The sequence below is a fragment of the Candidatus Pelagibacter sp. HIMB1485 genome (genome assembly GCF_052048055.1).
In the GTDB taxonomy this organism is placed as follows: domain Bacteria; phylum Pseudomonadota; class Alphaproteobacteria; order Pelagibacterales; family Pelagibacteraceae; genus Pelagibacter.
In genome coordinates this window covers 634,386-692,056 of record NZ_JBNAIN010000002.1, presented here as the reverse complement: position 1 = coordinate 692,056, position 57,671 = coordinate 634,386, and the positions used below count along the sequence as shown (strand labels likewise).

58 protein-coding genes (2 of these 58 cut by a window edge) are annotated in these 57,671 nt (G+C 27.2%); 31 read left to right on the top strand and 27 right to left on the bottom strand.

Annotated features, from left to right (window positions below; genetic code table 11):
- The 5 genes in view from ACTTA4_RS06025 to ACTTA4_RS06005 are tightly spaced (at most 1 nt apart) and all read right to left on the bottom strand, a layout consistent with a single transcriptional unit that may run on beyond the window.
- A protein-coding gene (locus ACTTA4_RS06025) for an aminotransferase class V-fold PLP-dependent enzyme (RefSeq protein WP_262589518.1) crosses the window boundary here: on the bottom strand, positions 1 to 476 show its beginning. The gene continues 745 nt to the left of window position 1, outside the view; 476 of the gene's 1,221 nt are visible here — the first part of the coding sequence; its start codon is at positions 474 to 476; the stop codon falls past the left edge of the window.
- Positions 473 to 1,711, bottom strand: a complete 1,239-nt coding sequence (gene sufD, locus ACTTA4_RS06020; protein WP_440633954.1) for a Fe-S cluster assembly protein SufD — start codon at positions 1,709 to 1,711, stop codon at positions 473 to 475. The genes ACTTA4_RS06025 and sufD overlap by 4 nt, the downstream gene beginning before the upstream one ends.
- Complete coding sequence (sufC, locus tag ACTTA4_RS06015; RefSeq protein ID WP_440618646.1) at positions 1,711 to 2,445, bottom strand: Fe-S cluster assembly ATPase SufC; 735 nt, start codon at positions 2,443 to 2,445, stop codon at positions 1,711 to 1,713. The genes sufD and sufC overlap by 1 nt, the downstream gene beginning before the upstream one ends.
- Positions 2,446 to 3,888: a Fe-S cluster assembly protein SufB gene (gene sufB / locus ACTTA4_RS06010; protein WP_440633953.1), complete on the bottom strand. Its 1,443-nt coding sequence runs from the start codon at positions 3,886 to 3,888 to the stop codon at positions 2,446 to 2,448.
- Position 3,889: 1 nt separating this feature from the next.
- Positions 3,890 to 4,315, bottom strand: coding sequence for an Rrf2 family transcriptional regulator (locus tag ACTTA4_RS06005; protein WP_440614619.1), 426 nt, complete (start codon positions 4,313 to 4,315; stop codon positions 3,890 to 3,892).
- 148 nt (positions 4,316 to 4,463) lie between these two features.
- Between ACTTA4_RS06005 and ACTTA4_RS06000 the strand changes: the two genes are divergently transcribed.
- Positions 4,464 to 5,108, top strand: coding sequence for an alpha/beta hydrolase (locus ACTTA4_RS06000; RefSeq protein ID WP_440619478.1), 645 nt, complete (start codon positions 4,464 to 4,466; stop codon positions 5,106 to 5,108).
- Here ACTTA4_RS06000 and ACTTA4_RS05995 read toward each other — a convergent pair.
- Entirely contained in the window at positions 5,105 to 6,250 is a 1,146-nt protein-coding gene (locus ACTTA4_RS05995) for an anhydro-N-acetylmuramic acid kinase (RefSeq protein WP_440633952.1), read from the bottom strand. The two genes, ACTTA4_RS06000 and ACTTA4_RS05995, sit on opposite strands and share 4 nt — an antisense overlap.
- 45 nt (positions 6,251 to 6,295) lie before the next feature.
- Here ACTTA4_RS05995 and tyrS point away from each other — a divergent pair, with 45 nt between their 5' ends.
- The gene (gene tyrS, locus ACTTA4_RS05990) at positions 6,296 to 7,525 is read left to right on the top strand and encodes a tyrosine--tRNA ligase (protein ID WP_440633951.1); all 1,230 of its coding nucleotides are present in this window, start codon (positions 6,296 to 6,298) and stop codon (positions 7,523 to 7,525) included.
- Here tyrS and ACTTA4_RS05985 read toward each other — a convergent pair.
- The 3 genes from ACTTA4_RS05985 to ACTTA4_RS05975 are packed head-to-tail and all read right to left on the bottom strand — an operon-like array spanning position 7,522 to position 13,586.
- Positions 7,522 to 10,158, bottom strand: a complete 2,637-nt coding sequence (locus ACTTA4_RS05985) for a hypothetical protein (RefSeq protein WP_440633950.1) — start codon at positions 10,156 to 10,158, stop codon at positions 7,522 to 7,524. The genes tyrS and ACTTA4_RS05985 overlap by 4 nt on opposite strands.
- On the bottom strand, positions 10,155 to 11,246 hold the full coding sequence (prfB, locus tag ACTTA4_RS05980) for a peptide chain release factor 2 (RefSeq protein WP_440634183.1): 1,092 nt from the start codon (positions 11,244 to 11,246) through the stop codon (positions 10,155 to 10,157). The genes ACTTA4_RS05985 and prfB overlap by 4 nt, the downstream gene beginning before the upstream one ends.
- A 3-nt stretch (positions 11,247 to 11,249) precedes the next feature.
- Positions 11,250 to 13,586 carry a penicillin-binding protein 1A gene (locus tag ACTTA4_RS05975; RefSeq protein WP_440633949.1) on the bottom strand — a complete coding sequence of 779 codons (2,337 nt, stop codon included), beginning with the start codon at positions 13,584 to 13,586 and terminating at the stop codon, positions 11,250 to 11,252.
- A 99-nt stretch (positions 13,587 to 13,685) separates the two neighbouring features.
- On the opposite strand from ACTTA4_RS05975, the gene ACTTA4_RS05970 reads away from it, so the two are divergent.
- Positions 13,686 to 15,494, top strand: coding sequence for an Rne/Rng family ribonuclease (locus tag ACTTA4_RS05970; RefSeq protein WP_440633948.1), 1,809 nt, complete (start codon positions 13,686 to 13,688; stop codon positions 15,492 to 15,494).
- On the opposite strand, the gene ACTTA4_RS05965 is transcribed toward ACTTA4_RS05970, so the two are convergent.
- Positions 15,487 to 16,260 (bottom strand): thiazole synthase, encoded by a 774-nt coding sequence (locus ACTTA4_RS05965; protein ID WP_440614625.1) that lies wholly within the window; start codon positions 16,258 to 16,260, stop codon positions 15,487 to 15,489. The genes ACTTA4_RS05970 and ACTTA4_RS05965 overlap by 8 nt on opposite strands.
- Before the next feature lies 1 nt (position 16,261).
- A complete protein-coding gene (gene thiS, locus ACTTA4_RS05960; protein ID WP_075506542.1) occupies positions 16,262 to 16,471 on the bottom strand; it encodes a sulfur carrier protein ThiS in 210 nt (69 codons plus the stop codon).
- A gap of 16 nt (positions 16,472 to 16,487) precedes the next feature.
- Between thiS and aroQ the strand changes: the two genes are divergently transcribed.
- The 3 genes from aroQ to accC are packed head-to-tail and all read left to right on the top strand — an operon-like array spanning position 16,488 to position 18,700.
- Positions 16,488 to 16,928: a type II 3-dehydroquinate dehydratase gene (aroQ, locus tag ACTTA4_RS05955; protein ID WP_440633947.1), complete on the top strand. Its 441-nt coding sequence runs from the start codon at positions 16,488 to 16,490 to the stop codon at positions 16,926 to 16,928.
- Positions 16,925 to 17,359, top strand: coding sequence for an acetyl-CoA carboxylase biotin carboxyl carrier protein (locus ACTTA4_RS05950; protein WP_440633946.1), 435 nt, complete (start codon positions 16,925 to 16,927; stop codon positions 17,357 to 17,359). The genes aroQ and ACTTA4_RS05950 overlap by 4 nt, the downstream gene beginning before the upstream one ends.
- A 3-nt stretch (positions 17,360 to 17,362) precedes the next feature.
- The gene (gene accC / locus ACTTA4_RS05945) at positions 17,363 to 18,700 is read left to right on the top strand and encodes an acetyl-CoA carboxylase biotin carboxylase subunit (protein WP_075506549.1); all 1,338 of its coding nucleotides are present in this window, start codon (positions 17,363 to 17,365) and stop codon (positions 18,698 to 18,700) included.
- Here accC and ACTTA4_RS05940 read toward each other — a convergent pair.
- The gene (locus ACTTA4_RS05940; RefSeq protein ID WP_440633945.1) at positions 18,697 to 19,098 is read right to left on the bottom strand and encodes a DUF2155 domain-containing protein; all 402 of its coding nucleotides are present in this window, start codon (positions 19,096 to 19,098) and stop codon (positions 18,697 to 18,699) included. The two genes, accC and ACTTA4_RS05940, sit on opposite strands and share 4 nt — an antisense overlap.
- Positions 19,061 to 19,420, bottom strand: coding sequence for an NADH-ubiquinone oxidoreductase subunit NDUFA12 family protein (locus tag ACTTA4_RS05935; protein ID WP_440633944.1), 360 nt, complete (start codon positions 19,418 to 19,420; stop codon positions 19,061 to 19,063). Before ACTTA4_RS05935 ends, ACTTA4_RS05940 begins: the two co-directional genes overlap by 38 nt.
- 114 nt (positions 19,421 to 19,534) lie before the next feature.
- On the opposite strand from ACTTA4_RS05935, the gene ACTTA4_RS05930 reads away from it, so the two are divergent.
- Positions 19,535 to 20,350: a TSCPD domain-containing protein gene (locus tag ACTTA4_RS05930; RefSeq protein ID WP_440618658.1), complete on the top strand. Its 816-nt coding sequence runs from the start codon at positions 19,535 to 19,537 to the stop codon at positions 20,348 to 20,350.
- 2 nt (positions 20,351 to 20,352) lie between these two features.
- Here ACTTA4_RS05930 and aspS read toward each other — a convergent pair whose 3' ends face one another.
- Genes aspS through ACTTA4_RS05915 form a run of 3 tightly spaced genes read right to left on the bottom strand, consistent with a single transcriptional unit; the run spans position 20,353 to position 23,876 of the window.
- Positions 20,353 to 22,137, bottom strand: a complete 1,785-nt coding sequence (gene aspS, locus ACTTA4_RS05925) for an aspartate--tRNA ligase (RefSeq protein WP_440633943.1) — start codon at positions 22,135 to 22,137, stop codon at positions 20,353 to 20,355.
- A complete protein-coding gene (locus ACTTA4_RS05920; protein WP_440633942.1) occupies positions 22,138 to 22,800 on the bottom strand; it encodes a DNA replication protein in 663 nt (220 codons plus the stop codon). It abuts the gene before it with no gap.
- The gene (locus ACTTA4_RS05915) at positions 22,797 to 23,876 is read right to left on the bottom strand and encodes a hypothetical protein (RefSeq protein ID WP_440633941.1); all 1,080 of its coding nucleotides are present in this window, start codon (positions 23,874 to 23,876) and stop codon (positions 22,797 to 22,799) included. The genes ACTTA4_RS05920 and ACTTA4_RS05915 overlap by 4 nt, the downstream gene beginning before the upstream one ends.
- An 11-nt stretch (positions 23,877 to 23,887) precedes the next feature.
- Here ACTTA4_RS05915 and purM point away from each other — a divergent pair, with 11 nt between their 5' ends.
- Together purM and purN are read left to right on the top strand one after the other, a co-directional pair.
- The gene (gene purM, locus ACTTA4_RS05910; RefSeq protein ID WP_440633940.1) at positions 23,888 to 24,919 is read left to right on the top strand and encodes a phosphoribosylformylglycinamidine cyclo-ligase; all 1,032 of its coding nucleotides are present in this window, start codon (positions 23,888 to 23,890) and stop codon (positions 24,917 to 24,919) included.
- Complete coding sequence (gene purN, locus ACTTA4_RS05905; RefSeq protein WP_440633939.1) at positions 24,894 to 25,475, top strand: phosphoribosylglycinamide formyltransferase; 582 nt, start codon at positions 24,894 to 24,896, stop codon at positions 25,473 to 25,475. Before purM ends, purN begins: the two co-directional genes overlap by 26 nt.
- On the opposite strand, the gene ndk is transcribed toward purN, so the two are convergent.
- Together ndk and ACTTA4_RS05895 are read right to left on the bottom strand one after the other, a co-directional pair.
- Positions 25,465 to 25,866 (bottom strand): nucleoside-diphosphate kinase, encoded by a 402-nt coding sequence (gene ndk / locus ACTTA4_RS05900; protein WP_440634182.1) that lies wholly within the window; start codon positions 25,864 to 25,866, stop codon positions 25,465 to 25,467. The genes purN and ndk overlap by 11 nt on opposite strands.
- A 1-nt stretch (position 25,867) precedes the next feature.
- On the bottom strand, positions 25,868 to 27,322 hold the full coding sequence (locus ACTTA4_RS05895) for a leucyl aminopeptidase (protein WP_440633938.1): 1,455 nt from the start codon (positions 27,320 to 27,322) through the stop codon (positions 25,868 to 25,870).
- 61 nt (positions 27,323 to 27,383) lie between these two features.
- Here ACTTA4_RS05895 and ACTTA4_RS05890 point away from each other — a divergent pair, with 61 nt between their 5' ends.
- The 6 genes from ACTTA4_RS05890 to rsmA are packed head-to-tail and all read left to right on the top strand — an operon-like array spanning position 27,384 to position 35,298.
- The gene (locus tag ACTTA4_RS05890) at positions 27,384 to 28,532 is read left to right on the top strand and encodes an LptF/LptG family permease (protein WP_440633937.1); all 1,149 of its coding nucleotides are present in this window, start codon (positions 27,384 to 27,386) and stop codon (positions 28,530 to 28,532) included.
- A complete protein-coding gene (locus ACTTA4_RS05885) occupies positions 28,532 to 29,605 on the top strand; it encodes an LptF/LptG family permease (RefSeq protein ID WP_440633936.1) in 1,074 nt (357 codons plus the stop codon). Before ACTTA4_RS05890 ends, ACTTA4_RS05885 begins: the two co-directional genes overlap by 1 nt.
- Entirely contained in the window at positions 29,595 to 32,648 is a 3,054-nt protein-coding gene (locus ACTTA4_RS05880) for an LPS-assembly protein LptD (RefSeq protein ID WP_440633935.1), read from the top strand. The genes ACTTA4_RS05885 and ACTTA4_RS05880 overlap by 11 nt, the downstream gene beginning before the upstream one ends.
- Entirely contained in the window at positions 32,623 to 33,564 is a 942-nt protein-coding gene (locus tag ACTTA4_RS05875) for a peptidylprolyl isomerase (RefSeq protein WP_440633934.1), read from the top strand. The genes ACTTA4_RS05880 and ACTTA4_RS05875 overlap by 26 nt, the downstream gene beginning before the upstream one ends.
- Complete coding sequence (locus ACTTA4_RS05870; protein WP_440633933.1) at positions 33,554 to 34,516, top strand: 4-hydroxythreonine-4-phosphate dehydrogenase PdxA; 963 nt, start codon at positions 33,554 to 33,556, stop codon at positions 34,514 to 34,516. The genes ACTTA4_RS05875 and ACTTA4_RS05870 overlap by 11 nt, the downstream gene beginning before the upstream one ends.
- Complete coding sequence (gene rsmA, locus ACTTA4_RS05865) at positions 34,513 to 35,298, top strand: 16S rRNA (adenine(1518)-N(6)/adenine(1519)-N(6))-dimethyltransferase RsmA (protein ID WP_440633932.1); 786 nt, start codon at positions 34,513 to 34,515, stop codon at positions 35,296 to 35,298. Before ACTTA4_RS05870 ends, rsmA begins: the two co-directional genes overlap by 4 nt.
- Here rsmA and gmk read toward each other — a convergent pair.
- Genes gmk through fabD form a run of 4 tightly spaced genes read right to left on the bottom strand, consistent with a single transcriptional unit; the run spans position 35,287 to position 37,876 of the window.
- Entirely contained in the window at positions 35,287 to 35,919 is a 633-nt protein-coding gene (gene gmk / locus ACTTA4_RS05860) for a guanylate kinase (protein WP_440633931.1), read from the bottom strand. The genes rsmA and gmk overlap by 12 nt on opposite strands.
- A gap of 8 nt (positions 35,920 to 35,927) precedes the next feature.
- Complete coding sequence (locus tag ACTTA4_RS05855; RefSeq protein ID WP_008544320.1) at positions 35,928 to 36,167, bottom strand: acyl carrier protein; 240 nt, start codon at positions 36,165 to 36,167, stop codon at positions 35,928 to 35,930.
- A gap of 48 nt (positions 36,168 to 36,215) precedes the next feature.
- Entirely contained in the window at positions 36,216 to 36,953 is a 738-nt protein-coding gene (gene fabG, locus ACTTA4_RS05850) for a 3-oxoacyl-[acyl-carrier-protein] reductase (protein WP_440633930.1), read from the bottom strand.
- Complete coding sequence (gene fabD, locus ACTTA4_RS05845) at positions 36,950 to 37,876, bottom strand: ACP S-malonyltransferase (RefSeq protein ID WP_440633929.1); 927 nt, start codon at positions 37,874 to 37,876, stop codon at positions 36,950 to 36,952. The genes fabG and fabD overlap by 4 nt, the downstream gene beginning before the upstream one ends.
- Positions 37,877 to 37,962: 86 nt before the next feature.
- Here fabD and rpsF point away from each other — a divergent pair, with 86 nt between their 5' ends.
- From rpsF to ACTTA4_RS05785, 12 genes are all read left to right on the top strand, one after another.
- Positions 37,963 to 38,316, top strand: coding sequence for a 30S ribosomal protein S6 (gene rpsF, locus ACTTA4_RS05840; protein ID WP_440633928.1), 354 nt, complete (start codon positions 37,963 to 37,965; stop codon positions 38,314 to 38,316).
- Positions 38,316 to 38,588 (top strand): 30S ribosomal protein S18, encoded by a 273-nt coding sequence (gene rpsR, locus ACTTA4_RS05835; RefSeq protein ID WP_440633927.1) that lies wholly within the window; start codon positions 38,316 to 38,318, stop codon positions 38,586 to 38,588. Before rpsF ends, rpsR begins: the two co-directional genes overlap by 1 nt.
- On the top strand, positions 38,588 to 39,046 hold the full coding sequence (gene rplI / locus ACTTA4_RS05830) for a 50S ribosomal protein L9 (protein WP_440633926.1): 459 nt from the start codon (positions 38,588 to 38,590) through the stop codon (positions 39,044 to 39,046). The genes rpsR and rplI overlap by 1 nt, the downstream gene beginning before the upstream one ends.
- 68 nt (positions 39,047 to 39,114) lie before the next feature.
- Positions 39,115 to 40,533, top strand: a complete 1,419-nt coding sequence (locus ACTTA4_RS05825; protein WP_440633925.1) for a replicative DNA helicase — start codon at positions 39,115 to 39,117, stop codon at positions 40,531 to 40,533.
- A 20-nt stretch (positions 40,534 to 40,553) separates the two neighbouring features.
- Complete coding sequence (locus ACTTA4_RS05820; protein ID WP_440633924.1) at positions 40,554 to 42,947, top strand: efflux RND transporter permease subunit; 2,394 nt, start codon at positions 40,554 to 40,556, stop codon at positions 42,945 to 42,947.
- Positions 42,947 to 43,492: a CvpA family protein gene (locus ACTTA4_RS05815; protein ID WP_440633923.1), complete on the top strand. Its 546-nt coding sequence runs from the start codon at positions 42,947 to 42,949 to the stop codon at positions 43,490 to 43,492. The genes ACTTA4_RS05820 and ACTTA4_RS05815 overlap by 1 nt, the downstream gene beginning before the upstream one ends.
- A complete protein-coding gene (purF, locus tag ACTTA4_RS05810; RefSeq protein WP_440633922.1) occupies positions 43,446 to 44,927 on the top strand; it encodes an amidophosphoribosyltransferase in 1,482 nt (493 codons plus the stop codon). The genes ACTTA4_RS05815 and purF overlap by 47 nt, the downstream gene beginning before the upstream one ends.
- A gap of 3 nt (positions 44,928 to 44,930) precedes the next feature.
- Positions 44,931 to 45,488: an HD domain-containing protein gene (locus ACTTA4_RS05805; RefSeq protein WP_440633921.1), complete on the top strand. Its 558-nt coding sequence runs from the start codon at positions 44,931 to 44,933 to the stop codon at positions 45,486 to 45,488.
- A 29-nt stretch (positions 45,489 to 45,517) separates the two neighbouring features.
- Positions 45,518 to 46,813, top strand: a complete 1,296-nt coding sequence (locus ACTTA4_RS05800; RefSeq protein ID WP_440633920.1) for a glutamate--cysteine ligase — start codon at positions 45,518 to 45,520, stop codon at positions 46,811 to 46,813.
- Positions 46,803 to 47,726: a glutathione synthase gene (gene gshB / locus ACTTA4_RS05795; protein ID WP_440633919.1), complete on the top strand. Its 924-nt coding sequence runs from the start codon at positions 46,803 to 46,805 to the stop codon at positions 47,724 to 47,726. Before ACTTA4_RS05800 ends, gshB begins: the two co-directional genes overlap by 11 nt.
- Entirely contained in the window at positions 47,723 to 48,598 is an 876-nt protein-coding gene (locus tag ACTTA4_RS05790; RefSeq protein WP_440633918.1) for a DMT family transporter, read from the top strand. Before gshB ends, ACTTA4_RS05790 begins: the two co-directional genes overlap by 4 nt.
- A 31-nt stretch (positions 48,599 to 48,629) precedes the next feature.
- On the top strand, positions 48,630 to 49,943 hold the full coding sequence (locus ACTTA4_RS05785) for an MFS transporter (protein ID WP_440633917.1): 1,314 nt from the start codon (positions 48,630 to 48,632) through the stop codon (positions 49,941 to 49,943).
- 4 nt (positions 49,944 to 49,947) lie between these two features.
- On the opposite strand, the gene ehuA is transcribed toward ACTTA4_RS05785, so the two are convergent.
- The 5 genes from ehuA to ACTTA4_RS05760 all read right to left on the bottom strand — a co-directional run bounded on the left by ehuA (position 49,948) and on the right by ACTTA4_RS05760 (position 53,895).
- A complete protein-coding gene (gene ehuA, locus ACTTA4_RS05780; protein WP_440633916.1) occupies positions 49,948 to 50,736 on the bottom strand; it encodes an ectoine/hydroxyectoine ABC transporter ATP-binding protein EhuA in 789 nt (262 codons plus the stop codon).
- Positions 50,737 to 50,739: 3 nt separating this feature from the next.
- Entirely contained in the window at positions 50,740 to 51,417 is a 678-nt protein-coding gene (ehuD, locus tag ACTTA4_RS05775; protein WP_262589572.1) for an ectoine/hydroxyectoine ABC transporter permease subunit EhuD, read from the bottom strand.
- A 3-nt stretch (positions 51,418 to 51,420) separates the two neighbouring features.
- Positions 51,421 to 52,092, bottom strand: a complete 672-nt coding sequence (gene ehuC / locus ACTTA4_RS05770) for an ectoine/hydroxyectoine ABC transporter permease subunit EhuC (RefSeq protein WP_262589574.1) — start codon at positions 52,090 to 52,092, stop codon at positions 51,421 to 51,423.
- Positions 52,093 to 52,163: 71 nt separating this feature from the next.
- Positions 52,164 to 53,009, bottom strand: a complete 846-nt coding sequence (locus tag ACTTA4_RS05765) for a transporter substrate-binding domain-containing protein (protein ID WP_440618683.1) — start codon at positions 53,007 to 53,009, stop codon at positions 52,164 to 52,166.
- Between the two features lie 97 nt (positions 53,010 to 53,106).
- The gene (locus ACTTA4_RS05760) at positions 53,107 to 53,895 is read right to left on the bottom strand and encodes an MOSC domain-containing protein (protein WP_440633915.1); all 789 of its coding nucleotides are present in this window, start codon (positions 53,893 to 53,895) and stop codon (positions 53,107 to 53,109) included.
- Positions 53,896 to 53,913: 18 nt separating this feature from the next.
- On the opposite strand from ACTTA4_RS05760, the gene ACTTA4_RS05755 reads away from it, so the two are divergent.
- The 4 genes in view from ACTTA4_RS05755 to ACTTA4_RS05740 are tightly spaced (at most 27 nt apart) and all read left to right on the top strand, a layout consistent with a single transcriptional unit that may run on beyond the window.
- Positions 53,914 to 54,738, top strand: coding sequence for a phytanoyl-CoA dioxygenase family protein (locus ACTTA4_RS05755; protein WP_440633914.1), 825 nt, complete (start codon positions 53,914 to 53,916; stop codon positions 54,736 to 54,738).
- 4 nt (positions 54,739 to 54,742) lie between these two features.
- Positions 54,743 to 55,423: a formylglycine-generating enzyme family protein gene (locus ACTTA4_RS05750; RefSeq protein WP_440633913.1), complete on the top strand. Its 681-nt coding sequence runs from the start codon at positions 54,743 to 54,745 to the stop codon at positions 55,421 to 55,423.
- A gap of 27 nt (positions 55,424 to 55,450) precedes the next feature.
- Positions 55,451 to 57,157 carry a glycosyltransferase family 9 protein gene (locus ACTTA4_RS05745; RefSeq protein WP_440633912.1) on the top strand — a complete coding sequence of 569 codons (1,707 nt, stop codon included), beginning with the start codon at positions 55,451 to 55,453 and terminating at the stop codon, positions 57,155 to 57,157.
- A gap of 7 nt (positions 57,158 to 57,164) precedes the next feature.
- Positions 57,165 to 57,671 carry the 5' portion of a Gfo/Idh/MocA family protein gene (locus tag ACTTA4_RS05740; RefSeq protein ID WP_440633911.1) on the top strand. Its footprint extends 504 nt past the window's final position, so the window shows 507 of its 1,011 coding nt (coding positions 1-507); its start codon is at positions 57,165 to 57,167; its stop codon lies beyond the right edge, outside the window.

Sequence of the window (57,671 nt, the reverse complement as noted above, 5' to 3'; positions counted from 1 at the left end):
ATTTTCTTTTCAATTTCTTCTAGTGTAATTTCTCCCTCTTCATTTATTTCTGCAAAATTAATTTTTATATTTTTAGATTTTCTTAAAAAATGCCAAGGTACATAATTTGAATGATGTTCTAATTCGGTAATTAATATTTCATCACCTTCGTTTAAATGATTTTGACCCAATGTATTAGCAACAAGGTTTAATGCTTCGGTAGCACCTTTGGTAAATACTATTTCATTTTTATCTTTAGCATTAATATATTTTTGAACTGATGTTCTAGTATTTTCATATAAATTTGTTGCAGCAACCGCAAGATAGTGAACACTTCTACCAACATTAGAAAATTGTTTGGTATAAAATTCATTAATTCTATCTACCACTACTTTTGGTTTTTGTGATGAATTTGCACTATCCAAATAAACCAAATCATTATTTTGGATTTTCTCATCAAATATTGGAAATTCTTTTTTAACTTGATCTATGTTCATACATTTATACCTGATAATTTTTTAACTAATTTTTTTACATCTTCATTAGAAATTTTTTCAATTACCTCGTTAAGAAAACCATTTGTTAATAATTTTTTTGATTCTGAATAACTGAGACCTCTAGACATTAAATAAAAAATTGAATTTTCATCAATATTTCCTGATGTAGATCCATGTGAACATTTAACATCGTCTGCATATATTTCTAATTCTGGTTTAGCATTAAATTCAACACTTTCATTTAACAATAAAGCTCTACTTAATTGGTATCCATCTGTTTTTTGTGCTTCAGGACTTACAAAAATTTTACCTTGATAAATACCTTTTGATTTATCATTCAATACACTTTTAATTAATTGATAACTTTTACAATTTTCTTTTTTATGATTAATTACAGTTTTTATTTCATGATGTTTTTCATTTTCTAAATTGATAATTCCATTTAATGCAATAGAACCATATTCGTCATCTAGATTGCAATTGATATCTTGTTTTATAAATTTTGAACCTTCTGATAAAATAAAATATTCTAAATGACTATTTTTAGATAAATTAATATCTTTGTTGAAATACTTTATATTTTCTGAAGTATTTGAGTCTAGACTGTAATTTTTTAAAATTGAATTATCTCCAATCTTAATTTTTTGTCTAAAATTAATGAAATTTTTTTCAGAATTTTCATTTAAAAAATTAACTACACACAATGAACTGTCATCTTCTAAATTAATATCTACTCTAGAATTAATTGCAGAAGATTTTAAACCATCACTTAAATAATTAAATAAAATCAAAGGTTTTTTAACATTGTAACCTTTTTTAATAGTAATTTTCGAAACACTAGTAAGAAATGCTGAATTCAAATTTAAAAGAGTATTTTGATAAACAGTATCATCTAAGTCTAAATTCTGATCGACTAAGATTTTATCTTTAGCTTCGTGTTTAAAATCAAAATCATATAATTTTCCATCAACAAAAGTTATTTTATTATGTTCAAATTCTAGTGGAAAATCTTTTTCTTCAAAAATTTTATTTTGATCAACAATAAAGTTTAAATTGTCAAAATTTTTTGAAATAATTTGATTTATATCTGAAAATTTCCAATCCTCATTTCTTTTATTTGGTAAGCCTTTTTCAAAATAATTATTAAAATTTTCTTGTTTAATTTTTTTCTGACTATCAGAAAAATTATTTAAACTAATAATTTTATCAAAATTTAATTTAAGTTCATTTTGCATTAATTAAAATCCTCATAACCTACTTTTTCCAATTCTTTTGCTAATTCAAAATCACCTGATTTAATAATTTGTCCATTTTTAAGAACATGAACAAAATCAGGTTTGATATAATCCAACAATCTTTGATAATGAGTTATTATTAAAAAGGAATTGTTTTTATTTCTTAGTGAATTAACTCCTTCTGAAACTATTCTTAAAGCATCTATATCTAATCCTGAATCTGTTTCGTCTAGAATTGATAATTTTGGATTTAGGATAGACATTTGTAAAATTTCATTTTTTTTCTTTTCTCCACCCGAAAATCCAACATTTAATTGACGGTTTAAAATTTTTTCATCAAATTTTAGTTCTGCAGATTTTTCTTTTATTAATTTTAAAAATTCAATTGCATCTAACTCTTTTTCGCCTCTAGCTTTTTTAATTGCATTTATTGATGTTTTTAAAAAAGTGTTTGTATTAACACCTGGTATTTCCATTGGATATTGGAACGCTAAAAAGATTCCCTTATGAGCTCTTTCTTCTGTTTCTAATTCTAATAAGTTTTCTCCATCAAATGTAACTTTACCATTTATTTCGTAACCTTTTTTGCCTGACAAAATATTTGATAATGTGCTTTTTCCAGATCCATTTGGACCCATAATTGCATGAACTTCTCCTGGTTTAATATCTAAATTTAAACCTTTTAATATTTCTTTTTCATCAATCTTTGCTTTAAGATTTTCTATTGACAACATCTATCCAACACTCCCCTCTAAACTAATACCCACAAGTTTTTGTGCTTCTACTGCAAATTCCATTGGCAACTGCTGCAGAACTTCTTTACAAAAACCGTTTACAATTAAACTAACTGCCTCTTCTTGATTTAATCCTCTTTGATTACAGTAATATAGCTGTTCATCACTAATTTTTGATGTTGTTGCTTCATGTTCTATATTTGATTTAAGATTTTTATTCTTGATATAAGGAATTGTGTGAGCTCCACATCTGTTGCCCATTAATAAAGAGTCACATTGAGTAAAGTTTCTAGAATTATCAGCTTTTGAAGATATATCTACTAATCCTCTGTACATCATATCTGATTTACCTGCTGAAATTCCTTTTGAAATTATTTTACTTTTTGTGTTTTTTCCTAAGTGTATCATTTTAGTTCCAGTGTCAGCTTTTTGATGATTGTTTGTAATTGCTATAGAATAAAACTCACCGACAGAATTATCACCTTTCAAAATACAACTTGGATATTTCCAAGTAATTGCTGAACCAGTTTCTACCTGGGTCCAAGAAATTTTAGAATTTTTACCTTTGCATAATCCTCTTTTAGTAACAAAATTATATATTCCACCTTTTCCATCCTTATCTCCTGGATACCAATTTTGAACTGTTGAATATTTTATTTCTGCATCGTCAAGAGCAATTAATTCAACATTAGCTGCATGCAATTGATTTTCATCTCTCATTGGAGCTGTACATCCTTCTAGATAGCTTACATAACTTCCTTTATCAGCTATGATTAATGTTCTTTCAAATTGTCCTGTTTCTGATGCATTGATTCTAAAGTAAGTAGACAATTCCATAGGACATTTAACATTTTCTGGAATGTATACAAATGAGCCATCAGTAAAGACTGCAGAATTAAGAGTTGCAAAAAAATGATCAGTTGTAGGAATAACTGATCCAAGATATTTTTTAACTAATTCAGGATGTTTTTGAATAGCTTCAGACATCGAGCAAAATATAATTCCTTGCTTAGTAAGTTCTTCTTTAAAAGTAGTTGCAACAGAAACAGAGTCGAAAACTGCATCTACAGCAATACCATTTAATCTTGCTTGCTCTTGAAGGGGAATTCCTAATTTTTTATATGTCTCTAATAATTTAGGATCAAGATCATCTAAACTTTTTGGTTTATCTTTCATGCTTTTAGGAGCTGAGTAGTAGTAGAGATCCTGATAATCTATTTTAGGATATTTTGGTTTCTGCCAATCAGGCTCTTTTAGTTGTTTAAATCTTTCAAAAGCTTTTAATCTAAAATCTAACATCCATTGAGGCTCTTTTTTAATATTGGAGATAAATTTTATTACATCCTCATTCAAACCCTTAGGGGCTTTTGTATTTTCTATATCTGTTGAAAAACCATATTTGTAATCTTTCAAACTATCTATTTCTTTCTGCCTACTATCCATACTAAACTCTGTTCTCTTTATTATTTTTTAATAAGTCGTTTAAGCTTTTATTTTCAAAGAAAGTATTAATATGAACCTCGAGTTCATCCCATAGATTGTGTGTAATACATTTCGTAGCTTTACCGTTACAACCTTTTTTAGATTCTTTTTTACACTGAACAGTCTTAACTTTCTCATCTACTGCATTGAAAATATTTGTAAGTTTTATTTCACTAGGGTCTTTTGATAAAATGTAACCTCCTTGATTACCTCTAATACTTTTCACAATTTGATTTTTTTTAAGTTTTGAAAATATTTGCTCTAAAAAATCTAATGAAATTCCTTGTCTTAAAGAAATGTCTCTTAATGATACAGGGTTTATATTATCAAACCTTGCTAGATCAACTAATGCCATTACGGCATATCTTCCTTTTGATGTTAGTTTCATTTTTACCCTTAAAATGTGGGTTTTTATACATACCCGACTAAAATGGTCAAGTTTATAAAGTAAAAAAAGACTACCATTTTGTCGCTCAGTTGTGATAAACGTACATTTTTTTTGAGAACAATAATCAATTGCATATATGGATAATAAAATTTTAGAAATTTTCATACCTGGACCTGCTGGTAGATTAGAAGCTAAATATTATAAAAGTAAAAAAAATACTTCTCCTATTGCATTAGTCCTACAGCCTCATCCACAGTATGGGGGAACCATGAACAATAAAGTAGTTGTAGATACATTTCATACATTCATGGAAAATGATTTTTCAGTTTGCAGAGTAAACTTCAGAGGAGTTGGAAAAAGTGATGGAGAATTTGATAATGGTCAAGGTGAACTGGCAGATGCTGCAGCAGCATTAGATTGGTTAGAAAGAGAAAATTTTGATAATTCGCAATGTTGGGTTTCAGGATTTTCTTTTGGTTCTTTGATTGCAATGCAGCTGCTTATGAGAAGACCAGAAATAAATAGATTTATAGCCATATCTCCACAACCTAATGTCTATGATTTTTCTTTTTTATCTCCATGTCCAACATCTGGGATGGTTGTTTATGGAAAAAAAGATGAGTTGGTGCCAGTAGAATATATTACTGAATTGGATAAAAGATTAAGCGCTCAAAAAGGTATCAAAGTTGAATTTCAAACTATAACAGAAGCAAATCATTTCTTTTCTAAAACTGATGACGCTTTAACAAAAACTTTGGATAAATATATAAAAAAAGAAACAGCTTTATATTAATAATTATTTACTAGTTTGCCTCCAATGACTGGGGCATTACATCTTGTCGTACTTGGAAAAGAAATTGGTAAATTTAATTTAGATCTGATTGCTAAATAAGCAAACGCTTGGGACTCGATATAATCTCCATTCAGTTGAAAATTATCTATCACATCAAAATTATTCTTATTTAAATTTGAATTTCTAATAATTGATTCAATCAAAAATTTGTTCTTTCGACCTCCACCACAAAATAAATATTTGTTAGAATTATTTTTATTTAAAAATTTGATTCCTTCTGCAATCAAATATGCTGTAAATTCTGTAATTGTTGAACACCCGTCTTCTAAAGATAAACCTCTTGCAAAAGATATATCAAATTCTTTTACATCAAGTGATTTTGAATAAGTCTCAATTTTGAAATTATCTATTGCTTGATTTAGAATTAATTGATCAATTTTTCCAGATTTTGCAATCTTACCATCTTCATCAAAGGTTAAATTTGAATTATTCCTGATCCATTCATCTATTAAACAATTACCCGGGCCAATATCATAAGCAATTAAATCATTTTCTATATTATTGGAAATATCATTTATTATTGTAGCATTGGATATTCCTCCAATGTTAACAATGCAAATAGGTTGAGCTGAATTATCTTTTTCTTTATTTAAAAATTTATTAACTAACAATCTGTGGTAAATTGGTGTTAGAGGTGCTCCTTGGCCATTGTTATCAATATCTGCTTGTCTAAAATCGTAAATTACTTGTTTTTTTAATAATTGAGATAACAAATTGCCATCACCTAGTTGTTTAGTAATTTTAATTTTAGGGTTATGAAAAATCGTTTGACCATGGAAACCTATAAGATCAATTTCTATTCCATTTTTAAATGCTATTTTGCTGATCTTTTCAGCATGAAAAATAGTTAAAGCTCTCTCCAAATCACTCAATTCCTTAGAATATTTTGTCAAATCTTCACTACTTTTAATTTTGTCTCTTAAAGTTGATAATTGCCTATAGAGATCAATATCGTACTCAAAGTATTGATCAAAAATTAGTTCTACCTCATCATATCCGTCAGATTTAATTATTGAAACATCGACTCCATCCATAGATGTGCCACTCATTAAGCCCATAGCTGAAAATAATTTTTTTTTCATTGATATTATTTTTAAAAAAAATTTGTATATAGTAACTATAGTCTTATGAATAAATTTTTAAAAGAATTTAAAGATAGAGGATATTTCTATCAATGTACTAGTGAAGCTGACTTATCTAATTTATTAGATAAAGAAAAAATTAAAGCTTATATAGGATTTGATTGTACCGCTGAAAGTTTGCATGTTGGTAGTTTGTTGCAAATCATGTGTTTGAGATTGTTACAAAAAAATGGTCACCGGCCAATAGTATTATTGGGAGGTGGAACAACAAGAATAGGTGATCCCTCAGGAAAAGATAAAACAAGAAAAATTTTAGATGAAAATGAAATTGAAAAAAATATTAAAAATATTCAAAATATCTTAAAAAAATTTCTAGACAGTGACGATCCAAAAACTTCACCTATTTATGTCAATAATTATACCTGGCTTAAAGATTTAAATTATATTTCTTTTCTAAGAGATATAGGAAAACATTTTACCATTAATAGAATGCTTACATTTGATAGTGTAAAGCTAAGATTAGAAAGAGAACAATCACTTAGCTATATGGAATTTAATTACATGATACTCCAAGCCTATGATTTTTTAGAATTAAATAAAAAAGAAAATTGTGTTCTACAAATAGGTGGTTCTGATCAATGGGGAAACATTGTAAATGGTGTTGAACTTATTAAGAGATATTCTAATAACCAAACATATGGATTAACAACACCATTAATTACTCTAGCCACAGGTGCAAAAATGGGAAAGACTGAAAATGGTGCTATTTGGTTAGACGAAAAATATTTATCAGCTTATGACTACTGGCAATTTTGGAGAAATGTTGATGATCGGGATGTAATTAAATTTTTAAAAATGTTTACTGATATTGATATAAGCGAAATCAATGCTTTAGAGGAAAAAAATATTAATGAGTTAAAAATATTGTTAGCAAACAAAGCCACAGCTATGTTGCATGGAGAAGATGCTGCTCAAAATTCTGCACAAGCCGCAAAAGAAGCATTTTCTGGAAATTCTTTGGGCTCTAACTTACCAAGTGTTAAAATTGAAACAAAACAATTAGAAAATAATGTCAATATAATTGATTTAATAATTTTATCTAAAGCAGAAAATTCAAAAAGTGAGATAAGAAGATTAATTAAAGGTAAAGCTATTAAGATTAATGATGCTGTAGTTTCAGATGAAAAATTTATTATTAATCAGCAGCTATTTTCAGAAAATTATATAAAGCTTTCTATAGGTAAAAAAAGGCATATTAAAATTGAATTAAGTTAGTTTCTTTTAATTTTTTCAAGAGTTCTAGTTATAAACCTTGGAGTTAATGTTTTTATTGGGTTTACTGATGTTTCAAGATCTTTTGGTGGTCCTTTTATTTTAAAACTTACTCCAAAAACACCCTCTCCTGTTTTATCACCAACTAAAATTTTACCTAATAATGGAATTTTACTTATTGTTTTATTTATAGTTGTTGCTGGTACCAAAGTCCCTCTTAGACTTATCAATTTTTCTTCTTCTACATAACCACTCATTAATATTGAAATAGCTGGGCCAATTGCATAGAGCTCATCTATTGTCATTAGATTTTTATGGTTATTGAATTTCATCTCAAACTCATCAAATCTTATTCCTTCTCCAGTTAAAATATCAGCAATTCCTTGTAGGGAAGCTAGTGTTAAAATTTTTGTTAATGCTGGTACTTCTTTTAACTTAAAGTCATAAATTTTAAGATTTGATACTGATTTTTCATTTTTTTTTGTTGATATGAAATCCAAGTTGCCTTCATCAAATCCTTTTATAAATTTATATCGTTTCACCAATGGTTTTGCTCTAGATGAATAAAGTTTAGTTATTTTTTCGCCATTGTCAGTTGTTTCAATAGAAAAAATTATATTTTTATTATTTTCAAAATTTGCAGATAAATTTGCATCAACAACTTTGTTATCTTTAATCAAAATTGACCCTTGTAAATTTTTAACAAAATTAATTTCATCTATATAAATTTCATTCAGATTTAAGTTCAATTTAAAATTATTCTTAAAAATTTTATTTTCTTTTTCTTTTTTACTCTCAAGTAAATTTGTTACAATTGAATTAGCGTTTAAGAACAATCCATTTAATTTATAATGATTTTCATTTTGTCTTTGAATAATAAACTGATTTTCTTTATTTTCAGTATCAATATAATCAAAATCAATTTTATCAAACCTGTCTATTAAATAATCTTTATCCAATATTAAATTATTAATCTTAATTTTATTTGCATTATCTGTGATGTTTATATTTTCAAAATTTAAATTTTTTGAATTTCTTAATATTCCAGCGACTGCTAAATTTGTTTTTTCATTTATATTTTTTTTATAATTTAAATTTTTAATTTCAAAATCTGTTTGATTTAAAACTAATTTTAAATCAAAATTGGTTTTTTCTTTATCATTAAGAACAAAATAATTTATTTCATCATAGTTTTTATCAATTTTTATATTTCCGTTACCTGAAAGAGTTAATGAACCATTTTTATATTTAATATTGAGTTTATGATTTTGAAGGTTGAGAAATTTTTTAGTTGATGGGAAAAATTGTTTTAAGAATTCTTGATTTTTTAAATCAACACTTTTTAAATTAATATCAGATATGAATTCAAAATCCTTATCATTTTTGTTGTAAAAATATTCAATATAATCAAAATCTTTATTAAGTTTTACTTTACCTTCACCTTTGACGGTAAAATCTTTGTTTTTATACTTTAACTGTATTTTATGATTTTCAATATTTATTTGATTCTTAATAAGTGGAAAATATTCTTGGATAATTTTTTGATTTTTTAATGTTCCTTTTTTAATATTTAAATTAGTTTTAAATTCAATATCATTTTGATCTCTTTTAAAAGTATATTCAATTTTATTTGTTTTGTTGTCTAACTTAAATTCGCCTATACCATTAGCTGAAAGAGCTTTATTTTCATAAATTAATTTTAATTTATGATTATCTAATAAGATTTCACTATTTTGATTTGAAAAATAATTTGGAATTAGATTATTATTATAAATAACTTTTTTTAAACTTATATCAGAGTCTATTCTTAAATTATTTAATTTAAACTTATTTGTTATTTCAAAATTGAAAATATTCTCAGAACTAAACTTGGTATTTTTTAAATTAAAGTTATTTAAATTTGAATTTAATAGATTAATTAAATAGTTTGATAAAACTGCCTCAGAATTTTGAATTTTACCCTCTATGTAGTGATTATTATTCTTTTTGTTAACTTTTAATAATTTAGAGGAAAAATTAATTTGATCTGATGCAAATTTAATATCTTCAAATAAATATTTGTCTTTTTCAATATTAAATAAAAAATTAATATTATTAAAATCTAATCCATTAAATAATTCAAATTTTCCATCTTTCAATAATCCTTTGATTTTGTAATCATTTTTAATTTTTCCATTTTGATCTAAGTTTAGATTTAAATCAAAAATTACATATCCTTTTTTAATGAAAGTTTCCAAAATTAATAATTCTGGTTTATTGCTTGTGGCTCTTATAAATTTTACAAAATCTTTTAATAATATTGACTTTGTTGCTACCTCAAAATTAGAGGAAACTAATTTATTTTTAAGAATAGAATCAAGTGATACTTGAGTTTTTATGTATTCAAGCTCGAGTGGTCTATTTGCATAATAGATGTTTGCACCAATAGTTTTTGCATTTATTTTAAGTTTAAGAGGATCAAGAATTAATTTTACTTTTTTTAAAGATACGTCCAAATTACTATTACTTTGAACGACTGTGTCTTTTATCTGCTGATTAAATTTGTCTGTTTCTATTCCAACAATGCTTAAATAAAATATAAGTGATATTAAAAATCCTAGAAATAATAAAAAGTATTTAAAAATATTTATTTTCATTTAATTTTGTAAAGAGATTGTTCTAAAAAATCATCTAATTCTCCATCAAGAATTTTATCTGGACTTGTGCTTTCAAAATTTGTTCTGTTGTCTTTTACCAATCTATAAGGTTGCAAAACATATGATCTTATTTGATGCCCCCAACCAATTTCTGACTTATTGTTTTCTGTACTTTGGTTCTCCTCTTCTCTTTTTTTAATTTCAAAATCATACAATCTTGCTTTTAACATATTCATACAAGTTTCTTTATTTTTATGTTGCGATCTTTCATTTTGACATTGGACTACTATTTTCGATGGAATGTGAGTAATTCTTACAGCGCTATCAGTCGTGTTTACATGCTGTCCGCCAGCTCCACTTGATCTATAAGTGTCTATTCTCAAATCTTTCTCTAAAATCTCAACATTTATATTTTCATCCACTACTGGGTAAACCCAGACACTTGCAAAACTTGTGTGCCTTCTTGCTCCTGAATCAAATGGAGAAATTCTAACCAAACGATGAATACCTGACTCTTTTTTCAACCAACCAAATACATAATCACCTTCAATTTTTATTGTTGCCGATTTAATACCAGCTTCATCTCCTTTGTGCTCACTAATTAAATTTGATGTAAAACTTTTTTTATCCGACCACTTCAAATACATCCTTCTCAACATATCTGCCCAATCTTGACTTTCTGTGCCTCCAGCGCCTGCATGTATTTCTATATAGCAATCTAATGAGTCTGCTTCGTCTGATAAAAAACATTTGATTTCGTTTTTTTTTACTTCTTTTTTTAAATCTTTAATATTTTGTAATGTTTCTTCCTGAACTGCCAGATTATTTTCCTCTAAAGCAAGCTCATTCAAATCATCAAAATCATTTAATTTTTGGATAGACTGATTTAAAGAATTTACTAAATCTTCGTAGAGTTTTTTCTCTTTTATAACTTTTTTTGAATTATCTTTATCTTGCCAAAAATTGGCATCCAACATTTGAGAATTTAATTTTTCAAGTTTTGAGTAAATTTTATTGTTTTCAAAGATACTCCTTAATTCTTTGATTAATTTTATTAATTTCTTCTTTGTAATTTTGGTAATTGTTATCCATTAGTAAAACTTTAATATGTTGTTTATATCCATTCTATCAGAATTTGAATAAAGAACTTTACCATCTACAACATTTTTCTTTTTAAAAACCTCAATTATTGTATTTTTAGATGTAAATTTAGCTTTTTGGCCTGTTGAGGGATCAACAACCATCATAATTGTATCTTTTGCAGCTTTAAATGGTCTAGCCTCAGACTTTTTAACAGAATTTTTTATAAAATTTTTAAATATAGGTAGAGCCGTTTTTGATCCTGTTTCAAATTTACCAAGTGGTGTTGGACTATCCATTCCTACATAAACACCTACTAAAAAGTTTGATGTAAAACCAATGAACCAAGTATCAGTATTATTATTCGTGGTTCCAGTTTTTCCTGCTATATTTAATTTTAAATCTCTTAATTTTTTTGCAGTTCCTCTTTGAACCACCCCTTCAAGAATTGACGTCATTTGATATGCTGTCTCTTCAGAAAAAATTTGTATAAATTTATTTTTTAACTCAGGATAATCATCACTAAGATAGGATATTGCATCACAATTTATACAGGATCTCTTATCATTATTATAAATAGTGTTTCCCTCACTATCTTGTATCCTATCAATCAAAACAGGTTCAACAAGTTTTCCTCCATTAACAAAAACAGAATAAGCAGATGTAAGCTGTAACAGAGTAGTTTCAGCAGAACCCAAGGAAATTGATAATAGTTCCTCTGGATTTTCGTAGATTGAAAGTTTTTTAGAATAGTCGATAATTTTATCTAACCCTAAATCTTGAGCTATTCTAACTGTCATTAGATTTCTTGATTTCTCTAATCCAGTTCTAATGGTGGATGGACCATAAAATTTTTTTCCATAATTTTCTGGTTTCCACAACTTTAAATCATCCCCTTGATCTAAAACTAAGGGTGCATCCAAAACTAATGATGTAGGTGTATAATTATTTTCTAAAGCAAGAGCATAAACAAATGGTTTAAATGCAGAACCTGGTTGTCTTTTAGCTTGTGTAGCTCTATTAAACTCACTTTTTTTAAAACTAAAACCACCATTAAGGGACAAAACTCTTCCTGTATAAGGATCCATTACAACAATTCCTCCATTTATTTTTGGTAATTGTTGTAAACTGTATTTTTTATCTTTTATTTTCTTCACATAAATTATGTCACCAATTTTTAACAACTGGTTAAACTCTTTTTTTGTCCAAGAAATATCTTTATATTCAATAACACCATCATCTTTATCAATCGTTTCTACAATTGCTGAAAATTTATTTAATTTTTTTACAATTGCTAATTTCCAATTAATTGATTTTTCAAGTTTGTATTTATCTAAATCTTTATACCAGTCCGAATTGTAAGGTTTGTTAATTAGTGCTCCCCTCCAACCTTTTCTTTGATCATAGGAAATTAATCCAGATCTTAGAGAATTAGTTGCTAATTTTTGTAAATCTAAATCTATTGGAGTATTGATATTTAGACCTTGTTTATAAACTTTATCGTAAGTCAAACTTTCTATGACATTTTTTCTGACGTCTTCAATATAATATTGTGCATCTTCTAAGTATATTTTTTGTTTTTTCTTTAATTTAATTTCTTGATTACTTAATTTTTCTAACCACTCAGATGTAATATAATTATTTTCATATAAATTTTTTAAAACTAAATTTCTTCTAAATTTTGCTAAATCTTTATCTTTATAAGGATTGTATTTACTAGGCGCTTTAGGTAAAGCAGCTAACAATGCAGCTTCTGAATAATTAAGTTCTCTTATAGATTTATCAAAATATTCTAAGCTTGCAGCAGCTACACCATAGGCTCCACTACCAAGATAAATTTGATTTAAATAAAGTTCTAATATCCTTTCTTTAGATAATGCTCTTTCAATCCTAAATGCTAAAATTGCCTCTTTTATCTTTCTATTTAGACTTACTTCATTTGTTAATAAAAAATTCTTTGCTACTTGTTGAGTAATAGTTGAAGCACCTTCCAATCTTTTAGAGGCCATTATATTTGAAATATTGTTGATGACTGCTCTAAGAACACCTTTTGCATCTACACCGGGATGAGAGAAAAAATTTTTATCTTCTGCAGATAAAAATGAGTTAATTACATTTTTTGGTATAGCATTGTAAGGAACAAAAACTCTTTTTTCTTTTGAAAAATCTGCAACCAATTCTCCATTTCTTGAATAAACTTTACTTGAAACTGGTGGCTTATAACTCTTAAGAAATTTATAATCTGGAATATCGTTGGAGTATTTCCATAAAATACTAAATATTAAAATACCCAATAATATTAAAATAGTTGAAGAAAATAACAGAATATTTTTGAATAATTTACTCATTTTATTTCCATTATATCTTGGAATTTGTTAAAGATAAGGCATCAGAGATAAACAAAATTTATTACAAAGAAAATTAATGAACTTAACAATCAACAAATTATGGAAAAAAATTTATATATCGATGCATCGCATCCAAATGAAACTAGAGTTGTACTTAAATCAGGCGAAAATATTGAAGACTACGAGTACGAAGGTTTAAAAAACAATTTAATAAAAAATAATATATATTTAGGTAAGGTAAGCAGGATTGAACCTTCGCTCCAGGCAGCCTTTGTTGACTTTGGAAGAGAAAGACATGGATTTTTATCATTTAATGATATTCAGTCAGATTACTATCAAATACCAAAAGCGGACCTAGAAAAAATAAAAGAAGAGGAAGAAAAAGCAAGAGAGGAACTTTCAAAACAAGTTGAAGCAAAAGAAGAAGAAAATATTGCTGAGGGTAAACTTGAAATAGATGATCCAATAGAGGAAAAAGTTGAAGATGTAGAATCTGGTAAAGAAGAAGTAGAGACAAAAGAAAATTTAGATACAGAGGAAAAAACTGAAAAAAAACCTGAAAAAAGATTCAAATTTAAAAGATACAAAATTCAAGAGGTCATTAAACCTAATCAGGTAATTCTTGTCCAAGTCATCAAAGATGAGAGGGGTCAAAAAGGTGCTGCACTAAGTACATTTATTTCAATCGCAGGAAAATACATAGTGTTAATGCCAAACACACCTAAAGGTGGTGGAATTTCTAGAAAAATATTTAATCCTGCTGATAGAAAAAAAATTAGAACTATTTTAAATGAAATTGAAATTCCTAAAGAGATGGGTTTAATTGTAAGAACAGCAGGAAGCAACAAAACAAAAAATGAAATCAATAGTGACTTAACAACTCTTATTAATACTTGGGGACAGATAAAAGATAATGCAATTAATTCTATAGCTCCGTCCTTAATCCATCAAGAAAGTGAAATAATTAAAAGAACTTTAAGAGATATGTATGATGATAGTACTAACCAAATTATTGTTGAAGGAAACGAAGGTTATAAAAAAGCCCAATCTTTTATGAAAACAATGATGCCATCAAGTGTAAAAAAAGTTAAAAAATACAGAGGAAGAACACCACTATTTATTGAGGAAAATATTGAACAAAAATTAAATCAAATTTTTGATTCAGAAATTAAACTCAAATCTGGAGGATATTTAGTTATTAATCCTACGGAAGCACTTGTATCGATAGATATTAACTCTGGTAGCTCAATTAAAGGTAAAAATGTTGAGAGCACAGCCTTAGACACAAACATTGAAGCAGCGGAAGAAATTGCGAGACAAATAAAAATAAGAGATTTATCAGGATTAATAATTATAGACTTCATTGATATGCTTAGTTTTGGCAACCGACGCTTAGTAGAGAGAAAGCTTAAGGAAAAATGTCGATCTGATAGAGCAAGAATTCAAATTGGAAGAATAAGTAATTTTGGCCTTTTAGAAATGTCTAGACAAAGATTGAGGGAAAGTGCTGTTAAATGGAAGGTAACTTTAACAGACGAGTCTTTTGCTCAAAAATTATTAAAAATTGTTGAATTAAAGGCTGTAACTAATAAAGCAAAATTTGTTGAAGTAAAAGTCTGTGAAAAAATTTCAGATTTTCTAAAAGAAAATTTTGTTAATGATTTAACTTACTTTGAAAAAAAGAATAAAATGAAAATTGATATAATCAGTGACAATACTCTGATAATTCCAGAATATATTATCAACATTCAGAACAAATCCAAAAAAACTATTGAACTTGTTGAGCATTATGAAAAATTAAAAAACTTAGAAACTCAAAATAAAGAAGATAAGATTTCTCAAAAAAAAGAAGTTAAGAAAATTAAAAAAAATTATAAAAAAAAAAAATTTTTTAAAAAGGCTAAATAATACCCTTAAGAGGAGAAGAAGGATTTCCCATCAAAGTTTTATCTATTCTTCCTGAGTTGTATGATTGTCTTCCAGCAATAACAGCATTTTTAAATGCTAGAGCCATATCAAATGGTTTTTTTGCTTTCGCGATTGCCGTATTTACCAAAACTCCATCGCAACCTAGCTCCATTGCAATTGTAGCATCTGAAGCTTGTCCAAGACCTGCATCAATTATCAATGGAAGTTTTGTTTGTTTCCTGATTATTTGAATATTAATTTTATTTTGTATTCCTAAACCTGATCCAATTGGTGCTGCTAGTGGCATTATCGCAGCAGCTCCAACATTTTCTAATCTTTTTGCCATTAATGGATCATCGTTACAATAAACCATAACTTTAAACCCCTCTTTGGTAAGAACTTCGGTAGATTTCAAAGTTTCAATCATATCTGGAAATAAATTTTCCTTATCTCCTAAAACTTCTAATTTAACTAATTTCCACCCACCTATTTCTCTTGCTAACCTCAAAGTTCTAAGGGCTTCTTTAGAATTAAAACAACCTGCTGTATTAGGTAAATAGGTAATCTTTTTTGGATCTATATAATCCATCAACAAGGGTTTGTTTTTATCAGAAATATTTACTCTTCTAACTGCAACAGTTACGATCTCTGCTCCTGACAATTTGATAGCTTTTGCACATTCAGACATCGTTTTATACTTTCCAGTACCAACAATTAATCTAGATTTAAATTTTTTTTTAGCAATGATGAGATTATCTTTTTTCATGTTATCCTCCTCCTATAAAATGAACAATCTCAATTTTGTCGTTTTGTTTTAATTTAATTTTGTTAACATTTTTTTTATCTATTATTTCTTCATTAAGTTCAATTGCTACTTTTTTCATAGGAATTTTAAGGTGTTTTATTAAATCTGAAAGTTTATACGTTTCAGAAATTGATCTGTTTTTACCATTTACTTTGATTTTTATTTTTTTCATCGTATATAAAAGCTGAATGAATAATAAAATAATTATTATTAACGGTCCAAATCTTAATCTATTAGGTGAAAGAGAACAATCACAATATGGATCAGGTAACTATGAACAACTCAAAGAAAATTGTTTAAAAAAATCAAAAGAAATTGGGTTAGACTGTGAGTTTATTCAATCAAATTTGGAGGGAGATTTAGTAAATATAATTCAAGATGCAAGAAAAAATTATGACGGAATGATCATTAATGCTGCTGCATTTACACATACTTCAGTTGCAATAAGAGATGCTCTTGAATTGTTCAAGAAACCAATAATTGAAATGCATATATCAAACATATATAAAAGAGAAGAATTTAGACATAAATCACTTATTAGTGGAGTTGCAACAGGTGGGATTTTTGGATTAGGCACTGAGGGATATATTTTGGCCATAATTTCATTACAAGAGCTTTTACAAAAATGAAAATAGATAAAAACATAATCAAAGAACTTAGTAATTATTTAGATGAGTTTAATTTAACTGAAATAGAAATTACTGAAAAAGATACTAAAATTAAAGTTTCAAAAAATAACGTATCAATTAGCAACCAAACAATTCCAGCATCTGTAAACAATACAAATTTAACTGCTTCTTCCCAATCTATTGAAAGTGTTAAATCTGGTACAGAAATTACTTCTCCAATAATTGGAACCGCTTATCATGCGCCAGAACCCGGGGCAAAAAAATTTGTTGAAGTTGGTAAAAAAATTAAAAAAGGTGACACAATAATGATTGTTGAAGCAATGAAGACTATGAATCACGTCCCTTCCACTCATGATGGTGTTGTAAAAGAGATTTGTGTTGATGATGGTCAGCCAGTTGAGTTTGGTCAAACAATTCTTATTTTAGAATAATTAATGTTCAAAAAAATTTTAATTGCAAATCGTGGAGAAATTGCAGTTAGAATTATAAGAGCATGTAAAGAATGGGGTATTGCAACCGTAGCAGTCCATTCAGATGTTGATAGAGAAAGCATGCATGTAAGAATGGCAGATGAAAGTGTCTGCATAGGTTCTCATCAACCAGCAAACAGTTATTTGAATATTCCCGCATTAATGTCTGCGATAGAACTGACTAATGCAGATGCTGTTCATCCAGGATATGGTTTTTTATCTGAAAATGCTAACTTTGCTAAAATTTTAGAGGAAAATAAAATTAAATTTATTGGTGCATCTTCTAAACACATCGAAATGATGGGAGATAAAATTCAAGCTAAAAGAATAGCTAAAGAAAATGGTTTACCTGTTATTGAAGGATCTGAAGGTGGTGTTAGGGATATTAATGAAGCAAAAGACCTTTGTAAAAAAATTGGTTTTCCTGTTCTGATTAAAGCCTCAGGTGGAGGTGGTGGAAAAGGTATGAAAATAGTACATAAAGAGGAAGAATTTGAAACTTTATTTTCCACAGCCAAATCAGAAGCACAAAAATACTTTGGTAACGACGAAGTGTATATTGAGAAATTCTTTCAAAATCCTAGACACATAGAAGTTCAAATACTCGCAGGAAAAAATAGAGTTGTGCATTTGCATGAAAGGGATTGCTCTGTTCAAAGAAGACATCAAAAACTTATTGAAGAAACTCCTAGTCCTGTTTTGAATGATGAAATTAGAAAAGATCTTTTTGAAAAAACTGTAAAAATGGTCTCTAAAATTGGGTACATGGGGGCTGGTACAGTCGAGTTTATCTATGAAGATGGAAAGTTTTACTTTCTTGAAATGAATACAAGAGTTCAAGTAGAACACCCTGTTACAGAAATGGTGACAGGAGTAGATATTATCAAAGAACAAATTTGGATAGCATTTTCTGAGGAAACAGCATTAAAACAAAGCGATATTAACCCAAGAGGTCATGCTATTGAATGCAGAATAAACGCTGAAGATGCCAGTAAAAATTTTCAACCTTCTCCAGGAGTTATAAGCATGTGCCACCAGCCATCAGGATTTAGAACAAGAGTAGACGGAGCTATATTTCAAGGTTACAAAGTTACTCCTTATTATGACAGTATGGTTTGTAAGTTAATTTGTCATGGACGAAATAGAACAGAAGCTATTCAAAGAATGAATAGATCTTTGGATGAATTTGTTATTGAAGGTATTACAACTACTATTCCACTTCACAAAAAATTGTTAAATCATAAAAAATTTATCAATTCAGATTTTAATGTGAGCTGGCTAGATAAAGATACTATAGTTTAATAACATTTTATTAGCCACACATCATAAATTGGATGATCAAATGGAGTTATTGAAGGGCTTGAAGAAAACATCCATCCATTAAATACAAAAACTTCATCATTGTTTTGATTTGATAAATCTCTGACTTGTATATAAGCAGTAATTTCTGGACTATCATCAAATTCAGAATTTTTACATTTTAAACTCTGAATTGATAAGTCTTTAAATTTTAGTAATTGACCATTTTTAAGTTTTAATGAAGTATTTTTAGAACTAATTTTATCTAAAATTTTAATTTCAGTAAAAGAACCTTCGAGTTGACTATTGGAATGTGAAATAGATGTAAATAGAAAAAAGAAGATTAGTAAGTAAAGAAAAAAACTATTCTTTCCAACTAGTATATTTTTTTTTAACACCATCTTTATTTTTATTTGGATAATACGCTTCTTCGGTACCAGTTAAATTGGATTGATGAGGTTTTTGCCATTCATATTTTTCTAGCTCATGTTTTTTTTCTATTTTATTAGGTGTAAAATGCATCCATGAGTACCACTCAACTGGAATTTTTGATGCATCAATAACATCAGAATATATTACCCATCTTTTTCCTTTTTTATCTTCATAATATTTGTTTCCAAACTGATCTGTACCAGCAAGTTTTCCAAAAAAAATTGTTTTTAATCTTGTCCCAAAAGTATCTTGATTCCACCAAGTGAAAATTTTTTTTAAAAGTGTCAACATGTTATTTTATTTTTTATTTCAATTAAAAATTGTAAAAATTAAATTAGACTAAAATTTGAATAAGTATATAAATTAAAAGAATCTATTTTCAAACTAATTTTAAACTGAGGTGAAATGGCAAAATATCTTGTAGAAACTTATTACACTTGTACCTTTAAGGTGAATCATTACTTAGACGACATAAATGAAACAGAGCTTAAAAATCTAGAAAAAAGAGACGATGGTAAATTCGAAGTTTTAGATGTCAAATTAGACAATAGAAAAACTAAAAGTTTAGATCCAAATAACAAAAAAGTAGTTGAAAATAAAAAAATTGAAATAGTTTCAAAAAGTGCAAGTGAAAATTCTATAAGTAAAGAAACCGTCGTTCAAAACTTAAACAAGTCCTCAGAAAAAGGTGGTAAAAGATTTAGTATGCCTGACAGACGAAAAGGCTATATTCAAAAAGCTACAATTGGAGATCATAAAGTTTATCTTCATACAGGTGAATATGAAGATGGAAAAATTGGAGAAATATTTATCGACACAAGTAAAGAAGGAGAACTAGTTAAGGCATTAATGAATAACTTTGCAATAGCAGTATCTTTAGGCCTTCAATACGGAGTACCATTAGATGAATTTATAAGTGCATTCGTGGGAACAAAATTTGAACCATCAGGTAAAGTACATGGAAATGATAGAATATTGAGCGCTACCTCTATTTTAGATTATATTTTTAGAGAGTTAGCTATATCTTACCAAAATAGAGAAGATCTTGCACATACTCCTGCAATTGGTGGAAACGATACGAATGATCAAGAAAATGAAGATCAAAATCAATTATTAAAAATTGTTAAGGATATTACTAGCAAAGGATTTGTAAGAAATAACTATAAAAAAAATCTAGTTGATTTATCTGATGTTAAAATAAGTCTTAAAGGTAAAAAATAATTTTATTTTTTATTTTTTAAAGACAAGTTCAATTCTTTTAACTGTTCAGGATTAACTTCAGATGGAGCATTCATCATCAAATCCTGTGCATTTTGGTTCATTGGAAACATTGTTACTTCTCTAATATTTTTTTCATTAGCTAACAGCATAACAATTCTATCGATTCCAGGAGCAATACCCCCGTGAGGTGGAGCGCCATAACTTAATGCATTTATCATACCACTAAATTTTTCATCTACTTGCTGCTTATCATAACCAGCAATTGAGAATAACTTATACATAAGTTCAGGTTTATGATTTCTTATAGCGCCAGAGGATAATTCAATACCATTACAAACAATATCGTATTGATAAGCCAATAGTTCTAGAGGATTTTCAAGTTCTTTTTCTGTCAAATCACCTTGCGGCATAGAAAATGGATTATGACTAAATTCAATTTTATTGGTTACTTCATCTCTTTCAAACATTGGATAATCAACTATCCAGCAAAACGCGAAAATATCTTCATTAATTAAATCTAAATCTTCTGCAATTTTATTTCTTGCCTGAGAAGTTATTTTTTCTAATTCATTTTGTTTGCCACAAGCTAGAAAAATACTGTCCCCTACTTCTGCATTAGTTAATTTCATTATTTCTAGCAATGCTTCTTTGGTGAAAAATTTTCCTATAGGTCCTTTACCAGATAACTCAGTATCTTTTTCAAATGTAAAATAAGCCAGACCTGATGCTCCTTGTTCTTTGGCCCATTTATCAATATTATCAAAAAAGCTTCTTGGTTTGTCTTTTGTGTTTTTTGTTATTATGCATCTTACTCTTGAACCAGATTTTACTAACTTTTTAAATATTTCAAAAGATACATCTTCTCTTGTAAATATTTCAGTAATATCATTTATTATAAGTGGATTTCTTAAATCAGGTTTATCACTTCCATACTTTAACATTGCTTCTTTATAAGAAATTCTTGGAAACTTATCGTTTAATAATTTTTTATTCGAAAATGTTTTAAAAGTATTAACCATTAATTTTTCAACAACATTAAAAACATCTTCTTGTTCTACAAAAGACATTTCCAAATCTAGTTGATAAAATTCACCTGGGCTTCTGTCTGCTCTTGCATCCTCATCTCTAAAGCAAGGGGCTATTTGAAAATACCTATCAAAACCAGATACCATAATTAGTTGTTTAAATTGTTGTGGCGCTTGAGGTAACGCATAAAACTTCCCTGGATTTAATCTACTTGGAACTAAAAAATCTCTAGCACCTTCAGGACTAGAGGATGTTAGTATTGGTGTTTGGAATTCCAAAAAACCTAATTTATTCATTTCATTTCTAATGTGTGAAATAACTTTTGATCTTAAGATTATATTTTCATGTATTTTTTTTCTTCTTAAATCCAAAAATCTATATTTTAATCTTATTTCTTCAGCATATTCTTGATCACTGAAAACTGGCATTGGCAATTCTTTGCAAGAACCTAGTTCTTCGTAAGTATCAATTGTTACTTCAATTTCACCTGTACCTATTTCTTTGTTAATTGTATCTTGAGATCGAGCTACAACCTTACCTTCTATTTTAACTACAGTTTCTAATTGAGTTTTTTCTAAGTTTGTAAAACTTTTGTTATCTTTATTAATAATACATTGTGTTACACCATAATTATCTCTTAAATCTATGAATAATAAATTGCCATGATCTCGTTTTTTATTGATCCAGCCTGAAAGAAATACTTTTTTATCAACGTCTTCTTTTCTTAATTCGTTACAAGTATGTGTTCTATATTTGCTCAATTAATCTCCTAAAGCTTCTTTAATAATTTTAAAATCGATTGGTTTTTTCTTTTTTAAACTAATTTCGTCGATCTTATATATGAATTCAGATATTTTGCTATAGGATCTATCTATTCTTTTTATAATGAAATCTATTAATTTCTTATTTATTGATATCTGACGATCAGAAAGATTTTTTAATATTAAAGCGTATAATAAATCATCCTCTGGTTTATCAATCTTTGATAAAATAAAATTTTTAGCTCGAGAATTTAAATCATTTAATTCAAAAGTGTAATCAACTATGGGTTTGGTTGAAGTAACAATTAAGTATTTGTTGTCTTGCTCAATATTGTTCAAAAAAGTAAATAATAATTTTTCGTCAATATTTTTATTTAAATCTTCAATAACTATATTTTCATAGATTTTAATTTTTTTTAAATATTCATTGTTAATATCAGCTGCGTTTATTTTAATACCTTTAAATTTATGTAAAAAAATATTAATTAAATGAGATTTTCCAGAAAATTTTTCGCCAATTAAATTAATAAAATTTTTTTCCCATTTAGGCCAACTATTCAATAATAAAAATGAAAATTCATTAGATTTTGATACATAAAAATCCTGATCCTGAAAGTTTTGTTCATAATCAAATTTTAAGATTTCTTGATTTAAAGATTTCATTCTAATACCCAAATTTTATTTTTGATTTCAAAAAAATAATCATAATCTTTCATCACATTTAAGAACTGATCTCGGGTACCATTAAATATTACTTTATAAATGTTTTCTTTATTATCAAATTTAAATATATTGAATTTATTAACCAATTCTATACTTGAAAGTGTTTCTTCAAACTGATCAATTTTAATTATATTGCTATTATCAACTGATATAGTCAGATCCAATTTAATTGATGTATTTATTATGTTTTTTAATTTCCAATAATCTTCAAAAACTGTTTTTTGTTTATCTATGAATTTTTTTAAATCATCTAAATTTTCTAAATTTATATTTTTGAATTTAAAATTTTTTAAATTTTGGTTCTTGTTAAATACTATTTGATTAAGTACTCGGATTTCTTGATTATTTTTAAAAACAATCATAATAATAAAATCTTCAAAATTATATTTTTTTGAAATTTCACCAAAATCAAAATCTTCTAAATTGTTAATATTTTTTTTAATTAAATTATAATCATCGATATCCTCGTTTGGTAAAATATAATTTAGTTGATGGTATTTTTCTTTTTTAAAATTCCAATTTTTAAATAATTGACTTTCTGAAAAAAGAAATATTTCATTTTTTTCTTCATCTACTTCTATTGGAAAAAAAATTAAATCTTTTTTAATAATAGATGAAGGAAATACATTTTTTTTTTGTAATAATTCAAAAAAACTTTTTTTATTAAATTCTACATTTAAAGTAAGATTATATATTTCATCAATAAAACTTTCTTCAACGATCGAAAATGTTTCAACTAAACTTTTAACTTCTTTGGTTGAAGAATTTTGAAGTTTTTTTTGATCTTTACTTTGAGCAATCGTGAAGATAAGTTCCTCATATGCTTCAACAAAACCTCGATTTATTATCTTATTTTTGTCAAATGAGGCATTAAATGGAGATGAAATTTCAATTTCTTTTATAGAAAATGTTTTTGCAACACTAATTTCTGTGGAAAAAAAAATATTTAATAAAGCAAGAAATAGAAAAAGATTATATAAACTTCTCTGTTTAATTAATTTTGAAAAACACCTCATATAATATTGTAATGAATAATAAAAATTTTACCTATAAAAAAAGTGGTGTTAACATTAAAGCTGCTGATAAGTTTGTAAATTTCATTTCATCAGTATCATCAAAAAAAAGGGGCAAAAAAAAGTTTTCTAATATTGGGGGCTTTGGTTCTATTTCAAATATCCCAAGCAACATAAAGCAACCTCAAATAGTTGCTTGCACAGATGGCGTTGGTACTAAAATTGAAATAGCTAATTCTTTAAATAAATTTGATACAATTGGTATTGATCTTGTAGCAATGAGTGTGAATGATTTAATTGTTCAAGGTGCAAAACCGTTGCTTTTTTTAGATTACATTTCAATAAATAAGATTGATTTAATTAAACTTAAATCGATCATTAAAGGAATAGTTAAGGGCTGTAAACTATCAGATTGTGAACTTGTAGGTGGAGAAACAGCAGAGATGCCTGGCACTTATTCAAAAGGTAAATTTGATATAGCTGGTTTTGCTGTTGGTATTGTTGGTAAAAATAAAATCTTAAATAAAAATAAAATCAAAAAAAATAATTTAATATTAGCAATTCCATCTAGCGGATTACATTCAAATGGTTTCTCACTTGTAAGGTATTTAATAAATAAAAAAAAAATTAATATAAATAAAAATAAATTTTTAAAATCAGAACTTTTGAAACCAACAAAAATATATGTGAAAGAAATAATCAACATAATTTCAAAAAATCTTATTAATGGTTGTGCAAATATTACAGGGGGAGGACTTGCGGATAATATCAAAAGAGTTATTCCTGATAACATGGTAGCAGATATTGATTTAAACAAAATTAAAACTTTAAAAATATTTAATTGGCTTAAAAAAAATGGAATATCAGAAAATGAAATGTTAAAAACATTTAACTGCGGTGTTGGTTTTTGTTTAATTATCAACAAAAAAAACTTAAAAAAAGTTCAAAGTTATTTTCCTAAAGATTACAAACCATATGTAATTGGAAAAATTATTAATGGTAAAAATAAAGTGAAATTAAATGGTTCTATCAATTGGAACAAATAAAATAAAAACTGCAATATTTATCTCTGGAACAGGTAGTAATTTAAAATCACTAATTAAGTTTTCTAAATTAAAGAAATCACCTATTTCTATAAATCTAATAATTACTAATAATAAGTTAGCCAAAGGTTTAAAATATGGAACTATTTTTAAAATTCAAAAAAAAATAATTAGTTTCAAAAATAAAGATATTGCTGAAAAAAAAATACTTAAAGAACTTAAAAAAAATAAAATTGAATTAATTTGTCTTGCAGGATTTATGAAAATTCTTTCAAAAAATTTTATTAAAAAATTTAAAGGAAAAATTTTAAATATTCATCCTTCCCTATTACCAAAATACAAAGGTTTAAATACTCATCAAAGAGCTATAGAAAATAAAGATAAATACGCAGGATGCACTGTACATTTAGTTAATTCAAAATTAGATTCTGGAAAAATAATTCTTCAAACAAAGGTAAATATTTTAAAAAAAGACACTCCAGATACTCTTGCTAAAAGAATTTTAGCTCAAGAGCATAAATTATATCCAAAAGCTATTTTGAAAATCTTTAGTCTTTAAAAAAGAAATCAATTTCAATTTTAGCATTTTCAACACTGTCAGACCCATGAACAGAGTTTTTATCAATTGAAATCCCATATTTCTTTCTAATTGTGCCCTCTTCAGCATCTTTAGGATTTGTTGCACCCATCAATTCTCTATTTCCTAAAACAGCGTTTTCTTTTTCAAGCACCATTACTACTATAGGACCTGAAGATAGGTATTCACATAAATCGTTGTAAAATGGCTTTGTTTCATGAACTTTATAAAAATTTTCTGCCTCAGATTTTTCAATTTTAATTTTTTTTTCTTTTAAAATTAAAAAACCATTATTTTTAAACATTTCTTTAATTTCATTCTCAAGATTTCTTTCAACTGCATCAGGTTTTATAATTGATAAAGTTTGTTCGATATTACTCATATTTATCCTCTATTAGTTTATTTAATAATCTTACTCCATAACCTGTAGCTCCACCTGAGTTTAATGCACCTCCATATTTAGAGAAAGCCATACCTGCTATATCTAAGTGAGCCCATGGTGTTTTATTTAAAATAAATCTTTGTAAAAATTGGGCTGCAGTTGTTGAACCTGCTCCACCCACATAATTAATATTTTGCATATCTGCATTTTTTGAATCAATTAATTTATCAAAGTTTTTATTTAGAGGCATTCTCCAAACTTTTTCTTCAACTTTCTCTCCTGCTTCAATTAATTCATTTGATAATTTATCATTATTTGAAAATAAACCTGCATATTCTGATCCAAGTGAAACAATAATTGCACCTGTAAGGGTAGCTAAATCAATTATAAATTTAGGTTTAAATTTCTTCTCAGTATAAGTAAGCGCATCAGCAAGAACAAGTCTACCTTCTGCATCTGTGTTCAAAATTTCGACTGTTTTCCCACTATAAGATTTTACTATATCTCCTGGTCTTTGAGCATTTCCACCTGGCATATTTTCTACTAAGCCAACAACACCTACAGCATTTACTTTTGCTTTTCTTAAAGCTAAACTTTTCATTAAACCAACAACAACAGCTGAACCAGCCATATCATAAGTCATGTCTTCCATAAACTTTGCAGGCTTCAAAGATATCCCACCAGTGTCAAAACAAACTCCCTTACCTACAAAAGCCAGGGGCTTAGAATTATTTTTTAATCCTTTCCACTCCATTGTCACTAAGTAAGAACCTCTAATACTTCCTTGACCAACACCAAGCAGAGTATTCATGCCTAATTTTTTTAATTTTTTTTCATCATAAACAGTAACTTTTAATCCATATTTTTTTAATAAACCTAACCTTTTTGCATATTCATCTGGATGCAAGATATTACCAGGTTCTGAAACTAAATCTCTGGTATAGAAAGTTCCCTCTTCTATAGCTTTAAATTTATTTTGATCTTTAGATAATGGAATATTTTTTCCAAAAACATTTATTAAGATATTTATTTTATTTTTTTTTGTTTTGTATTTTTCAAATATGTAAGATTTAAGTTTTAGCCCATGTAAAAAATAACCTAAAAAGTTTTTTAATTTTATTGGAACTGCATCTGAAATAATGTGAAATTCTTTATTTTTAATATCCTTTATATAATTAAAAAAATCAGCTCCTAAATTTTCAATTTTAGAATTTTTGATATTTTTTTTTATAGATATCAAAAAAATTTTTTTCTTTGAGCTAAGGTCAAAACTTATTATTTTTTTTTTTAAATTTTGAGATTTTAATATATTATTAATAAATTCATTTTCTGATTTGGTAAAATGTATTTTTAACCCTGATAAGCTATGTTTTTCATCAACAAAAAATATCAAATTTCCTACTTTGGATTTTAATGAATTATTTTTATAATTGATTACAACATTCATAAATTTTAAATACACTCTAAAAGCGATGGATGCTATATAAGAATAAAAATAGCATATTTCAATGAAAAAAATTTTATTTAGAAAACTTCTTTTAGACTGTATAATTTTCTTTTTAATTTCCCTTTTTGCTACAAGTACAATAATTTGGATATTTCAAGCAGTAAATTTTTTAGATATTATAGTTGAAGATGGGAGAGATTACTTTGTATATTTAAAATATTCTTTACTTACGTTCCCTAAAGTAGTCAGTAAAATTGTACCTTTTGCAATTTTTTTTAGTTTTTATTACGTGATTAATAGATACGAGACTAATAATGAACTCATGATCTTCTGGAATTTTGGAGTTGAAAAGATGCAATTAGTAAAATTTCTAATTTCTTTTTCATTTATTCTAACTGCGTTTCAGTTATTAATTACTATTTATTTAGTTCCAGAAACTCAAAATCTTTCAAGATCATTGATTAGAGAGTCGAATGTCGATTTTATTGAAAGTTTTGTAAAACCCAAAAAATTTAATGATAATATTAATAAATTAACCATATATGCTGAGGAAAAATTAAAAAATGGAGATTTAAAAAATATTTATATAAAAAAAAATGAGAATAAAAACAATTTTCAAATAACTATTGCAAAAACGGGTGAATTTGAAATTACTCAAAACTCAAAAAAATTAATTTTATTTGACGGACAAACAATTAATAAAAAAAATAATAAAATTACAAATTTTTATTTTTCTAAATCAGACTTCAATTTATCCTCAGTAAGTACAGACACCATTAAGGTTGACAAACTTCAAGAAACAAGAACAAAAAAACATTTAGAGTGTATAAAAAAATATTTCAAAAAAGATTTATCCTTTAATAATAACCAAAAAAACTTTATTAATCATAATTGTAGTAAAGATACTCTAGATAATTTATTCCAAGAGTTATATAAAAGACTAATTGTCCCTTTTTTTATACCTGTATTAATTCTTCTTTCCTCGTATTTGGTAATTTTTGCAAAAGAAAATAAATTGTATCATAAATCAAGAATTTTTATATTTTCTATGGGACTCCTATTAATAATATTATCAGAAACTATGCTTAGATTTATTAAAGGTGATTTGTTAAGCAATATAAAATTTACATTAGTTCCTGTAATATTATTTATAATTTTATACATGATATTTAAAATTTTTATAAAAATAAATATTGGATTAAAAAATTAATGAAAGTTTATATTAAATTTATTATCATAAATTTTTTAAAGTCTTTATTATTTGTATCTACAATTATTTTTTGTCTTATTTTTATATTAAATCTTTTAACAGAATTTGAATTTTTTAGAGAAATTGAGGTTAAATATTACTTTCCAATTTATTTATCTTTATTAAATTCTCCAGGCTTAATATTTGAGATGTTTCCGTTTATTTTTTTAATTTCGTCACAATTATGTTTAATTAATTTATTAAAAAATGATCAAATTCAAACATTAAAATATTCAGGTTTAAAAAATACAAAAGTTTTATTTATACTTTTACTAACAACTTTTTTGACTGGAATAATAATAGTAATTTTATTTTATAATTTATCATCGAACCTAAAAAATATTTATTTAAATCTGAAAAATAATTATACAGCAGATGATAAATATCTTGCTGTAATAACTAATAATGGATTGTGGATTAAAGATAATATAAATGGAAAAATTAACATTATTAATGCAAATAAAATTGATAATAAATTCTTAAATGACGTTTCTATAACTGTGTTAGACCGAAAATTTAATGTTAAAAAACATATAGAAACAAAAAAGATAGATATTTCTAAAAACGAATGGATAATCTTTGAAGGATCTACCTACGAAGAAAATGAAAAAAAGGAGTTTGATTCAAATATTTTCTTATCTAATTTTGATTATGAAAGAATTCAAAGTCTTTTCTCAAATCTGTCTTCCTTAACAATATTAGAATTATATCAATTAAAAAAAAATTATGATCATTTAAATTTATCAACTACAGAAATAAGACTTCAAATTCAAAAAATTTTATCTTATCCGGTATACTTAACTTTGATGACTTTATTATCATTTATTATTATGTTTTATTCCCAAAAAAATAAAAGTAATACTTTAAAAATTTCTTTTGGGATATTTTTGTCAGTAATGATTTACTATATGAATAATTTTTTTCATGTTTTAGGTAAAACTGAAAAAATTAATATCACTTTATCTGTTTGGATACCTATGATCACAATTCTAATTATAAGTTCAATATATACAACTAAGATCAATGAAAAATAGATTTTTATTTTTATTTTTATTTTTATTTTTATCAAATATTTCATTTGCTAATGAAAGTTTTAATTTTGATGTTACGGAAGTAGAAATAAAAGAGGAAGGCAATATATTTATTGGGAAAAATGGAGGAACAGCTAAATCTATAGATGGAACATTAATAAAAGCTAAAAATTTCTACTATAATAAAAATAAAAATATTTTGATTGCAACAGATGAAGTGAGAATTGATGATCCCAAAAATAATATTATAATTTATTCGAACAAAATAACCTATAAAAAAAATGAGGAATTAATTTTTTCAGAGGGAGACTCCAAAGCTATAGACAGTGATGTTCAAATAGATGCTGCTAACTTTGAATATAATAAAATTGAAAATATAATATATGCAAAAGGAAACGTAAAAATTAATAATAAAAAAGAAAATTATTTAATTTATTCGAACAAAATAACCTATAAAAAAAATGAGGAATTAATTTTTTCAGAGGGAGACTCCAAAGCTATAGACAGTGATGTTCAAATAGATGCTGCTAACTTTGAATATAATAAAATTGAAAATATAATATATGCAAAAGGAAACGTAAAAATTAATAATAAAAAAGAAAATTATTTAATTTATTCAGACAATGCTACCTACAAAAAAAAATTAGGAAAAATATTCACAAAAAATAATTCAAAGGCAATTTCTGAAGGAGTGTTTATTGATGCGCAAATTTTTAACTATGATCAAAATCTAAAAATTTTAAATGCTAAAGGCAATGTAAAAATAGATGATAAAATTGAGAATATAGTAATTAACACTGATTCTATAACCTATTACAAATTAGATAATAGAATATTAACAAAAGGAAAAACAAAAACAATTATTGAAAATAAATATGAATTTATATCTAAAGATGTAATTTTGGACAGAACGTTACAACAATTATCTTCTAATAATAAATCTACACTTAAAGATGATAATTCAAATTTTTATTTGTTGTCTAATTTTTTATATTTTTATGAAGAAAAATTATTAAAAGGTGAAAAGGTTGAAGTAAACACAAATTATGAAAAAGAAAAATCTGACAAATATTACTTTGATAGTGCTTTTATAAATTTATTAGATAACTCATTTATCTCAAAAGATACAAAAATATCAGTTCATAAAAATATATTCGACGGTGAAAGGATTCAAAATAAAAAAAATCAAACTTTAATGGGTAAAAATGACCCTCGTATATACGGACCATCCTCCTCAGGAAATAATGAATTTACAACAATAAACAAAGGAGTTTTCACTAGTTGCAAAAAAAATGATAGTTGCCCTCCATGGAGTATGAGAGCAAATAAAATTATTCATGATAAAAAGAAAAAAAATATTATTTATGAAAATGCGGTATTAAATCTTTATGATATGCCTGTTTTTTATTTTCCAAAATTTTTTCATCCAGACCCATCTGTTGAAAGAAGATCAGGTTTATTGCAACCAATATTAAATGATTCTGATATTTTAGGATCATCTCTAAACATTCCTTATTTTCATGTAATATCAGATAATAAAGACTTAACATTTAAACCAACAATATTTGACAATAGAATTTATATGCTTCAGAATGAATATCGTCAGGAAAATAAGAATTCGTCGTTAATTGCAGATTTTAGTTATATTAAAGGCTACCAATCAAAAAAAAAGGGCGAAAAATATAGTAATAGAAACAGTATATCTCATGTATTCACAAAATTTGACTTAGACTTAGGTTGGAATAATTTTGCAACGAGTAAAATTAATTTTTTTTTAGAAAAAGTTAACAATGATAATTACCTCAGTATATTTGATAATGCTCTTCAGGTAGACAAGAAATTTAATTCGATGGTAAAAAGCAAAACTAGTTCTAGGTCAGGGCTTAAATTATCTTTAGATACAGATGATTATAATTTTACAACTGGTATGAATATTTATGAAAACCTTCAATTGCAAAAAAATGATCGATATCAATATAATTTTCCCTATTATAGTTTTTCTAAAAGTCTTTTTTCAAATGAAAAAGGTACAATAAGTTTTAGTACCAGTGGTAGCAATTCTTTAAGCAAAACAAATAATTTGAGAACAACAATTAAAAATAATATTAATTATAAAAATAACAAAATTATAAATGAGAAGGGATTTGTTCATAATTTTGGTATTTATTTTAGAAATTTAAATGGAACTGGTAAAAATGACGCAAAATACAAATCTAGCATAGAAAGTGATGTATTAAATATAAGCGAAATAAATACTTCATTACCACTAATCAAATCAAACAAAAATTTTACTAATTACATAACTCCAAAGGTTTCATTTAGAATAAATCCTACTGATATGAAAGATAGTTCTTCATCATCAAGGACAATTAACGTTGATAACATTTTTAGTATTAACAGATTGGGATTAAATGATTATGAGTCAGGAAAATCATTAACTCTTGGTTTAGATTATAAAAAAGAGAAAAATGACGAAATAAACAAGTTCTTTGAAGTTAAACTTGCTACAGTTTTAAGAGATGTTGAAAATAACAAACTTCCAACAACTAGCACAATTAATAGGACTACCTCAAATTTATTTGGATCAATAAGCAATAACTTTTCAGAAAATGTATCAATAAGTTATAATTTTGCCTTGGATAATGATTTTAACACATTAGAAAACAACTCTATTGGATTAGATTTTTCAATAAATAACTTTGTTACAAAGTTTGATTTTAAAGAATCAAATGGTGAGATGGGAGATTCAAATGTAATAAAAAATTCGACTTCATTTGATTTTAATGATGGAAATAGTTTAATTTTTGAAACAAGAAGAAATCGTAAAATAAGCTTAACAGAATATTACGACTTAGTTTATGAATACAGAAATGATTGCTTGACTGCAGGATTTAAATATAGAAAGACTTATTATAGAGACAGAGATTTAAGACCAAAAGAAGATTTATTCTTAACTTTAACATTATTCCCATTATCTACATTCGATCAAAAAGTAGAAGAAAGTGCATGGAGAGGTGACAATGCTATTCAAAATATATTTAAATAAAATACTTATTTACTTATTTATTATATTAATAATTAATACAAAATCATTATCGTTAGAAAATAAAATAGTTTTAAAAATTGATAACGAAATAATTACAAGTATAGATGTAAATAACGAAAGAAATTATTTAATTGCCTTAAGTCCTAATATTAAAGAAATGGATAAGAGCAAATTAGAGTTAATAGCCAAGAATTCGATTATAAGAGAAAAAATAAAAGAAAAAGAGTTATTGAATTATTTAGATGAAATTAATTTAAATGAGGATTATCTTAATCAACTTGTAAAAGAAAGATACTCAAGGCTTAACTTAAATAGCAAGGATCAATTCATAAGTTATATAAAAAACTTTGATGTCAATATCAAAACTATTGAAAAAAAAATTTCTATAGAAGCTTTATGGAACCAAATGATTTATCAAAAATTTTTAAAAAACGTAAAAATTGATAAAAATAAATTGAGAAAGAAAATTGAAGAAAATAAAATCAATATAGAAAAAAATCTGCTGCTTTCAGAAATATTATTTAAAATTTCAAAAAAAGATGATCTAGAAAAAAAATATTCTGAAATTATAAGAAATATTAATGAAGAGGGTTTTGAAATTGCTGCATTAACATTTAGTATCTCAGACAGTTCTGATTTTGGTGGAAAACTTGGATGGATAAATCAAGGCTCATTAAATAAAATAATTAGAAATCAATTATCTAATATGAAAGTTGGAGATATTACAAATCCAATATTAACACCTAATGGGTATCTAATATTAAAAGTTGATGACATAAAAAAAATTGAAAAAAAAATTGATATAAACTCAGAATTAGAAAAATTAATTATATCTAGTAGAAATAGCCAATTAAATGAACAATCAATAATATATTTTAATAAAGTGAAAAAAAACACAAAAATAGATGAGTTATAAACCAATTTTAATTATAGCTGGAGAACCTAATAGTGTTTTTCTTGAAATTTTTTTTAAAATCCAAAAAGTAAAATTTAAAAATCCTATAATTTTAATTGCATCGTATGAATTATTATTATTACAAATGAAAAAATTAAAATTTAAAAAAAAAATTAAAATACTTGATGTTAAAAAACTTACAAAATATTCATTTAAAAATAATGTAATTAACTTAATTAATGTTAGATACACTCAAAAAAAACCTTTTGAAAAAATATCAAAAAAATCTAGTAAATATATCAGTCAATCTTTTCTAATTGCTACAAAACTTATTAAACAAGGTTTCTCTGATAAACTAATTAATGGCCCAATATCAAAAGAAACTTTCTTAAATAAGAAGAAGTTGGGTATCACTGAATACATATCAGATAAATTTCGTATTAAAAATAATGCAATGTTAATTTATAATAAAAAACTTTCGGTTTGCCCTATTACAACGCATGTTCCATTAAAATATGTATCAAAAAGAATAAATAAAAAACTTATAATAAATAAAATTAAACTTATTAATAATTTTTATAAAAAAGAATTAAAATTTAAACCTAAAATAGCTGTGTTGGGACTAAATCCTCATTGTGAAACTGTAAGTAATTTTGATGAAGATAAAAAAATTATCTCACCTGCAATAAAATTTTTTAAAGGCAAAAATTATAGTGTTTCTGGGCCTTATTCAGCTGATACAATTTTTTTAAAACAAAATAGATCAAAATACGATGTAATTATTGGTATGTATCATGATCAAGTTTTGTCTCCATTAAAAACCCTTTTTGAGTATGATGCTATAAATATTACTTTAGGATTACCATTTTTAAGAATATCTCCTGACCATGGACCAAATGAAAATATGTTAGGAAAAAATAAATCAAACCCTCTTAGTTTATTAAGAGCAATTACATTTTTAAGTAAAAATTGATAAGAGCAAAAAAAAGTTTAGGTCAGAATTTCTTAATAGATGATAAAGTTTTAAACAAGATAGTTAATTGTGTTGAAATAAATAACAAAACAATATTGGAAATAGGACCTGGCACAGGAAATTTAACAAAATATATTTTAAATAAAAAACCGAAAAAATTTACAGTAGTTGAGAAGGACAACAATCTTGCAAACAATTTAAAAGAAAAATTTAATAAAAATTTAAACATAATTAATGATGATGTTTTAAATTTAAATGAAAGTTTATTATTTAATGAAAGAGTAATAGTATTTGGAAATTTACCTTATAATATTTCAACAGAAATTCTGAGTAAATGGATAATTAATTTGAAAGATGATTTTTGGTTTGAAAATTTAGTTTTAATGTTCCAAAAAGAAGTGGCAGATAGGATAATAGCTAATTACAACGATTCTAATTATGGAAGATTATCTATTCTTGCGCATTGGAAATTAATTATTAAAAAAATATGTGATATTAAACCTATCTCTTTTTACCCAAAGCCAAAAATAGATAGTAGTTTACTTTTATTTTCTCCAAAAAAAAATTTTTATAAAATAAAAAATCCAAAAAACTTAGAAAAAATTACTCGAATTTTTTTTAATAATAGAAGAAAAAAGATTAAGAAGCCATTTAATCAAATATTTAATGGTGATTTTAAAATATTAAATAAACTTAAAATAGATTTAGATTTAAGACCTCAAAATTTAAATTTTGAAACTTACTACAAACTTACTGAAGAATATGAAAACCTAAGAAGTTAGTTTTTCAATATGGTTTCTCACAAAATTTAAATCATAATCTTTAGAGTCTTCATTCAACTCTGCCTCAATGAGTTTATCAATTTTGTTAAAACATTTTTCTATTTCATCATTTATGATCACATAGTCATAATTTATCCAATGTAAAACATCCCTTTCAAATTGTTTCATTCTTTCTTCAGCAATCAACTTATCTCTCATATCTCTATTTGATAATCTTTGAAACAAAACCTCTTTGCTAGGTGGAAGGATAAAAAATGTAATTAATTTATAGTCTAATTTCTTATTTTTTATTTGATCGGCGCCTTGCCAATCTATATCAAACAAAACATTCTTACCTTTGTTTAAATTATCAATAACGGGTGTTCTAGTTGTACCATAATAATTATTAAATACTTTCGCATATTCTAAAAATTCTTCATTTTTGATTAATCTTTGAAATTCACCATCATTAACAAAATAATAATCTTTATGATTTATTTCACCTGGACGAGGATTTCTAGTTGTATGAGAGACAGAAACTGAGTAATTTTTTCTTTTTGATAATAAATTTACTAATGTGGTCTTTCCTGCTCCAGAAGGAGAGGAAAGTATAATCATGACCCCATCATTTTTTGAGGGCATTAAAATTTCTAGTTAGCTTTTCCTTCGATAAACTTAACTGCATCTCCTACAGTTAAAATTTTCTCAGCTTCACTATCTGAAATTTCAGATCCAAATTCTTCTTCAAAAGCCATCACCAATTCAACAGTATCTAAACTATCAGCTCCTAAATCATCTATAAAACTTGATTCTTCGGTTACTTTAGCTTCATCGATACCTAAGTGATCAGCTACAATTTTTTTTACTTTGCTTGAAACGTCTTCTGACATATTGATCCTTTTTGTTATATTTCGTTAATAGTTTAAAAAGCTATTTTGTCAAGCCATATACATGCCACCATTAACATGCAAGGTTTCACCATTTATATAGCTAGATTGATCTGAGCATAGAAAACCTACTGCATTTGCAATATCATCTGGGTCTCCAAGGCGGGCAGATGGTATTTTTGATATAATTGTTTCTTTAAACTTTTCATCAATCTTATCTGTCATTGCAGTTTTAATAAATCCTGGTGAAATACAATTAACATTGATATTTTTCTTGGCGTACTCTATCGCCAAACTTTTTGACATTGCTACTATTCCTGCTTTTGATGCGGTATAATTAGCCTGACCTAAATTTCCTGTATGTCCAACAACAGAAGTAATATTAACTATTTTTCCAGATTTGTTTTTTAACATTTTTTTTATGGCAAATTTACTCATCAAAAATGTTGAAGTTAAATTAATATCAATTACCTTTCTCCACTCATCTAAACTCATTCTAATTGCTAAGTTGTCCTGAGTGATGCCTGCATTATTAACAATGCAATCTAGACTACCACCTAATTCTTTTGTTGCGTTTTCAATAAATTCTTCAATTTTTTCGCTTTGAGATATATCAAACTTCAAAATATTTATTTTTTCGAATTCTTTTTTTAATTCTTCAAGTTTTTCAATTCTTGTTCCTGAAGCTAAAATATTAGCACCACTTTCGTATAATTTTTTTACAATTGAATTTCCTATTCCTCCAGATGCACCTGTCACTATTACATTTTTATCTTTTAAATCATTCATATTTTTAAATTTTCAATATCCTCTTGACTGTTTATTGTGTTGATTTTAACTTCTCTACTAATTCTCTTTATCAAACCTGACAAAACTTTCCCAGGTCCAATTTCTATAAAATGATCAACATCATTATTTATCATATTTATAACACTTTCTCTCCACCTTACTCTATTTTCAATTTGTTTTATTAATAGTGATTTTAAATCGTCAGCACTTGAAATAGCTTCGGCTGTTACATTTGATATCAACTTATTGCATCCATCAGAAAATGAAATTTTGTTTAATTTTTCTGTCATAATCTCTGTTGCTTTACTCATAAGGCTACAATGAAAAGGAGCACTGACTGGAAGTTTTACATTTTTAATTGAATTCTCTTTTAATATTTCAGTTAACTTCCCTAAATCATTGTTTTTTCCACTCAACACTACTTGTCCTTCCGAATTATCATTTGCTATTTGTGCTTCGAATTTGGACTCGTTATCTTTTAGTATTTTTTCTATTACTTCAACAGTTGATCCAAGTACTGCAACCATGCCACCTTCGCCCCTAGGCACAGAATTTTGCATAGCATCACCTCTGATTCTTAAAATTTTTAATGTTTCTGCAAAGTTTAAATATCCAGCACAAGATAAAGCAGAATATTCACCTAAAGAATGTCCAGCAAAATACTTTGCTTTATTTAAATCAATATTAAATTCTTTTTTTACGACGTTAAATATAGAATAGCTTATTAAAAAAATTGCTGGTTGAGTGTTTGCTGTTAAATCAAGCTCTTCTTTAGGTCCTTCTAGTATAAGCTTTGAAATTGAATAATTTAATGTGTCGTCTGCCTCTTTAAATAGGCTTTTCACAAGCTCAAATTTGTCATAAAATTGTTTTCCCATTCCAACTATTTGAGATCCTTGACCTGGAAATATTACTGAAAACATATAAAAATATTACTAATTTTGTGTTTTTATCTATTGTAATTGAACTTTTATAATAGTATATCCTCACTTTTTATTAAAGAACATAAATGAACTTATACGAACATACTATAATAGCCAGACAAGATACATCTCCAAGCGAGCTAAAGCAGTTAACTGAAAAATATTCTAAAATTGTTGAAAAAAACGAGGGAGAGGTTGTTAAGACTGAGAACTGGGGTCTTCTAAACCTTTCTTATCTGATTAAAAAAAATAAAAAAGGCAGCTACATTCACTTTAAAATTAAAGGTAAAGGAAAAGTAGTTGAAGAGTTGGAAAAAAACGAGGCTATTGATAAAAAGTTATTAAGATATCTCACTGTTAGAGTAAAAGAATTTGATTTAGATACCAATTACTTTGGAAAAAAAGAAGATAGTGAAAACAAAGAAAGTACTAAAAACTAATGCCAAAAAGACAAAGTGGAAATAAAAAAGGAAAGCAAAGCAACTTTGCGAAATTAAGTATTTTTCAACCCAATAAATATAAATTTAAAAAAACTTGCCCGCTTTCAATAAAAGGGGCTCCTAAAGTTGATTATAAAAATATCAAACTTTTAAAAAGATATGTTTCTGAAAATGGAAAAATTTTACCTTCTAGAATTACAAATGTTTCTCAAAAGAAACAAAGAGAATTATCTTTATCAATTAAAAGAGCAAGAAACCTAGCTTTAATATAATGAAAGTTATTTTATTAGAAAACGTTAAAAGAATTGGATCTGTTGGAGAAGTAATAGACGTAAAAAGAGGTTTTGCTAGAAATTTTTTGATTGCAAATAAAAAAGCTCTTTATGCATCAAAAGAAAATATTAAAGAAGTTGAAAAAATAAAAGCTGATTTATCTAAAAAAGACAATGAGAGAAAAGAAGAAGCGTCTAAAATTGCAGAACAAATCAATAACAAAGAATACTCAGTTCAAAAATTAAGCACTGAGAACAATGAGCTTTATGGTTCAGTAAAACCAACTGAAATCTCAAAACTTATTCAAGAGGAAAATAAAATTGAAATTAAACCTTCTATGATACAACCAGTTGAAGAAATTAAGTCTTTAGGAAAATTCAAAGTTAAAATTTCTTTACACTCAGAAGTTGATGCTGAAATAGTAGTTAATGTAAGTTCGGCTGATACAATTCAATAATTATACATTCTTTTCAACAGCTAAAAATTAAAATTTAAATAATAAAATTTTTCTGTAGATTTTTATTTATGGAAAATAATTTAAGTATCGTAAAAGATAAATTCAAAGAATTACCAAACAACATCGAAGCTGAACAAGCCGTAATCGGTTCAATACTAGTTAGTAATGATATTTTTGATGAAGTTAATACGATTGTCTCCTCTATTAACTTTTATGATCCTATGCATCAAAAGATATTTGAAGCTATAGAAAGTCTTATTTACAAAGGTATGCTTGCTAATCCCATAACTTTGAAAAATTATTTTGAAGATGAAAAAGATGACATTAATGTTCCAGAGTATTTAGTAAAAGTAACTAAATTTTCTACATCTGTTAGACAAGCGGTAGAATATTCAAAAATAATCTATGATATGTTTGTCAGACGTGAATTAATAAAAATTTCAGAAGAAACTATTGATAGCGCTAAATTAAATGATCTTGATAATAGCGGTCAAACTATAATTGAAAATTCTGAAAGACAATTGTTTGATTTAGCTGAAAAAGGTTCTTTTAACTCTTCTCTAATTAAATTTGATGATGCCATGAAACAAACTATCGAAATGGCTTCAGCTGCATATAAAAATGAAGAAGGAATTGTAGGAGTTCCAACAGGTCTCAGAGATTTAGATGATAAACTAGGAGGTTTACACCAATCTGATTTGATCATCATTGCAGGTCGTCCTTCAATGGGTAAAACCTCACTTGCAACAAATATTGCATTCAATGCTGCTCAAAAATTACAAGATAGTGGTAAAAAATCTTCTATAGCTTTTTTCTCTTTAGAAATGTCATCTGAACAACTTTCAACTCGTATTATCTCAGAACAAGCAAGAATTAGCTCAAACGATATTAGAAGAGGAAGAATTTCTGATGATCAGTTTGATAAATTTTTAGAAACTTCAAAAAATATTGCTGAACTCCCACTTTATATTGATGAAACACCAGCTATTAGCATTGCAGCACTAAGTAATAGAGCAAGAAGAATTAAAAGACTATTTGGATTAGATATGATTGTTGTCGATTACATTCAGTTAATGAGAGGAACAACATATAATAAGGATGGGAGAGTACAGGAAATCTCTCAAATTACGCAAGGGCTAAAAGCAATAGCAAAAGAGCTCGCTGTTCCAGTTGTTGCTTTATCACAGTTATCAAGACAGGTAGAACAAAGAGATGATCATAAACCTCAACTTGCAGACTTAAGAGAATCAGGTTCGATCGAGCAAGATGCGGATGTTGTAATGTTTGTTTACAGAGAAGGATATTATCTATCTAGAAAAGAACCAAGAGAAGCAACGGTAGAACATGCTGAATGGCAAGCTAAGATGAATGAAGTAGCGCACTTAGCGCAAATTATAATCGGAAAACAACGACACGGTCCAATTGGTAATGTAACACTTGAGTTTGAGGAAAGATTTACCAAATTTAAAGATACTCAAACTAATTAATTTCCAATATAAAAGAGCTAATGTTAGCTCAAATGTATCAAAACTTAGTTTTAAAGAACCCAAAGGCAATATTTATATTGCTCCTTATTTCTATTCTTAGTTTTGGATACTATTCTAAAGATTTTAGGCTAGATGCTTCGTCAGAAACTTTATTAATTGATGGAGATCCAGATCTAGCTTACTTGCAAGAAATCACTGAAAGATATGGGTCTAAGGAATTTTTAGTTCTCACTTACACTCCTAATGAAGGTATGGTTACAGATTCATCAATAAATAATTTATTGAGTATAAAATACAAAATTCAAAGTTTAGATTGGGTTCATAGTGTTATTACACTTTTAGACATACCGCTTTTAAACAATTCAGACGCACCACTTCAGGAAAGATTAGAAAGCTTTAAAACTTTAAAAGATGAAGAAGTGGATAGAGAAAGAGGATTTAGTGAAATTTTAAACAGTCCTGTTTTTAGAAATTTTGTAATTAGTGAAGACGGTAAGACAAGTGGAATTATTGTTAATATAAAACAAAATAAAAAATTAGAAGATATTGAAAATAAATCTAGAGATGAAATTGAAAATTATAAAGATCAGATAAAAAAACAAAATCATCAAAACATTTTAGAAATAAGACAAGTAATTCAAAGTTATGGAGATGTAGGAAAAATTTACTTGGGCGGAATTCCAATGATTGCGGATGACATGATGACTTTTATCAAAAGTGATATCATTGTATTTGGTATTGGAGTTTTATTATTTATTATAGCAACACTTTGGTTTGTATTTAGAAATCTAATTTGGATTATTGTTCCTATTAGCAGTTGTTTTTTCTCTGTAATTATTATGATGGGTCTACTTGGATTACTTGGATGGAAAGTAACTGTTATTTCATCAAACTTTATTGCCTTGATGCTAATTCTTACAATGGCGATGAATATTCATATGAGCACAAGGTTTCTTCAGCTGAAAAAAAATTTTCCAACAAAAAATAATTTTGAAATCATTTCCTTAACAACGAGTAAAATGTTTTGGCCTATATTGTATACAGTTTTAACAACAATTTTGGCTTTCTTATCTTTAATCTTTAGTGAAATTAAACCAATTATAGATTTTGGTTGGATGATGACTTTTGGTTTGATTACATCTTTTATAATAACTTTTACTTTGCTCCCTACTCTTTTAAGTTTTACTTTAACTGGAAATGTATCTCTAAAAAAAGAACAAGATTCTAAAATTACATCGATACTTGGTTTAATTTCTTTAAATAATAAATTTACAATTTTTTCTGCAACTGGAATTATAATTGTCTTAAGTGTCGTTGGAATTAGCAAACTTGAGGTTGAGAATAGTTTTATAAATTATTTCGATAAAAACACCGAAATTTACAAAGGAATGAAACTGATTGATGAAGAACTTGGTGGAACCACTCCTTTAGAAGTTATTTTAAAATTTCCTAAAAAAGAGGAAAAGAAATCAGAAGAAGATGATGAATTTGAAGATTGGGGAGACGAAGAAGATACAAATGATGAAAAATATTGGTTTACCAAAGATAAAATAGATAGAATTGCATCTGTTCACAATTATTTAGATAGTCTTCCACAGGTTGGTAAAGTTTTATCTTTTTCATCAATTATTGATGTTGCAACACAACTTAATAATAATAATCCACTTGGTACTTTAGAGATGGGAGTATTGTATTCAAAAATACCTGAAAGTATTAAAACAGAAATAATTGATCCATATTTATCAATAGAAAATAATGAAGCTCGAATAAGTCTTAGAATAATAGACTCACAAGAAAATTTGAGAAGAAATGACTTAATTAATAAAATTAATTTTGATCTAGAAAATGAACTAGGATTAGAAAAAGATGATTACAAATTAGCAGGAGTACTAATATTATTTAATAATTTGTTACAAAGTTTGTTTAAATCACAAATTTTGACACTTGGTTTAGTTATGATTGGTATTTTCTCAATGTTTATTATTTTATTTAGAAATATTAAACTTTCATTAATTGGTGTTGTTCCAAATTTTATAGCTGCATTCTTTATTTTAGGAATTATTGGATTGTTAGAAATCCCATTAGATATGATGACTATCACAATTGCTGCAATTACAATCGGTATAGCTGTTGATAATAGTATTCACTATATTTATAGGTTCAAGGAAGAATTTAGTAAATTAAAAGACTACAATAAAACATTAAAAATGTGTCACTCAACAGTTGGGGTTGCAATTTTAAATACTTCAATCACAATTGTTTTTGGTTTTTCAATTTTAGTATTATCCAAATTTATACCTACAATTTATTTTGGAATGTTTACAGGTCTTGCAATGTTACTTGCAATGATATCAGTGTTAACTTTGCTGCCAGCATTGATATTGGTAGTTAAACCTTTTGGTAAAGACGCCTAATGGTAGATGCTCTTAAAGATTTTTATGAAGCATCTTCTGTTATTGATCTAATCTATATTATAATCACTATATGGTCTTTAGTAAGTTGTTATAGAAAAGGATTTGTCTTAAGCATCCTTTCAATGGCAAAATGGCTTCTAGCCTATGTTATTACTCTAATTTTATTTCCACGTATAAAACCTTATTTAGAAGATATAATAGATAATGAATATGTTCTTGATGTTGGGCTTGGAATTACAATATTTATAGTCGTTATCTTTTTAGTCTTATTAGTTAATAAAGGTATCAGTAAAGCTGTTAAATATACTGGAATAGGAGGTTTAGACACTACATTCGGATTCTTTTTTGGGTTTGTAAAAGCGTATATTGTTTCAGTTTGTATTTTTTCAGGAATTCATATTGTTTATAATCATGATAAATGGCCGATTAATTTAGATAAATCATACATCTTTCCATATTTAGAAAAAGGTAGTAATTATCTGATAAAAGAATTCCCTAATGAAAAAACATATCAAGAATCTAAAGAAAAAATTGAAGATATTTGATCCAAAATTAAAAGAAGAGTGTGGAGTATTTGGCATAAGCAATGCAAAAGATGCTTCTGCATTAGCAGCTTTAGGTTTGCATGCATTACAACATAGAGGTCAGGAAGGTTGTGGAATAGTTACTTTTGATGGAGAAAAATATTATTCAGAAAAAAGATTTGGCTTAGTTGGTGATAATTTCAATAAAGAAAAAGTTTTAAAAAACCTAAAAGGTAATTATGCCATTGGGCATAATCGATATAGTACTACAGGCAATAATATCCTAAGAAATATCCAGCCTTTTTTTGCAGATACTAATGCAGGGGGAATTGGGGTATCGCATAACGGAAACTTAACAAATTCAATATCTTTAAGAAACAAACTCGTAGAAGAAGGGGCAATTTTTTACACTACTTCTGATACTGAAACTATAGTTCAGTTAATTGCTAAATCTAAAAGATCAAAAACAATTGATAAAGTTATTGATGCCATATTCCAAATCCAAGGTGGATATGCTTTGGTAATGATGACCCAAAAATCTTTAATAGGTGTAAGAGACCCGTATGGAATAAGACCATTGATGATTGGAAAACTAGGAAGTAGCTATGTGTTAGCTTCTGAAACTTGTGCATTAGATATCATTGGTGCGAAATTTATAAGAGAAGTTGAAAATGGTGAAATAGTTTTAATTGAAAATGATGAACTAACTAGCATCAAGCCCTTCCCTCCTAAAAAAGTAAGACCATGTGTGTTTGAGTATATTTATTTTTCAAGACCAGACAGTTTACTTGATAACAAAACAGCTTATGAACACAGAAAAAATTTAGGAAAAGAACTTGCAAAAGAAAATGATGTTGAAGCAGATATAGTAGTTCCTGTCCCAGATTCTGGTAATGCTGCAGCACTCGGTTTTGCTCAACATTTAAAAATGAATTTTGAGCATGGTCTAATTAGAAATCACTATGTTGGGAGAACCTTTATTGAACCAAGTCAGCAAATTAGAAGTTTGGGTGTAAAATTGAAATTAAATGCAAACCAAAGCACAATTAAAGATAAAAAAATTATTCTAATTGATGACTCGCTTGTTAGAGGAACTACATCTTATAAGATTGTTAAAATGCTATATGATGCAGGCGCAAAAGAAGTTCATGTTCGAATTGCTTGTCCTGAGATCAAGTATCCAGATTTTTATGGTGTAGATACTCCGACTAAAAAAGAGTTACTAGCAGCAAATAAAACAAATGATGAAATTTGTGAATATATAGGTGCAAAATCACTTAAGTTTTTATCTATTGATGGTTTGTATAGAGCAATTGGTTTTGATAAAAGAAATGAAGCTTATCCTCAATTAACAGATCATTATTTTACTGGTGATTACCCAGTTAAACCTGTTGATGAATTGGGTGATAATAAAATAACTCAACTTTCCTTATTAAGTACAGCATCTAATAACTAAAAAATGAAAACAGTTAATTTTACTGAAATGAAAAATGGTACCAAGGATGAGTACTTGTTACTTGATGAGTATGAACAAAAATATATTGATGGTACTGCTGATAGAATATTAAAATTTATGAGTGGATTAAATTCTACTTTAGAAGGATATAAAATAACTAGACTTGAACACTCTCTTCAAACCGCAACAAGAGCTTATAAAGATAAGGCGGATGAAGAAATGGTGGTTGCAGCTTTGTTGCATGATATTGGAGATGAATTAGCTCCTGTTAATCATTCAGAATATGCGGCGTCAGTTTTAAAACCTTACGTTTCAGAGAAAACACATTGGATCATTCAAAAGCATGGGGAGTTTCAAATGTATTATTATGCACATCATCTTGGAAAGAATCAGAACCAAAGAGATAAATATAAAGATCATAAATATTTTAACGATGCTGTAGAGTTTTGTGAAAAATGGGATCAGACTTCTTTTGATCCAGACTATAAAAGTATGAAATTAGAGGAATTTGCGCCAATGGTGAGAAAAATATTCTCAAGAAAGCCCTATTCTTTACTTTAAATTAAATTAAAATCCACTATCTAAAGCGCATGATAAACAATAAAGAGAAAATTATTGAATATTTTAAATCTGGTATCAAAGAAGATAAAGATTTTAGAATTGGTATCGAACATGAAAAATTCTTGTTTAATACTAAAGACAATAAAAGAATTGATTACCCAAAAGTAAAAGAAATGTTTACAGCCTTAACTGAGTTTGGCTGGAACCCTGTTTTTGAAAAAGAAAATATTATTGGTCTTAATAAAGGTGGAAAAAATATTACATTAGAACCTGGTAACCAAATTGAATTATCAGGTGACAAGTTAAACCATATGCATGAGGCATGTGCAGAGTCTCAAGACTATTTATTTGAATTAAAACAAGTTACTAAAAAATTAGATATTAAAATAGTGAGTGCAGGTTTTGATCCTATTTCAAAATTAGAAGATATTCCAAATAACCCTAAGCAACGTTATGAGTTAATGACAAAAGATATGCCACTAGGTGGAGAGCTTAGTTTAGACATGATGTATCGAACGTGTGGAACACAATTAAACATTGATTACAATTCAGAAGAAGATTTTATTAAAAAATTTAAATTAGTTAATTCAATTGTTCCAATTTCAATTGCACTATTTGCAAATTCATCAATCGTTGAAAAAAAGAATAGTAATTATTTATCTTACAGATCTAAAGTTTGGCAAAGCACTTCGAGAGGAGGTTTGCCTAAATTATTTTTTGAAAATTTAGATTTTGAGAAATATGCAGAATTTGTAATGAAATTTCCAATTTTATTCATTCAACATAATGATCAGTATATTTCATGTAGAAAATATGCATTTAAAGATTTTATGGACGGAAAAATTGAAGAGACAGGTAATAGACTTCCAACTGAGGCTGATCTTACAACACACTTAAGTACAATCTTCACTGAAAATAGACTGAAGAAATATATTGAGCTTAGATCAATGGATACATGTGGTTGGGATTGTCTATGTGCTGGACCAGCTTTCAATATTGGTATGTTGTATGGAAATTTAGATGAAGCATACGACTTAGTCTCTTCATGGGAAACAGACAAAATAATTAATGCTTATTTAGAAGCTCCACAAAAAGGATTTAATACTCAATTAATGGGTAAAGACTTGTTGTATTGGACATCTGCTCTTTTAGATATTTCTAGAAAAGGATTAGAGAAAAGAGACATCATTAGTAAAAAAGGAAATAACGAAACTATCTTCTTAAATCATTTACAAAATGTAGTTGATAATAAAACTACAAATGCAGATCATATGATTAGTAAATTTTCGAAAGATGAAAATTTAGAAGAATTATATGACAAATAAAATAGTAGCTGTTCAAGGTAATCATCCATCTACATTAAACCCTGTAACTGATACTAGTGTTTTTTTAGCTAACGAAATACAAAATAAATATAAAATTTTTTATTATGATCCAAAAGATCTATCAATAATTAACAAAAAAGTTTTAGCTAAAGGTTTCTTTATTAAATTAAATTATCAAAACAAGAAATTTTACAAAATCATCAAAAAACAAACTTTAGACCTTACAAAATGTAAGTTTATTTTAATCCGTCAAGATCCACCATTTAATTTAGAATATATTTCAACAACTTACATTTTAGATTTTATTAAAAATAAAGTTAAAATAATCAATAACCCAACATCTATCAGAAATATCTCTGAAAAGTTATATTCAACAAAATATTTAAAATATATGCCTGATACACTTTTTTCTCAGGATATAAATGAAATTAAATATTTTATTAAAAAACATAAAAAAATAATTATCAAACCAATTCATAGTTATAGTGGCAATGATATTCACTTATTAAATAAATTTGATTCAAAACTTATAAATAAATTTATTAAAAAACATGATCATATTATGTGTCAAAAATTTTTACCTAAGATTAATAGAGGAGATAAAAGAGTTTTTATAATTAATGGAAAAGTTTGTGGTGCAATTTCTAGAGTTCCTAAAAAGGGATCTTATTTAAGTAATATGAGCAAAGGTGCTAAACCGATTAATATCAATTTAACTAAGCGAGAAAATAAAATTTCAAAATTAATTGCGAAAGATTTAAAAAAAGAAAATATATATTTTGCAGGGATTGATTTTATAGATCAAAAATTAAATGGAGACATCAATGTTACTTCTCCTACAGGACTTAAAACTTTTTTTGATTTATCAGGAATAAATTTAGCAAAAACTTTTTGGAAAGAATTAAAAGCGTGAACAATTTAACTGACCAGCAAAAAGGTTCGTTAATGGCTTTTGTTGCAGTGATGTTTATTACTCCTGATAGTTTATTTATTAGACTTTCAAATGTAGATACTTGGGGATTAGTTTTTTATAGAGGTATTATTCCATTTGTAACTGTATTTGTTGGAATGTTGTTTATTTACAAATCAAGTTTTTTTAAATTACTTTATGGAAATTCAATTTATGGTGTTGCTTATATAGCTACGTTTTCCATAACTAATATTACTTTTGTATTATCAATTCAAAACACAAATGTTGCTAACACGCTTGTTATGATTGCACTTGCGCCAATGTTGTCAGCTATTTTTGGTGCAATATTTTTAAAAGAAAAACCAGATCGAAATACTTTAGTTGCTATAGCAATTACGTTTTTAAGTGTTCTTTATATATTTTACGACTCTGTAAAATTAGGAAATATTTTTGGTGATATTTTAGGTTTTATTACTGCGTGCGGTCTTGCTGCAGGAGCAACAATAATCAGAGCTGGAAAAAGCCTTAACCTAGTTCCTTCAGCTGTGGTTGGTAAACTGGTCGTAGCATTAGTCGCTTTATTCTTTATTGATACATTTGAGCTAAAAGATAATGATATTTATATCATTCCAGCTATGTGTATTCTTTGTGTGGCTATTCCTTTTGTGTTGGTAACACTAGCCCCAAGATACATAACAGGAGCTGAAGTAAATCTATTCTTTCTAATGGAAACGGTTTTGGGACCTATTTGGGTGTGGATGGTTGTTAAAGAACAACCTTCAATGGAGACAATTCAGGGAGGAGTGGTGATCATTTTAACAATCGCTATTCACTCATTCCTAGCCATAAAAAAAACACAAACCAAAACTACTTAGCCCGCAATTTATTGATACTTAAAATTTAGAAATGCAAAAAGAAGTAAAAAAATCCTGGGCCCTATTTATAGGTATTGGAACCATGATGATAGCTCATGGATTACAAATGCAGATTATGGGTATTAGATCTGTACTTGAAGACTTTAGTGTTTTTACTACAGGGGTCTTCATGTCAGGATATTATATTGGCTACTTTGTTGGATCTAGAACAACTCCAAATTTTGTATCTAAGGTTGGTCACATCAGAGTGTTTGCAGCTTTTGCATCCCTTGCATCACTTAGTGCATTGCTTGCAGTAGTTTATGTAAATCCATTTATGTGGACAGTAAGTAGATTCATAACAGGTATTAGTTTAGTTAGTTGTTATGTTGTTACCGAAAGTTGGTTAAATGATAGAGCAACCAATAAGAATAGAGGACAATTATTGTCTGCTTACATGATGGTAATTTATTTTGGTCTTGCAATTGGAATGTTGTTACTTAACTTAAGTGAACCAAAAGCATATGAACCTTTTATTTTGGTATCTGTACTTTTATCTTTAGCGCTTGTTCCAATTTTATTAACAAAAAGACCAGCTCCAAAATTTAAAAAAATTGAAACAATTAGTATTAAAGAACTTTATGAAATCTCTCCCCTTGGAACTTTTAGTTCTTTTTTCACTGGTGTAATTCATGCAGCATTTTTTTCATTAATTTCAGTTTATGCAACCCTTGCAAAACTAACTTTATTTGAAACTTCAATCTTATTATTTATAGCAACAATTGCAGGAGTGTTAGGTCAGGGACCAATTGGATATTTTTCTGATCAATACGATAGAAGAAGGGTAATTATTGTAACAACATTTGGAAGTTCTGCTCTAGCGCTGTTATCAATTTTAACTTCTAATGACCCTATACAAAACATTTACTATATGGATGAACTTGCATTTAAAAAAATTATATTCTTTATAGTAGTTGGACTTTATTCAAGTTTATGCCTTCCATTGTTTTCATTAAATCTTGCGCACACTAATGACTTTGTACCAAAATCTAAATTCGTAGCTGCTGGTGGTGGACTACAATTAATTTTTGGTGTTGGTGCAATTAGTGGCCCAATTTTATGTTCATTGTTTATGGAATGGTTTGGATTAAATGGATTTTTTGTATTTTTAATTATAGTCCATGCTTTAATTGGTGTATTTGGTTTATACAGAATGAGAATAAGAGAAACTGTGGACAATCCAGATTCTACATTTACACCTGTGCCTGCAACCATTACACCTGCTGGATTAGAATTAGACCCAGATACTCCAGCAACATTGGAAGAAACTTCTAAAACTGATAATCCTGAAATTAAAAATTATTAAATTTTTAATGCGAGTCTAATACTGCATGTAAAAATTGTTTAGTTCTCTCGTTTTGAGGATCTCCAAATAATTTTTCTGGTGGCCCTTCCTCAAATATTTTACCTTCATTAAAAAAACAAACTCTATCAGAAATCTCACGCGCAAAACCCATTTGGTGAGTGACCATTATCATAGTCAAACTGTGCTCTTTATTAAGGGAACGAATAACGTTTAATACTTCTCCTACTACCTCAGGATCAAGCGCAGAAGTTATTTCATCTAAAAGCATAACTTTAGGTCTCATTGCAAGAGCTCTTGCTATAGCAACCCTTTGTTGTTGACCTCCTGAAAGCCTACTTGGGTGTTGGTCTTTTTTATCTGTCAAACCTACTAGCTCCAATAATTCTAAGGCTCTTTCCTCTGCTTCTTCTTTTTTAAGACCTAAAACTTCAATTGGTGCTTCTATGCAATTTTGTAAAGCTGTCATATGGGGAAACAAATTAAATTGCTGAAACACCATCCCAATTTTTGAACGTCTTTCTCTTAAATACTTTTCGCTTGCCTCAACAAGGTTACCATTTTCATTCATATGTGTTAGAGGTTCTCCGTCGAGATTAATTACACCTCCGTTTATTTTTTCTAAAGTCATCAAAACTCTAAGAACTGTGGTTTTACCTGATCCCGAAGGTCCAATTATTGAAACCATCTCATTTTTTTTAATATCTAGATTTAATTTATCCAAAACTACTAGGTTACCATATTGTTTGGTTACTTGATCAAATTTTACAATTATTTCGTCAGATGCATTTTTCATAATTTATTTTTTTATTTTTCCTTGTGCTTTATTAACATCGTTTTCTAATTTTCTAACCCACATTGCAGCAGGAATTGAAAGAGTTAAAAATATAAGTCCAACTAAAGTGTAAGGTTCTAGATATCTGTAATTATATCCACCTACTGCAGTTGCTGCATGGAATAATTCTGCAACTCCTATTGTTGAAAGTAATGGTGTATCTTTAAAGATACCTACTAAATAATTACCCATGCCCGGTATAGCTATAGGAAATGCCTGTGGCAGAACTATTCTTCTGTAAGTATAAATTGTTGAAAAATTAAGAGCTCTACATGCTTCCCATTGAGATTTTGGAACTCCTTCCAAAGCACCTCTATAAACTTCAGATAAATAAGTTCCAAAATGAAGACCAATAGTAATCATTCCACAAACCCAAGCTGATAGGGTAATTCCAAATTGTGGTAATACAAAATAAACAAAAAATAACTGAATCAAAAGCGGTGTTGATCTTATAAACTCTACTATTTCTCTATTAATCCAGTTAACAATTTTAAAAGGAGTTTTTTGACCTAGTAAAAAAAATAAACCAACTATTAAAGCGATTGCATAACCTACACCAGCTGCAAGAATAGTGTTTAAAGTTGCAATTGCCATTTGTGGCAATATTTCAAATGTAAAATCCCATCTCCATCCCATTTGCATAACTTAAATTCTTTCCTTTCCAACTTTTCTAGCTGCCAACACTTCTAACCATCGTAAAAATGGGACCAATGCAAATCTAGCAATAATATAATAAATCAGTAGTGCTGTTCCAAAACACTGAGCAGATAACCAAGTAATTGAATTAATTTGTTTTGCTTCAAAAGTTAAATCTACAACTGTTACCAATGCAACTAATGCTGTCGCTTTTAACAATTCGACAGTTAAATTTGCTGCTGGTGGAAGAATTATTGGAAATATTTGTGGAATAATAATTCTTTTAATTCTTTTTGCTGGAGTAAAGTTTAAAGCATGTGCAGCCTCCCATTGCCCCTTAGGGACTGCAAGTATTCCTGCTCTAACTATTTCTGCACCATAAGCACCAAAGTTTAAACCAAGAGCCACTACTCCTGCTGTAAATGCTTCAAGTGATATTCCAAAAAAAGGTAATACATAATAGGCCCAAAATAATTGAACCAATAAAGAAGTTCCTCTGAAAAATTCTATATATACTGTAGCAATTCCTTGTATCGCTCGATTTTTAGAAAGTCTCATAAGACCAAAAATCATGGAAATAATCACATATAGAATCATAGAACAAACAAGTACTTTTACTGTGGTTACTGTTCCTAACAAAAGTGTAACACCGTGTTCGTTTAAAAATTCAAAATATGTCAAAGTATTTTCCTTTAGATCTTAAAAACCAGGCAACAATCAAGTTGCCTGGTTTAATTTTTTAATAATGTAAATTATTTAGTTGAGCAAGCCCACTCTGTAGTCATGTCAGGTGGAGGTAGTTGAGCTTTATCATAGCCATACTTACCAGCTCTCTCTAACATTTTATCAGGATTAGCTAAAACTTTAGCTAAAGCTACGTTGAAAGCATCTCTGAACTTACTATCACTTTTTCTAAAACCAATACCTACTACGTTTACAGTTTCTTTAGGCATTAATTTAGGATCAGTTACTTCAAAAGCTCCGCCAGTTTTTTCCTCGTGCTCTTTTGCGCCAAAGAAAGTTTGTACAGCAGCATCAGCTCTTCCAGCTTTCATTGCTGCTAAAATACCAACTTCACCTTCTACTAAAAGCATTTGGCTATCTGGAACACCAGCTTTTTTTGCAGCTTCTACAGTGTTAAAACCAGTTCCTGTTACAAGTTTAGCTCCAGTTCTTATAACATCCTCGTAATTATTAATCCCTTTAGGGTTTCCTTTAGGAACTAACATCGCATCACCAAATACTCCGATTGGATCTGAAAAATCAATGTTGGCACATCTGCTTTTTAGAATGTACATACCACCAGTAATCATGTCTGATCTGTCAGCATTTATTCCTGGAATAAGACCTGACCATTCAAAAACTTTAGTTTCATGCTCAGTAATTCCCATTTCTTCTAAAACAGTTAAAGCAATCATGTTTACGAAACCTAATGCTTCACCATTATCTCCAGCATATGCCCATGGCACAGCAGTACCAAAACCTAGTCTTAGTTTGTGACCATCTGCAAGCCTTTCTGTTAATGTTTTTGCATTAACAGTCGAAATACTAAACAGAAGAACAAATAAAACAGTTAACGTCTTATATATTTTTCTCATGATATCCCCTTCGTTATGTTTTGATAAAGTTAAACAGATTAGAGAAGTGGTGTACACAGAAATTGGAATAAATATTCAATTCTAAGTTGTTTAAAATTTATTTTATAAGGATTTTTTCTGATAAATTTATTTCACCATCATTTTCCGGTGTCAAATAAACGCCCATGTCATAGTGATCGTAAGTTTGTTTTAAAGTTTTAAGTAAATTAAAAGAATTATCATCTGTTGCAGGTTTTAAGTTTATTGCAACACATCTTGGAATATTTTTTTCAACTTTAAACAAAACATCATTTATTTTTATAGTTTTACCAATCCAGTTTCTTTCTTCCCAAGCTTCTACTCCATCAAAATATAGATTGCCTCTGAAAATAGATTTTTCAATTTTTTTATCAATTTTATTCTCAAAATCTTTAATGCTATTAATATTTAAAAGCGAAATTGAGTTTCTAAACATAGACTTGTTAGATATAGAGGTATCATAAAAAGGATACTCATCATTTATCATAAGTCTTATATCGTTTTTTAAAGACCCCTCTAGTTCAATTAATTTTTTTTCAAGATTATTTCTTTCATTTGTTTCATTAACATTAACAGTAATAATTTCTTTATTATTTAGCGTTAGAGTTAACTTATTATCCTCATGTAAAAAATTGTACTTATTAAACACTGGTGTATTTTTAAGTGTTACGATTTTATTCCATTTACCTTTTCTTGTTTCAGGATTTTTTTCGAATTCTACAGATTGATCTAAATTAAGATTTTGTGAAAAAGCAAAAACTCTATCACCTTCTATCCCAACATTTTTATTAATTTTACATTTTTCAATATTTTGAAATGAAATCGATTTTACAGGACAGTTATGTATTGAAGTAATAATAGCACTCATATAATCTTTAAAAATAATATGACTTATCTTAATTCAAATCAACTGAAACAGTATAATGAAGATGGATATGTTGCTCCGTTAGATATTTTAACTAAAGAGGAGGCTCTAGAGGTAAGAAATGAAATTGAGCTAATTGAAAAAGAAATGCCAAATGAAATTGATAAATCTGGCAGATACAATGTTCATTTAATCTCTCCGAAACTAGATGCGATTGCTCATAATTCTAAAATTCTTGATGCAGTTGAAAGCATTATTGGAAAAAATATTTTAGTTTGTAGTACTACTTTGTTCATAAAAAACCCTAAACAAGAGGGATTTGTAAGTTATCATCAAGATGCAAAATATATTGGGTTAGAACCTCATAATTGGGTCACTGCATGGATAGCAATTACAGATTCAAATAATGAAAATGGTTGCATGAGAATGTGGCCTAAGTCTCATATAGAACTAAAAGATCATAACCAAAAGTTTAATGAAGGAAACCTCTTAACACGTGGTCAAACAGTAGAAGGAGTGCCAGAAAATGAAGTTAAACCCATAGAGCTTAAAGCGGGTCAAATGTCTTTACATCATCCAAGAATAGTTCACGGCTCTGGTATAAATAAAAGTAATGATCGAAGAATTGGTTTTGTGGTTCAAAGTTACATAGGAACTAATGTTAAACAAATTTTAGGAAAAAATAGTGTTCAAATTGCTAGAGGAAAAGATGAATATCATTATCACGAAGTTATTAATCGTACTAATTCATTAATGAGTGTAGAAGGTAAGTCTTTAAGAAATAGAGAAAATAAATATCTACAAGAAATCTTTTATAACGGTTCAGAAAAAAAGGGATCCTACTAATTAAATGAAAAAACTTATTATCCTAAGTTTTTTTTTATTTTCTAAAACATTTGCCTTTGAAAATCCTAAAATTGATTTTGGAAACTTTTCTTTAAATAAATATGAAATTACTATTGAAGAATTTAAAACTTATGCCAAAAAAAATAATTTAATCACTGAAGCAGAGAAAACTGGTGGTGGATATGAATGGGGTGCTGGTTGGGAAAAAAGAGCTGGTTGGACATATAAAACCCCATACGGCAAAAATCCTGATAGTGAATTAGAACCAGCGGTACATGTTAGTAGATACGAAGCTGAGGATTACTGTAAATCAATAAATGGTAGACTGCCCTCTTTTGATGAATGGTCTTACGCTGCATACAAGCAAGTATTTAATTCTTCAGAATTTGAAAAAGGCAAAGTCTATAAATACCCAAGCGGTGATGAGGCTAAAAATATGAACTCTCAAGGATTATTAAATTATGACAAACATATTGATGTAACTAAACTACCAGACGGAATTAATGGTTTAGTTGCAATGGGAGGAAATGTTTGGGAATGGATAGACGATCAAAAAAATGACAATTCATTAACAGCTGGTGCATCATGGTGGTATGGAGGTTCTAAAACTTCTAAAAGTGGAGCACAATACAAACCATCTAATTTCTATGCAATTTATGTTGGTTTTAGATGTGCCTTCGACTAATATTTTAAAAAATCACCTTGTTGTTAAATGTCAAATCTAAATAAAATAATTGAGAATATAAATAATAAAAATTTTGATAAAGCTTTAAAACTTTGCAAGTTGTACGAAAATAACAACAATGCTCATATTATACTTAATTTAAAAGGTGCAGTATATCATTTACAAAAAAATTTAGAAATGGCTGAAATTTGTTTTCTAAAGTCCTTTCAAATAAATAAAAAATTTGTAGATCCACTGAAAAATCTTTACATAATTTACAATAATAACAAAAAAATCGATCAAATGATTGATATTGGTAAAAAGTTGGTCGAAAATGACCAGCTAAATACTTCTTATAATTATAAACTTGCATTTGCTTTTGATTTAAAAAGAAATTTTTCAGAAGCAATAAAATACTATCAAAAATGTATTGAATTGAATGGCAAGGAAAAAAAATTTGCTTTGAACAATATTGGAAACATTTATCTAAAGAAAAACAAGCCAAAAAGTTCAATCGATTTTTTTTTAAGAGCTCTAAGTTTAGATCAAAATGATAAAATTATTACAAACAACATATTATCTAACTACTTACAACTAAAAGATAAAAAAAATTCAAATTTATTCTATATAAAAGCAAAAAATATTGATCAACATTACATTGAGTTTCAATTTAATAAAGCAGAATATTTATTATCAAATAATGAAATTACTGAAGCTATTAAAATTTTAGAAACAAATAAAGATCATATTAAATTTTTAATAAAATTAATAAAAGTAAACTTTACTATAGGGAATAATAATGATGCAAAAATTTTACTTGAAGATTCCAAAGAAAAAATTGAAAAAAATAAAGATTTTTTTGGATTTTTAGGTATGAGAAAATTATTTGATGGAGATTTTGAAAATGGATGGAAATACTATGAATACAGATCTTCAAATAATCTTAATATTTTAGAAAATACAAAGGAATGGAAAGGAGAAAACTTAAAATCAAAACATATTTTAGTTTACTGTGAACAAGGACTTGGAGACACTATACAATTTTCAAAATATATCTTTCCACTTTTGAAAATATCTAAAAAAGTAACATTGGTGGTACAAAAAAAAATTCAAAATATTTTTAAAAACGATTTTTCTAACCTAGAAATTATCAACGAAGATTCAATACCAAATAAAACTTTTGATTATAAAATTACTCTAGGTTCAATTTTAAAATTTTTTTACAAAGAAAAATTAAATAAAAACGACACTTTAATTGATCTTAAAATAAGCGAAAAAAACGAATGGAAAAAAAAATTTGATAAGAAAAAAATGAATGTTGGTATAGCTTGGTCAGGTTCATTTACAGGTCCAAATGAACCAAATAGATCTGTACCGTTAGAATCATTAAGCAAGCTATTTACATTGGACATTAATTTTTTTTGTTTACAAAATGAAATTTGGGAGAGAGATTTGAATTATTTTAAATCCTCAAAAATAAAAGATTTTGGTAAATATAATTTTAAAGAACTACTATCTATAATACCAAATCTAGATTTAGTTATTTCGTCAGACACTTCATTACTGCATTTGTCAGCTTCGTTAAATAAAGAAACTTGGGGTATGATTAATTTATCGCCTGATTGGAGATGGGGTGAATTTAATAAAATCAACCCTTATTTATCTCTTAAATTATTCCATCAAAAAAAATTTAACAATTGGAATGATGTATCAGATGAAGTTTATGAAAATCTTAAAAATAAATTAAAAGTATAATTTATTTATGAAAAAACAAATTAAATTAGGAATTTTAGGTATAGATCATGGTCATATCTTTGACATGCTTGATGAGATGTTAAAAGAAGGATGTACTTGTGATCATTTCTGGACAAAAGGTGAGCCATTAACTTTAAAACAATTCAATTCAAAATATCCAAATATTAAAAGAAAAGAAAATAAGGAAGAAATATTAAATGATCCATCAATTGATATGATTTTAATATCTTCAGTTCCAAAAGATAGAGCTCATAATTCAATAGAAGCTTTAAAAGCTGGAAAAGATGTGATGGTCGATAAACCTGGTTGCACTACTTTAAGTCAATTAAACGAGCTTAAACAAACAGTAAAAGAAACTGAAAAAATATGGTCTGTTAATTTTTCAGAAAGATTTCATGTTGCAGCTGTTGCTAAGGCTGAAGAATTAGTTAACGAGGGAAAAATTGGTAAAGTAAAGCAAACAATTGGAACTGGTCCACATAGACAAGGTAACTATGAAAGACCTGATTGGTTT

Excerpts from the sequence above, each read along its gene's own strand:
- rplI (WP_440633926.1), top strand. The coding sequence starts at position 38,588 with ATGAAAGTTATTTTATTAGAAAACGTTAAAAGAATTGGATCTGTTGGA.
- fabD (WP_440633929.1), bottom strand. The coding sequence starts at position 37,876 with ATGTTTTCAGTAATATTTCCAGGTCAAGGATCTCAAATAGTTGGAATG.
- ACTTA4_RS05785 (WP_440633917.1), top strand. The coding sequence starts at position 48,630 with ATGCAAAAAGAAGTAAAAAAATCCTGGGCCCTATTTATAGGTATTGGA.
- ACTTA4_RS05965 (WP_440614625.1), bottom strand. The coding sequence starts at position 16,260 with ATGAAAAAAGATAATCTCATCATTGCTAAAAAAAAATTTAAATCTAGA.
- ACTTA4_RS05890 (WP_440633937.1), top strand. The coding sequence starts at position 27,384 with ATGAAAAAAATTTTATTTAGAAAACTTCTTTTAGACTGTATAATTTTC.
- gmk (WP_440633931.1), bottom strand. The coding sequence starts at position 35,919 with ATGCCCTCAAAAAATGATGGGGTCATGATTATACTTTCCTCTCCTTCT.
- ACTTA4_RS05855 (WP_008544320.1), bottom strand. The coding sequence starts at position 36,167 with ATGTCAGAAGACGTTTCAAGCAAAGTAAAAAAAATTGTAGCTGATCAC.
- ACTTA4_RS05765 (WP_440618683.1), bottom strand. The coding sequence starts at position 53,009 with ATGAGAAAAATATATAAGACGTTAACTGTTTTATTTGTTCTTCTGTTT.
- ACTTA4_RS05880 (WP_440633935.1), top strand. The coding sequence starts at position 29,595 with ATGAAAAATAGATTTTTATTTTTATTTTTATTTTTATTTTTATCAAAT.
- sufC (WP_440618646.1), bottom strand. The coding sequence starts at position 2,445 with ATGTTGTCAATAGAAAATCTTAAAGCAAAGATTGATGAAAAAGAAATA.
- ACTTA4_RS05935 (WP_440633944.1), bottom strand. The coding sequence starts at position 19,420 with ATGTTGACACTTTTAAAAAAAATTTTCACTTGGTGGAATCAAGATACT.
- ACTTA4_RS05755 (WP_440633914.1), top strand. The coding sequence starts at position 53,914 with ATGACTTATCTTAATTCAAATCAACTGAAACAGTATAATGAAGATGGA.
- ACTTA4_RS06005 (WP_440614619.1), bottom strand. The coding sequence starts at position 4,315 with ATGAAACTAACATCAAAAGGAAGATATGCCGTAATGGCATTAGTTGAT.
- ACTTA4_RS05940 (WP_440633945.1), bottom strand. The coding sequence starts at position 19,098 with ATGGTGTTAAAAAAAAATATACTAGTTGGAAAGAATAGTTTTTTTCTT.
- ACTTA4_RS05745 (WP_440633912.1), top strand. The coding sequence starts at position 55,451 with ATGTCAAATCTAAATAAAATAATTGAGAATATAAATAATAAAAATTTT.
- tyrS (WP_440633951.1), top strand. The coding sequence starts at position 6,296 with ATGAATAAATTTTTAAAAGAATTTAAAGATAGAGGATATTTCTATCAA.
- ACTTA4_RS05895 (WP_440633938.1), bottom strand. The coding sequence starts at position 27,322 with ATGAATGTTGTAATCAATTATAAAAATAATTCATTAAAATCCAAAGTA.
- sufB (WP_440633953.1), bottom strand. The coding sequence starts at position 3,888 with ATGGATAGTAGGCAGAAAGAAATAGATAGTTTGAAAGATTACAAATAT.
- ACTTA4_RS05915 (WP_440633941.1), bottom strand. The coding sequence starts at position 23,876 with ATGAGGTGTTTTTCAAAATTAATTAAACAGAGAAGTTTATATAATCTT.
- purM (WP_440633940.1), top strand. The coding sequence starts at position 23,888 with ATGAATAATAAAAATTTTACCTATAAAAAAAGTGGTGTTAACATTAAA.
- thiS (WP_075506542.1), bottom strand. The coding sequence starts at position 16,471 with ATGAAAAAAATAAAAATCAAAGTAAATGGTAAAAACAGATCAATTTCT.
- ACTTA4_RS05930 (WP_440618658.1), top strand. The coding sequence starts at position 19,535 with ATGGCAAAATATCTTGTAGAAACTTATTACACTTGTACCTTTAAGGTG.
- rpsR (WP_440633927.1), top strand. The coding sequence starts at position 38,316 with ATGCCAAAAAGACAAAGTGGAAATAAAAAAGGAAAGCAAAGCAACTTT.
- ACTTA4_RS05985 (WP_440633950.1), bottom strand. The coding sequence starts at position 10,158 with ATGAAAATAAATATTTTTAAATACTTTTTATTATTTCTAGGATTTTTA.
- accC (WP_075506549.1), top strand. The coding sequence starts at position 17,363 with ATGTTCAAAAAAATTTTAATTGCAAATCGTGGAGAAATTGCAGTTAGA.
- fabG (WP_440633930.1), bottom strand. The coding sequence starts at position 36,953 with ATGAATGATTTAAAAGATAAAAATGTAATAGTGACAGGTGCATCTGGA.
- ACTTA4_RS05885 (WP_440633936.1), top strand. The coding sequence starts at position 28,532 with ATGAAAGTTTATATTAAATTTATTATCATAAATTTTTTAAAGTCTTTA.
- ACTTA4_RS05815 (WP_440633923.1), top strand. The coding sequence starts at position 42,947 with ATGGTAGATGCTCTTAAAGATTTTTATGAAGCATCTTCTGTTATTGAT.
- aroQ (WP_440633947.1), top strand. The coding sequence starts at position 16,488 with ATGAATAATAAAATAATTATTATTAACGGTCCAAATCTTAATCTATTA.
- ACTTA4_RS05975 (WP_440633949.1), bottom strand. The coding sequence starts at position 13,586 with ATGAGTAAATTATTCAAAAATATTCTGTTATTTTCTTCAACTATTTTA.
- ACTTA4_RS05920 (WP_440633942.1), bottom strand. The coding sequence starts at position 22,800 with ATGAAATCTTTAAATCAAGAAATCTTAAAATTTGATTATGAACAAAAC.
- ACTTA4_RS05750 (WP_440633913.1), top strand. The coding sequence starts at position 54,743 with ATGAAAAAACTTATTATCCTAAGTTTTTTTTTATTTTCTAAAACATTT.
- purN (WP_440633939.1), top strand. The coding sequence starts at position 24,894 with ATGGTTCTATCAATTGGAACAAATAAAATAAAAACTGCAATATTTATC.
- ACTTA4_RS05825 (WP_440633925.1), top strand. The coding sequence starts at position 39,115 with ATGGAAAATAATTTAAGTATCGTAAAAGATAAATTCAAAGAATTACCA.
- sufD (WP_440633954.1), bottom strand. The coding sequence starts at position 1,711 with ATGCAAAATGAACTTAAATTAAATTTTGATAAAATTATTAGTTTAAAT.
- ACTTA4_RS05950 (WP_440633946.1), top strand. The coding sequence starts at position 16,925 with ATGAAAATAGATAAAAACATAATCAAAGAACTTAGTAATTATTTAGAT.
- ACTTA4_RS05820 (WP_440633924.1), top strand. The coding sequence starts at position 40,554 with ATGTTAGCTCAAATGTATCAAAACTTAGTTTTAAAGAACCCAAAGGCA.
- ACTTA4_RS05870 (WP_440633933.1), top strand. The coding sequence starts at position 33,554 with ATGAGTTATAAACCAATTTTAATTATAGCTGGAGAACCTAATAGTGTT.
- ehuD (WP_262589572.1), bottom strand. The coding sequence starts at position 51,417 with ATGCAAATGGGATGGAGATGGGATTTTACATTTGAAATATTGCCACAA.
- ACTTA4_RS05995 (WP_440633952.1), bottom strand. The coding sequence starts at position 6,250 with ATGAAAAAAAAATTATTTTCAGCTATGGGCTTAATGAGTGGCACATCT.
- gshB (WP_440633919.1), top strand. The coding sequence starts at position 46,803 with ATGACAAATAAAATAGTAGCTGTTCAAGGTAATCATCCATCTACATTA.
- ACTTA4_RS05800 (WP_440633920.1), top strand. The coding sequence starts at position 45,518 with ATGATAAACAATAAAGAGAAAATTATTGAATATTTTAAATCTGGTATC.
- ehuA (WP_440633916.1), bottom strand. The coding sequence starts at position 50,736 with ATGAAAAATGCATCTGACGAAATAATTGTAAAATTTGATCAAGTAACC.
- purF (WP_440633922.1), top strand. The coding sequence starts at position 43,446 with ATGAAAAAACATATCAAGAATCTAAAGAAAAAATTGAAGATATTTGAT.
- ACTTA4_RS05875 (WP_440633934.1), top strand. The coding sequence starts at position 32,623 with ATGCTATTCAAAATATATTTAAATAAAATACTTATTTACTTATTTATT.
- ACTTA4_RS05760 (WP_440633915.1), bottom strand. The coding sequence starts at position 53,895 with ATGAGTGCTATTATTACTTCAATACATAACTGTCCTGTAAAATCGATT.
- rpsF (WP_440633928.1), top strand. The coding sequence starts at position 37,963 with ATGAACTTATACGAACATACTATAATAGCCAGACAAGATACATCTCCA.
- ACTTA4_RS05805 (WP_440633921.1), top strand. The coding sequence starts at position 44,931 with ATGAAAACAGTTAATTTTACTGAAATGAAAAATGGTACCAAGGATGAG.
- ACTTA4_RS05970 (WP_440633948.1), top strand. The coding sequence starts at position 13,686 with ATGGAAAAAAATTTATATATCGATGCATCGCATCCAAATGAAACTAGA.